This is a genomic window from uncultured Plantibacter sp. (genome assembly GCF_963518075.1).
GTDB lineage: Bacteria > Actinomycetota > Actinomycetes > Actinomycetales > Microbacteriaceae > Plantibacter > Plantibacter flavus_A.
Genome location: NZ_CAUQHZ010000019.1, coordinates 1 through 46,068, shown reverse-complemented (window position 1 = coordinate 46,068; position 46,068 = coordinate 1). Strand labels below are relative to the sequence as shown.

At 69.7% G+C, this 46,068-nt stretch carries 47 protein-coding genes; 24 read left to right on the top strand and 23 right to left on the bottom strand.

The window, feature by feature from the left end:
- Window positions 1–108: 108 nt before the first annotated feature.
- Window positions 109–1,386, bottom strand: coding sequence for a CDP-alcohol phosphatidyltransferase family protein (locus RWN05_RS16790; protein WP_314140401.1), 1,278 nt, complete (start codon window positions 1,384–1,386; stop codon window positions 109–111).
- Window positions 1,387–1,490: 104 nt separating this feature from the next.
- Window positions 1,491–3,740 carry a carboxypeptidase regulatory-like domain-containing protein gene (locus tag RWN05_RS16785; protein WP_314140399.1) on the bottom strand — a complete coding sequence of 750 codons (2,250 nt, stop codon included), beginning with the start codon at window positions 3,738–3,740 and terminating at the stop codon, window positions 1,491–1,493.
- 261 nt (window positions 3,741–4,001) lie between these two features.
- On the opposite strand from RWN05_RS16785, the gene RWN05_RS16780 reads away from it, so the two are divergent.
- The 3 genes from RWN05_RS16780 (at window position 4,002) to RWN05_RS16770 (ending at window position 6,197) form a co-directional block, all read left to right on the top strand.
- Entirely contained in the window at window positions 4,002–4,451 is a 450-nt protein-coding gene (locus tag RWN05_RS16780; protein ID WP_071258622.1) for a hypothetical protein, read from the top strand.
- 115 nt (window positions 4,452–4,566) lie between these two features.
- Complete coding sequence (locus RWN05_RS16775) at window positions 4,567–5,541, top strand: EamA family transporter (RefSeq protein ID WP_314140397.1); 975 nt, start codon at window positions 4,567–4,569, stop codon at window positions 5,539–5,541.
- On the top strand, window positions 5,538–6,197 hold the full coding sequence (locus RWN05_RS16770; RefSeq protein ID WP_314140395.1) for a GntR family transcriptional regulator: 660 nt from the start codon (window positions 5,538–5,540) through the stop codon (window positions 6,195–6,197). The genes RWN05_RS16775 and RWN05_RS16770 overlap by 4 nt, the downstream gene beginning before the upstream one ends.
- Window positions 6,198–6,312: 115 nt before the next feature.
- Here RWN05_RS16770 and RWN05_RS16765 read toward each other — a convergent pair whose 3' ends face one another.
- Complete coding sequence (locus RWN05_RS16765) at window positions 6,313–7,860, bottom strand: cell wall metabolism sensor histidine kinase WalK (RefSeq protein WP_205847541.1); 1,548 nt, start codon at window positions 7,858–7,860, stop codon at window positions 6,313–6,315.
- A gap of 80 nt (window positions 7,861–7,940) precedes the next feature.
- Complete coding sequence (locus tag RWN05_RS16760; RefSeq protein WP_064295688.1) at window positions 7,941–8,732, bottom strand: response regulator transcription factor; 792 nt, start codon at window positions 8,730–8,732, stop codon at window positions 7,941–7,943.
- A gap of 110 nt (window positions 8,733–8,842) precedes the next feature.
- Here RWN05_RS16760 and RWN05_RS16755 point away from each other — a divergent pair, with 110 nt between their 5' ends.
- The 8 genes from RWN05_RS16755 (at window position 8,843) to RWN05_RS16720 (ending at window position 15,967) form a co-directional block, all read left to right on the top strand.
- Window positions 8,843–9,607, top strand: a complete 765-nt coding sequence (locus tag RWN05_RS16755; RefSeq protein ID WP_314140393.1) for a GNAT family N-acetyltransferase — start codon at window positions 8,843–8,845, stop codon at window positions 9,605–9,607.
- A gap of 287 nt (window positions 9,608–9,894) precedes the next feature.
- Entirely contained in the window at window positions 9,895–11,625 is a 1,731-nt protein-coding gene (locus RWN05_RS16750) for a dihydroxyacetone kinase family protein (RefSeq protein ID WP_314140392.1), read from the top strand.
- An 86-nt stretch (window positions 11,626–11,711) separates the two neighbouring features.
- Complete coding sequence (locus RWN05_RS16745) at window positions 11,712–12,173, top strand: ribose-5-phosphate isomerase (protein WP_314140390.1); 462 nt, start codon at window positions 11,712–11,714, stop codon at window positions 12,171–12,173.
- Window positions 12,173–12,976, top strand: a complete 804-nt coding sequence (locus RWN05_RS16740) for a triose-phosphate isomerase family protein (protein WP_314140389.1) — start codon at window positions 12,173–12,175, stop codon at window positions 12,974–12,976. The genes RWN05_RS16745 and RWN05_RS16740 overlap by 1 nt, the downstream gene beginning before the upstream one ends.
- Before the next feature lie 102 nt (window positions 12,977–13,078).
- Window positions 13,079–13,792, top strand: coding sequence for a GntR family transcriptional regulator (locus RWN05_RS16735; protein ID WP_236555263.1), 714 nt, complete (start codon window positions 13,079–13,081; stop codon window positions 13,790–13,792).
- A 119-nt stretch (window positions 13,793–13,911) separates the two neighbouring features.
- Window positions 13,912–14,253, top strand: coding sequence for a hypothetical protein (locus RWN05_RS16730; protein ID WP_079003321.1), 342 nt, complete (start codon window positions 13,912–13,914; stop codon window positions 14,251–14,253).
- Complete coding sequence (locus RWN05_RS16725) at window positions 14,250–14,936, top strand: nucleotidyl transferase AbiEii/AbiGii toxin family protein (protein WP_167620519.1); 687 nt, start codon at window positions 14,250–14,252, stop codon at window positions 14,934–14,936. Before RWN05_RS16730 ends, RWN05_RS16725 begins: the two co-directional genes overlap by 4 nt.
- Window positions 14,937–15,007: 71 nt before the next feature.
- Window positions 15,008–15,967, top strand: a complete 960-nt coding sequence (locus RWN05_RS16720; RefSeq protein WP_314140387.1) for a hypothetical protein — start codon at window positions 15,008–15,010, stop codon at window positions 15,965–15,967.
- Window positions 15,968–16,050: 83 nt separating this feature from the next.
- Here the strand turns inward: RWN05_RS16720 and RWN05_RS16715 are convergent, their stop codons facing one another.
- From RWN05_RS16715 to RWN05_RS16690, 6 genes are all read right to left on the bottom strand, one after another.
- Complete coding sequence (locus tag RWN05_RS16715) at window positions 16,051–17,424, bottom strand: MFS transporter (RefSeq protein ID WP_064295683.1); 1,374 nt, start codon at window positions 17,422–17,424, stop codon at window positions 16,051–16,053.
- Window positions 17,425–17,641: 217 nt separating this feature from the next.
- On the bottom strand, window positions 17,642–18,415 hold the full coding sequence (locus tag RWN05_RS16710) for an SDR family NAD(P)-dependent oxidoreductase (RefSeq protein ID WP_079003324.1): 774 nt from the start codon (window positions 18,413–18,415) through the stop codon (window positions 17,642–17,644).
- A 75-nt stretch (window positions 18,416–18,490) separates the two neighbouring features.
- Window positions 18,491–19,444 (bottom strand): 3-hydroxyacyl-CoA dehydrogenase family protein, encoded by a 954-nt coding sequence (locus RWN05_RS16705; protein WP_314140385.1) that lies wholly within the window; start codon window positions 19,442–19,444, stop codon window positions 18,491–18,493.
- Window positions 19,445–19,471: 27 nt separating this feature from the next.
- Complete coding sequence (locus tag RWN05_RS16700; RefSeq protein ID WP_314140383.1) at window positions 19,472–20,425, bottom strand: sugar phosphate isomerase/epimerase family protein; 954 nt, start codon at window positions 20,423–20,425, stop codon at window positions 19,472–19,474.
- A gap of 207 nt (window positions 20,426–20,632) precedes the next feature.
- A complete protein-coding gene (locus tag RWN05_RS16695) occupies window positions 20,633–21,328 on the bottom strand; it encodes an LON peptidase substrate-binding domain-containing protein (RefSeq protein ID WP_314140381.1) in 696 nt (231 codons plus the stop codon).
- A 99-nt stretch (window positions 21,329–21,427) separates the two neighbouring features.
- The gene (locus tag RWN05_RS16690; RefSeq protein ID WP_064295679.1) at window positions 21,428–21,649 is read right to left on the bottom strand and encodes a hypothetical protein; all 222 of its coding nucleotides are present in this window, start codon (window positions 21,647–21,649) and stop codon (window positions 21,428–21,430) included.
- 220 nt (window positions 21,650–21,869) lie between these two features.
- Here RWN05_RS16690 and RWN05_RS16685 point away from each other — a divergent pair, with 220 nt between their 5' ends.
- Window positions 21,870–22,079 (top strand): hypothetical protein, encoded by a 210-nt coding sequence (locus RWN05_RS16685; protein ID WP_124767435.1) that lies wholly within the window; start codon window positions 21,870–21,872, stop codon window positions 22,077–22,079.
- Between the two features lie 75 nt (window positions 22,080–22,154).
- Here the strand turns inward: RWN05_RS16685 and msrA are convergent, their stop codons facing one another.
- The 3 genes from msrA to RWN05_RS16670 all read right to left on the bottom strand — a co-directional run bounded on the left by msrA (window position 22,155) and on the right by RWN05_RS16670 (window position 24,689).
- Window positions 22,155–22,703: a peptide-methionine (S)-S-oxide reductase MsrA gene (gene msrA, locus RWN05_RS16680; RefSeq protein WP_064295677.1), complete on the bottom strand. Its 549-nt coding sequence runs from the start codon at window positions 22,701–22,703 to the stop codon at window positions 22,155–22,157.
- Between the two features lie 150 nt (window positions 22,704–22,853).
- Window positions 22,854–23,501, bottom strand: a complete 648-nt coding sequence (locus tag RWN05_RS16675; protein ID WP_314140379.1) for an MOSC domain-containing protein — start codon at window positions 23,499–23,501, stop codon at window positions 22,854–22,856.
- Window positions 23,502–23,582: 81 nt separating this feature from the next.
- Complete coding sequence (locus tag RWN05_RS16670) at window positions 23,583–24,689, bottom strand: LacI family DNA-binding transcriptional regulator (RefSeq protein WP_121292567.1); 1,107 nt, start codon at window positions 24,687–24,689, stop codon at window positions 23,583–23,585.
- A gap of 96 nt (window positions 24,690–24,785) precedes the next feature.
- Between RWN05_RS16670 and RWN05_RS16665 the strand changes: the two genes are divergently transcribed.
- Window positions 24,786–26,777 (top strand): aldo/keto reductase, encoded by a 1,992-nt coding sequence (locus RWN05_RS16665; RefSeq protein ID WP_314140377.1) that lies wholly within the window; start codon window positions 24,786–24,788, stop codon window positions 26,775–26,777.
- A gap of 327 nt (window positions 26,778–27,104) precedes the next feature.
- Here RWN05_RS16665 and RWN05_RS16660 read toward each other — a convergent pair whose 3' ends face one another.
- From RWN05_RS16660 to RWN05_RS16645, 4 genes are read right to left on the bottom strand one after another with little or no spacing between them, the layout of a single operon-like run.
- Window positions 27,105–28,196, bottom strand: a complete 1,092-nt coding sequence (locus RWN05_RS16660; RefSeq protein WP_314140375.1) for an ABC transporter permease — start codon at window positions 28,194–28,196, stop codon at window positions 27,105–27,107.
- Window positions 28,193–29,218 carry an ABC transporter permease gene (locus RWN05_RS16655; RefSeq protein WP_314140374.1) on the bottom strand — a complete coding sequence of 342 codons (1,026 nt, stop codon included), beginning with the start codon at window positions 29,216–29,218 and terminating at the stop codon, window positions 28,193–28,195. Before RWN05_RS16655 ends, RWN05_RS16660 begins: the two co-directional genes overlap by 4 nt.
- Window positions 29,215–30,849, bottom strand: coding sequence for a sugar ABC transporter ATP-binding protein (locus RWN05_RS16650; RefSeq protein WP_314140372.1), 1,635 nt, complete (start codon window positions 30,847–30,849; stop codon window positions 29,215–29,217). Before RWN05_RS16650 ends, RWN05_RS16655 begins: the two co-directional genes overlap by 4 nt.
- A complete protein-coding gene (locus RWN05_RS16645) occupies window positions 30,846–31,880 on the bottom strand; it encodes a sugar ABC transporter substrate-binding protein (RefSeq protein WP_064295673.1) in 1,035 nt (344 codons plus the stop codon). The genes RWN05_RS16650 and RWN05_RS16645 overlap by 4 nt, the downstream gene beginning before the upstream one ends.
- Window positions 31,881–32,160: 280 nt before the next feature.
- Between RWN05_RS16645 and RWN05_RS16640 the strand changes: the two genes are divergently transcribed.
- From RWN05_RS16640 to RWN05_RS16630, 3 genes are all read left to right on the top strand, one after another.
- Entirely contained in the window at window positions 32,161–32,832 is a 672-nt protein-coding gene (locus RWN05_RS16640) for a FadR/GntR family transcriptional regulator (protein WP_064295672.1), read from the top strand.
- 94 nt (window positions 32,833–32,926) lie between these two features.
- Window positions 32,927–33,994 (top strand): hypothetical protein, encoded by a 1,068-nt coding sequence (locus RWN05_RS16635; protein ID WP_314140370.1) that lies wholly within the window; start codon window positions 32,927–32,929, stop codon window positions 33,992–33,994.
- Between the two features lie 185 nt (window positions 33,995–34,179).
- On the top strand, window positions 34,180–34,632 hold the full coding sequence (locus RWN05_RS16630; protein ID WP_064295670.1) for a hypothetical protein: 453 nt from the start codon (window positions 34,180–34,182) through the stop codon (window positions 34,630–34,632).
- Window positions 34,633–34,711: 79 nt separating this feature from the next.
- On the opposite strand, the gene RWN05_RS16625 is transcribed toward RWN05_RS16630, so the two are convergent.
- Both RWN05_RS16625 and RWN05_RS16620 read right to left on the bottom strand, forming a co-directional pair.
- Window positions 34,712–35,866 (bottom strand): HAMP domain-containing sensor histidine kinase, encoded by a 1,155-nt coding sequence (locus RWN05_RS16625; RefSeq protein ID WP_314140369.1) that lies wholly within the window; start codon window positions 35,864–35,866, stop codon window positions 34,712–34,714.
- Window positions 35,863–36,588, bottom strand: coding sequence for a response regulator transcription factor (locus RWN05_RS16620; protein ID WP_314140367.1), 726 nt, complete (start codon window positions 36,586–36,588; stop codon window positions 35,863–35,865). The genes RWN05_RS16625 and RWN05_RS16620 overlap by 4 nt, the downstream gene beginning before the upstream one ends.
- Window positions 36,589–36,785: 197 nt before the next feature.
- On the opposite strand from RWN05_RS16620, the gene RWN05_RS16615 reads away from it, so the two are divergent.
- Window positions 36,786–37,460, top strand: a complete 675-nt coding sequence (locus tag RWN05_RS16615; RefSeq protein ID WP_314140366.1) for a M15 family metallopeptidase — start codon at window positions 36,786–36,788, stop codon at window positions 37,458–37,460.
- Between the two features lie 42 nt (window positions 37,461–37,502).
- On the opposite strand, the gene RWN05_RS16610 is transcribed toward RWN05_RS16615, so the two are convergent.
- Complete coding sequence (locus RWN05_RS16610; protein ID WP_314140364.1) at window positions 37,503–38,168, bottom strand: ArsR family transcriptional regulator; 666 nt, start codon at window positions 38,166–38,168, stop codon at window positions 37,503–37,505.
- 114 nt (window positions 38,169–38,282) lie between these two features.
- Between RWN05_RS16610 and RWN05_RS16605 the strand changes: the two genes are divergently transcribed.
- Genes RWN05_RS16605 through RWN05_RS16590 form a run of 4 tightly spaced genes read left to right on the top strand, consistent with a single transcriptional unit; the run spans window position 38,283 to window position 40,913 of the window.
- A complete protein-coding gene (locus RWN05_RS16605; protein WP_064295666.1) occupies window positions 38,283–38,543 on the top strand; it encodes a DUF6458 family protein in 261 nt (86 codons plus the stop codon).
- A gap of 23 nt (window positions 38,544–38,566) precedes the next feature.
- The gene (locus RWN05_RS16600; protein WP_314140362.1) at window positions 38,567–39,847 is read left to right on the top strand and encodes a protein kinase domain-containing protein; all 1,281 of its coding nucleotides are present in this window, start codon (window positions 38,567–38,569) and stop codon (window positions 39,845–39,847) included.
- Complete coding sequence (locus RWN05_RS16595; RefSeq protein WP_314140360.1) at window positions 39,844–40,353, top strand: hypothetical protein; 510 nt, start codon at window positions 39,844–39,846, stop codon at window positions 40,351–40,353. The genes RWN05_RS16600 and RWN05_RS16595 overlap by 4 nt, the downstream gene beginning before the upstream one ends.
- Complete coding sequence (locus tag RWN05_RS16590) at window positions 40,350–40,913, top strand: SRPBCC family protein (RefSeq protein WP_079003340.1); 564 nt, start codon at window positions 40,350–40,352, stop codon at window positions 40,911–40,913. The genes RWN05_RS16595 and RWN05_RS16590 overlap by 4 nt, the downstream gene beginning before the upstream one ends.
- A 23-nt stretch (window positions 40,914–40,936) precedes the next feature.
- Here the strand turns inward: RWN05_RS16590 and RWN05_RS16585 are convergent, their stop codons facing one another.
- From RWN05_RS16585 to RWN05_RS16575, 3 genes are all read right to left on the bottom strand, one after another.
- Window positions 40,937–41,731 (bottom strand): SDR family NAD(P)-dependent oxidoreductase, encoded by a 795-nt coding sequence (locus tag RWN05_RS16585; RefSeq protein ID WP_314140359.1) that lies wholly within the window; start codon window positions 41,729–41,731, stop codon window positions 40,937–40,939.
- A gap of 152 nt (window positions 41,732–41,883) precedes the next feature.
- Window positions 41,884–43,548, bottom strand: a complete 1,665-nt coding sequence (locus tag RWN05_RS16580; RefSeq protein WP_314140403.1) for an MDR family MFS transporter — start codon at window positions 43,546–43,548, stop codon at window positions 41,884–41,886.
- A 32-nt stretch (window positions 43,549–43,580) separates the two neighbouring features.
- Window positions 43,581–44,288, bottom strand: a complete 708-nt coding sequence (locus tag RWN05_RS16575; protein ID WP_314140357.1) for a TetR family transcriptional regulator — start codon at window positions 44,286–44,288, stop codon at window positions 43,581–43,583.
- An 83-nt stretch (window positions 44,289–44,371) separates the two neighbouring features.
- On the opposite strand from RWN05_RS16575, the gene RWN05_RS16570 reads away from it, so the two are divergent.
- The 3 genes from RWN05_RS16570 to RWN05_RS16560 form a co-directional block, all read left to right on the top strand.
- Window positions 44,372–44,962: a TetR/AcrR family transcriptional regulator gene (locus RWN05_RS16570; protein ID WP_064296406.1), complete on the top strand. Its 591-nt coding sequence runs from the start codon at window positions 44,372–44,374 to the stop codon at window positions 44,960–44,962.
- A gap of 221 nt (window positions 44,963–45,183) precedes the next feature.
- The gene (locus RWN05_RS16565) at window positions 45,184–45,753 is read left to right on the top strand and encodes a hypothetical protein (RefSeq protein WP_314140356.1); all 570 of its coding nucleotides are present in this window, start codon (window positions 45,184–45,186) and stop codon (window positions 45,751–45,753) included.
- Window positions 45,741–46,068: hypothetical protein (locus tag RWN05_RS16560; protein WP_314140354.1), on the top strand; the 328-nt coding region annotated here is incomplete at its 3' end. The genes RWN05_RS16565 and RWN05_RS16560, both read left to right, overlap by 13 nt.

Here is a 46,068-nt window from a genome sequence, read left to right as displayed (position 1 = left end):
TGACGAGGTCCGGATAGTCGACTGGCATGCTCCGAGCCTAAACGACGCCGCCTGCGCTGTGGCCGTGTGCCATCCGGTGGGGGCCTCCGACGATGGTCGGCGCGGTGCTCAGCGGGCCGCGCGGACGCCCTGTCGCTGCCAGGTGACGACCATGCGTCGCGCATACTGGGTCGCCGCGACGAAGTGGCCGAGGAGTCCGAGCAGGATCGCCACGAAGCCGACCCCGCCGAAGACCCGGTACAGCGCCGACGCCGGATCCCCGCCGCCGAGCGCGAGGCCCGTGAGCAGCGCGAAGAAGCCGACGAAGAGGAACACCGTCCGGATCTTGCCGGCGATGCTCACCGGCACCTCCGGCGTCCCGCGGAACGCGACGACGGCGACGAACGCGAGCAGGAGGTCGGGGACGATCATGACCACGAACACCTGCCATGGGATGATCTGCGCGATGGCGAACGACGCGGCGACCACGACCACGGTCAGGCGGTCGGCGACCCCGTCGAGCCAGGTGCCGAGCGCGGAGACCGTGCCCATGCGGCGCGCGATCTGTCCGTCGGCGACGTCGCTCAGGAACACGACCGCACCGACGACGAGCGCGGCCCAGTAGGAGCCGGTGATCACGAGGGCGGCGAAGACCGGTAGGAGGACGATACGTCCCGCCGTGATCGCGTTCGGCAGGTTCTTCCAGTCGTCGTCGGAGAACAGCTGCGTCCGGAGGCGCGCGAGCGGCGTCTTCTCGTGCAGCGTCACCGGGATCATCGCCTCGTCACCGGGGATCGCGGCACCGCGGCGGAATCGGGCGATCGCGGCGATCGTGACCACCACGACGAGCGCGAACAGCAGCACCCAGCCGGTGGCACCGAGGTACTGGCGGACCGTGTCGAGCGTGGCACGGACGAGGGAGCCGACGCCGACGTAGACGGCGGACCAGAGGAGGGAGCCCAGCAGGGATGCCGCGAGGAACGACCGGTAGGGCACGCCGGCGACCCCCGCGGCGGTCGGTGTCAGGCATCGGAGCACGGGCACGAGCCGGGTGAGGAAGACGGCCTGGGCCCCGCGTCGCTCGAGCGCCTCGACCGCGCGGTCCCAGCCGTCGACACCGAGGCGCCGGACGACGGCCGAGTCACGGAGACGACCACCGGAACGACGACCGACGAGGTAGCCGAGCTGGTCCCCGAGCGACCCGCCGAGGGCGACCGCGAGGAACAGCACGAGGGCGCCGGGGGCGGAGTCGAGCATGGCCGAGAGGAGGAGCACCACCGGTTCACCGGGGACGACGAGGCCGAGCCAGAGGCCGGATTCGGCGGTCGTGAACAGGAGCCCGAGGAGCCAGATCAGCGGATCAGGCAGCGCCGTCGCGGCGTCGTTCACCCACCCGATGATGTCCACGGATCCCCGTTCAGCAGTGCGATCCGCACTCCTGGGTGGGGCGCGGCTCGCCCAAGTCTACGGACGAGCCGCGCCCTCCCATCCCCGAGAGGTCGTTCAAACGGTCATTCGCCGGACAGTTCGTCCCGATTCGCGCGTCGACGACGCAGGACGGCCGCGGTGACGACACCGGCGGCGCCGAGCACGAAGAGCGCTCCGGCAGCGACGATCCACGGCATCGCGTCCGCACCGGTCGAGGGCAGGCGACCCGAGTTGCCCGGAACGGCGGGGTCGCTCGGATTCGCCGACGGCACGGGCACGACGGCGTCGGGAACGAGGACGAAGGCCGGCACCGAGACCTCGGAACCGTCTGCGGCGACGACCGCGGTCGCCGTGGTGGCCCCCTCGGCGGTGTAGCCCGCCGGGACCGCCACGGACACCTCGTAGGAGCCGGGCGCGAGTCCGTCGAGGCCATAGGCGCCGTCGGCGTCAGTCGTGATGTCGACCGGGCCGGCCGGGGTCTCGACGGTCACGGTCACGTCCGCGATCGGAGCACCGGCGTCCGTCTCGACCGTTCCGGCGAGGCCGCCGAGCACGGCGTCGGCGACGAGCACGAAGGTGGGCACCGTCTGGACAGCGCCGTCGGTGCCGACGACGACGGTGGCGGTCGTGGCGCCACCCGCGGGCACGGAGTACCCGACCGGGACGGTCAGCGTGACCTCGTAGCTGCCCGGCGCCAGGTCGGCGAGCCCGTAGGACCCCTCGGCCGTCGTCGTCAGGGCGACCGGGCCGCCCGGCGTCGTCACCGTGACCGTCGCGGCGGGCACCGGGGCCCCGGTGTCCGTCCGGACGTCGCCGATGACGGTGCCGAGCCGAGCGAGCTCGAAGTCGACCGCGTCCAGATCGGCGCCGGCGAGCTCCTCCGCCCGGGTTGCGGTTCCGGAGACGACGTACCCCTCGGGGGCGACGACCGAGACCTCGTAGGACCCGGCGGGCAGGAGCGGGAAGCGGTAGGAACCGTCGGCGGCCGTGACGGCGCGCTCGACACCGTTCGGACCGTCGACGCTCACGGTGACGCCGGCCACACCGACCCCGCCGGAGCTGACCACGCCGCCGAGGCTGGGGTTCGCGACGAGCACGAAGTCCTGCTCGGTGATGGGCGTCTCGCTGCCGACCGGCACGGTGAACGACGCCGGTGCGGTCTGGACCGCGTACCCGGACGGTGGCGTGATGACCACCGAGTGGTCGCCGACCGGCACGGTGTCGAAGAGGTAGTTCCCATCGGTGTCGGTGGTGACGCTGCCGACACCGACGATGGTGACGGTGGCACCGACGATCGGGACGCCGTCCGTGTCGAGCGCGGTCCCCGACACGGCGACGGGCACGATGTCGCGGACGGTGAAGTCCGCGACGGCGTCCGTGTCCGTGAGGTCAACTGCGGCACGTGCAGGACCGACGGCGATCTTGCCGGTCGGCGGGACGAGCTGCACCGTGTAGCCGTCGGTCGCGAAGTAGCCGGCGAAGGTGTACGTGCCGCCACCCGCGGTCGTGGTCGACGCCACCACCCGGCCGTCGCGGTCGATGAGCCGGACGCCGACGCCGTCCAGCGGGCCCGCGGTCTGGTCGGTCACCGTGCCGGTCACATCACGCGCGATCGACGCGAACCACGCCTGGTAGACGGGCGCGCCCGACCGCTGCCGGAACGAGAAGGTGAGGCTGGAGATCGGGGCGGAGGGTTCGAACCACCCTGCCGCGCCGGCGGTGTCCGCAGCGGCGTCGTTGCCGCGGAGTATCTGCGTCGTCGGGTCCCAGGTGGGGACGTCCGTTGCGGATCCGGTGCAGGACGGCTTGCCGACCAGGCCGGGAGCGCAGTAGTTGAAGCCGCCGTTGAACCCGAGCTCGTCAGGGGTGAGCGCCGCGCCGTCGGGACCGATCGCCGTCACGGTGACCTGGTCGGCGTCGATGTCGCCGAGGACGAAGGTCCAGCCGGACGGCGGCGTCGGCGTCGCGAAGGAGTAGGTCGTGGTCGAGGGCGACGCCGCGTTGTTCGCCTTCGGGCGGAGGTTGAGGTAGGGCTGATCCCGGCTGCTGCCGTACTTGGCACCGACGGGGGTCGAGGCCGCCAGCCAGGTCGAGGCGCCGGAGATGACGCCGACGCCACCGCCACCGACCGAGTCGCTCGTCAACGCCGCGGAAAGGGCGGGCTGACCGGCCAGGGTCATGGTGCCCTGGTACGACCCCGATGCACCGGAGAACGTGGGCCACGTCGCCCAGCTCGACGTGGTCGCGGCGGATGCCGCCGGGACGGCTGCGGTGAGGGCGAGCGCGGAGGCTCCGAGCAGGGCGAGCACAGCGGCTCCGATGCGGCGGGTCATGGGCGCCAGGATAAACGGACACCCGTCGCCTGCGAAACCCCTCTGTCCCGTTTACGGGGGTCGGCTCAAGCCGTGGTAGTCGCCGTGTGTGGCACCAGCGGCCCACGGACGGGCCGCGCAGGATACCTCCGTAGGAGGACGGGGGATCGGGCGCGCGGGCGATTCGGAACGGAGGCGGTCCGAGCAGGCTGGAACCATCAACCGATCAGCTCCGCACACCGCGGAGACAGCTCCGCACACCGCGGAGGAAGGAACCAGTTCATGTCCGCCTCAGCCACAACCGAGTCCACCACGATCTCGCCCGCCGAGGACGTGACCCTGGCAGACGCCCCGACCGAAGCGTTCGGCCCCGAGCCCCTCACCCAGGCCACGCCCGTGCAGGAGGTCGCGCCGACCCAGCCGACGACGCCCGTGCCCCTCGCACCCGTACCCGCCCCGACGGCCGTCGACCGCGAGAGCTCGACCCAGACACTGTCGATCATCGCGTTCGCCCTGTCGATCGCCGCGGTCGTCGCGCCGTCGTTCGTGCTCCTGCCGATCGCCTCGCTCGTGCTCGGCATCATCGCGCTCGCCCGCAAGCCGAAGTCGAAGGGCTTCGCCCTCACCGCCGTCATCATCTCCGGCACCATGCTGGCGCTCGCCCTGATCGTCGCCGCCGGCGCAGCCCTCTTGCTCGGGGTGTCGGTGATCAGCGGCGGTTACGCCGGCTGACCCGGTCTCCCTCCCGACGCCCGTCCGCTCCTCGAGCGGGTGGGCGTCGTGGCGTATGTACCGGACATCCCATGCAGCCGTTGATTGTTACACAATCTTGCGGCAAGCTGTCCCCATGACCCGTTCGCCGATGGCGACCCCGACGACCGGCAGCAGCACCGCCGCGGGGCGCCTGCCCGTCGCCGCCGCGATCCTCGCCGCCGTGTGCTTCGGGACGACGGGGACGGCTCACGCGCTCCTGCCGATCGAGGTGGGTTCGGTCGCCTTCGGCGCCGCACGCATCGTCTTCGGCGGAGCGTTCCTCGTCCTCGTGTGGGCGACGTTCGCCCATCGCTCCGGGTCCACGAGACCACCTCGCCCCGGCGCCGTGGAACTCGGGAGGCCCGTCCTGATCATCGCCGTCATCGTCGGCACGGTCGGCGTCACCGCGTACCAGCCGTTCTTCTTCCTCGGAGTGGAACGCAACGGTGTCGCGATCGGGACCCTCACGGCGCTCGGCTCCGCACCCGCCATCACCGGCCTCCTCGAATGGGCGATCCATCGCCGGCGCCCGAGCGGTCGCTGGTTCCTGGCCACGATCGTCGCCGCGACCGGTGTCGCCGTCCTGTCCGGAGTGACGGGCGGCGGGATCGGGACCGTCTCGGTGGACGGGCTGCTCGCGTCCGTCGGCGCCGGAGCCTCGTACGCCCTGTACACGCTCTGCAGCAAGGCACTCATCGAACACGGGTGGACACCGCTCGGCACCATGGCGGCGCTCTTCGGCGGAGCGGCGCTCGTCTCGGTGCCGATCCTCCTCGCCACCGAGACCGCCTGGATCCTCACGGCACCCGGCGCACTCGCGGTCGTGTGGCTCGCGCTGGTGAACACGGTGGCGGGGTACCTGCTGTTCGGCTACGCGCTCGGCGGGTTGCCCGCGTCACGGGTCGCGACGCTCACGCTCTTCGAGCCGTTGACGGCGACGCTCCTCGGCATCCTGCTCCTCGGAGAGTCCTTCGGGCCCTCGACCGTCGTCGGTGCAGCGCTGCTCGTGACCGGACTCGCGATCCTCGTCGTGCCCACGCGCACCGATCGTCGCGAGGTCGCCCGATGACCGCGGTCGACGCTGTCGCAGATGCACTGCGGGAGGACATCCTCGACGGACGACTCGGCGCGGACGAGCCGTTGCGGGAGACCGCCCTCACCGTCCGGTTCGGCGTCAACCGGCACACCGTCCGGGCGGCACTGCAGGCGCTCGCGGCGGAGCGCCTCGTCACGTTCGAGGCCTACCGCGGCGCACGGGTGCGGTCGTTCAGCGACGCCGATGTGCTCGCCCTCATGGAGTACCGGACGGCGATCGAGGCCGAGGCGGTCCGGCTGCTGCGAACACGTGCTGAGCCGTCGTCGCGCCCACCGGCCTCGATCATCGCGGCGAACGACAACCTCCGACGCATCTGCATCGACCGGCCCGGCGATCACCGCGCCATCGAGGTCGCGCACGCCGAGCTGCACCACGCGATCGTCGCCGCGGCCCGGAGCACTCGACTGGACGAGGCGCACGCTGGCCTGCTCGCCGAGCTCGGCCTGTTCATGGTGCAGCTCCGGAGCGTCCTCCCGCCGGAGGAACTCATCGCCCAGCACGACCGACTCGTCGACGCCCTCAGCGGCGACCACGGCGAGGAGGAGCTCCGCGCGCACCTCGCGCACTCGGCGGAACAGCTCATCGCGCTCCGCCGATCGGCCCCCGAAAGCATCCGGTCCGGTCCCTGAGCCACCCCTCCCGGTCCGGTCCCTGAGCCTGTCGAAGGGCACCTCGACAAGCTCGGTGACCGTGACCGTGAGCGGCTCGGTGACCGGATGGAACTCGACGACCGCGGTCGTGCGATCAGCCTCGCGTCGAGGTGACCGTCTCCGGCAGCGAGCCGGTGGCGTCGGCCGCCGGGCGGACCGCGGGGTGCTCCTCGGACGGACCCGACCACGGCAGCGTCACCGTGAACGTCGTGCCGGCGGAGGACGAGGCGACCTCGATCGAGCCCTCGTGACCCTCGGCGATCGACAGGGCGATCGCCAGCCCGAGGCCCGTGCTGCCGGCCGCACGCGAGCGCGACGAGTCGGCCCGGGCGAACCGGTCGAAGAGTTCGGGGAGGAAGGCCTCGTCGATGCCGGGTCCGTCGTCGGCGATCGTCAGCGAGGCGCGCTGCGGCTCGTCGGGACTCTTCGGTGCGCTGATGCGGGTGACCACGGAGGTGCCGGCCGGGGTGTGCACGGCGGCGTTCGACAGCAGGTTCACGACGAGCTGATGCAGGCGCTCGCGGTCGCCGCGCACGACGATCGCGCGCTCCGGCACGTCGACCGACCAGTGGTGCGCCGGCGCCGAGACCGCCGCGTCGCTCACGGCGGCGGCGACGAGGTCGCTCAGGTCGACGTCGTCGAGGTGCAGGTCCTGGCCCTCGTCGAGACGCGCCAACAGGAGCAACTCGCTGACGAGCGAACTCATCCGGGTCGCCTCCGACTCGATGCGGGCGAGCGCGTGCTCCGTCATGGGCGGGAGACTCTCACTGTCCTGACGGGTGAGCTCGGCGTAGCCCTGGATCGCGGCGAGCGGCGTCCGGAGTTCGTGGCTCGCGTCGGTGACGAACCGACGCATGCGCTTGTCGGTCGCGGCTCGGACGGCGAGTGCGCGGTCGACGTGGTCGATGAGGCCGTTGAGCGCCTCGCCGACCTTGCCGATCTCCGTCCGAGGGTCGGTGTCGGCCTGATCGACCCGCACGTCGATCCCGGTGTCACCGCGCTCGAGTTGCAGCGTGGACACCTCCTCGGCGGCGGCGGCCACGCGGGACAATGGTCGGAGCCCGAGGCGTACCACGATGATCGCCCCGACGATGGTGACCGCGAGCGCGAGCACGGCGAGGATCGCGATGACGATCGCCTCCTGCTGCACGGCCGCTCGCGGGGTGGCGAGCGAGACGCCGGCCACGAGGGTCTCGCCGTCGCCGTGGTCGAGGAACTCGAGCCGGTACCCGCCGAGCGACCCCAACTCGATGTTCTGTCGCTCGGAGCCGTCGGCCGCGACGGCCTCCTCGATGAGCGCCTTCGTCCGCACGTCGAGCGCCGTCGCGTTGGACTGGGTGAAGCGCGCGGAGTCGACGACCGCACCGTCAGCGACGAGCGCGATGAGCGTGCCGGGCCCGTGGCCGACGTAGTCGACGAACGGTTTGACGTAACCGGGCTCGCCGCGCGTGGCATCGGGGTCCACCACGGCTCCCCCACCGGCCTGCTGATCGTGGAACTTCACCACGGAGTGTTCGAAGGCCTCCATCGATCCCGTGAGCTGGGTGTCGACGACGGCGGTGACCGACGCTTCGACCGTGACGATCGTGAGGATGCCCGACACCGCGAGGACCGCGGCGATGACCGCGGCGATGCCCGTCACCAGCCGTCGCTGGAGCGTCCACGGGTGCCGCCGGTCCGCCCGAGGCGTCGGCACGCCCGCAGTCGGAACCGAAGCGGTGCTCATTCGACCGGCCGCAGCACGTATCCGACACCGCGGACGGTGTGGATCATCGGCGCCCGATCGGCGTCGATCTTCTTACGGAGGTAGGAGACGTAGAGGTCGACGATGCTCGCCTTGCCGGCGAAGTCGTAGTTCCACACGCGGTCGAGGATCTGGGCGCGACTCAGCACGCGCTTCGGGTTGCGCATGAAGTATCGGAGCAGTTCGAACTCCGTCGTCGTGAGCGCCACCGGCTCGCCGTCGCGGCTGACCTCGTAGCTGCGCTCGTCGAGGAAGAGCCCGCCGATCGTGATGCGGGAGTCGTCGTCGGACACGACGTGCGCGGTACGGCGAAGGAGACCACGGAGGCGGGCCACGAGCTCCTCGAGCGAGAACGGCTTCGTCATGTAGTCGTCGCCGCCCGCGGTGAGGCCCATGATGCGGTCGTCCACCGAGTCGCGTGCGGTGAGGAACAGGGTCGGGGTGCCCGATTCCGGCTCCCCCTGCGAGAAGCTGCGGAGCTGGCGGAGGACGCTCAGCCCGTCCATGTCGGGCAGCATGATGTCGAGGACGACGACGTCCGGACGTTCCGTGCGGTAGCGCTGGACGGCCTCGCGACCGTTGGTGGCGACGTCCACGACCCACCCCTCATAGCCGAGGGCCAGGCTCACGAGGTCGGTCAGGACCGCTTCGTCGTCGACGAGGAGGACGCGGATGGGTGAACCGTCGGCCCGGTACATCCGCGGTAGCTTGGCGAGGACCGCCCGGCGGCGCCCCGAGTCGACGATCTGCGTTGGCAGGTCGGAGGGCATGGGTCGATTATCCGTCGTCGAGCTGCGAGGCGCGGGAGCGACGGGCGATTCATAGAGGCCTCATATCTTTTCAGGCCGAGCCCATGGGTGCGGTGCCTACCGTGGAGGGCATGACCCGAGCAGAGCCCCTGGGCACGTCGTTCGCCCCCCGCCGTCGCCGGACGGCCGGAGCGACGGCCGAGCCCGCGGACCGGATCCGGAGCGGCCTCGCCGCCGCGGTCCGGGCTCTGCGTCCCCTGTTCCCGGCAGGCGTCTCACGTCCTCGCTTCCTCCGCGGGCCGCGGATCGAGGCTCCGGTCGACGCGCACCCGATCAGCACCGACCGTCTCGTCCTGCGTCGCCACCGGTTGGAGGACGCCGAGGCCTGGTATCGCATCCAGTCCACGCCCGAGGTCGTCGAGCACCTGCCGTGGCCCGTCCGCGACCGGGAGGCGTCCCGCGAGCACCTGCGCCACCGCGTCCGGCACAGCCGCCTCTGGCAGTCGGGCGACTTCCTCGCCCTGGCCGTCGAGCACGACGGACGGCTCGTCGGCGACGTCTCCCTGCACCTCCGCGACGTCCAGCCCGCCGAGCGCTCGGTCGAGATCGGATGGGTCCTCGACCCCGCCGTCGGCGGACGTGGTCTCGCGAGCGAGGCCTCGGCGGCCATGATCGACCTGGCGTTCCGCGAGGTCGGGGCGAAGACCGTGACGGCCGTCATCGAGCCGGAGAACACCAGGTCCATCGCCCTGGCCGAGCGGCTCGGCTTCCTGCGGGCGACCGCTCCGCGCCGCTCATCGAGCATCACCTTCGCGATCACGCCCTCGCTCCTCGCGGCACGCCGTGCGGAACGCGTCGAATCCGCGCACACGGAGTCGACCGCCACGTGTCCCTGATCGCCGGCGTCCCGATCGCCGAACCTGCCGGGGCCGAGTCTCCCCCACTCGAGCCTCGGCAGGTTCAGCCGTCGGGACGCCGTCGACGTGTGCCCCTCGAGTCACACGTTCACAATTCAGGTACTCTCCGGCGCGTCGTCTCCGGCCGCCGCCCGACGGCGCCGACTCGCCTGTGGCGTCCTGAGTTGTGCACAGCCCAGGGTTCCGGTCGGTTCCAATATCCTATAGGATTATCGCGATGTGCCGGCTTGCGCCGGATCGACGGACTCGATGACGAGGAGATGCAGATGACCAGGCTCTGGAACCGACCGGCCGACTTCGCGGATGAGATGGTGGACGGCTTCGTCCGCGCCAACGGACGCTGGGTACGCAAGGTCTCCGGCGGGGTGTCGCGGTCCACGAAGTCCGCGGAACCGGAGGTCGCCCTCGTGATCGGTGGCGGATCCGGCCACTACCCCGCCTTCGCCGGCCTCGTCGGCCCGGGACTCGCCCACGGCGCGGCCATGGGCAACCTCTTCGCCTCGCCGTCCGCGCACCAGGTGGAGAGCGTCGTCCGCGCGAGCGAGCAGGGACGGGGCGTCCTCCTCAGCTACGGCAACTACGCCGGCGACGTCCTGCACTTCACCGCCGCCCAGGACGCCGTGCGTGCCGACGGCATCGACTGCCGCACCGTCACCGTGACCGACGACATCTTCAGCGCACCGCCCACCGAACTCGAGAAGCGCCGCGGGATCGCGGGCGACCTCACCGTCTTCAAGGTCGCGGGCGGCGCTGCCGCTGGTGGGTACTCCATCGACGACGTCGAGCGCGTGGCGGTCCTGGCCAACGCCCGGACCCGTTCGATGGGTGTCGCGTTCTCCGGGTGCACGCTGCCCGGTGCCGACGAACCGCTGTTCTCCGTGCCGGAGGGACGCATGGCCGTCGGGCTCGGCATCCACGGCGAGCCCGGCATCGACGAGACCGACATCCCCTCCGCGGACGGACTGGCGGAGTTGTTCGTGCACCACCTCCTGGCCGAGGCCGAGATCCCGGAGGGCGTCACGCCGAAGGGAGCGCGCGTCGTCCCGATCCTCAACGGCCTCGGCTCCGTGAAGTCCGAAGAGCTGTTCGTCGTCTACGACCGCATCGCCTCCCTGCTGGAGGACGCCGGGATCACCCTCGTCGACCCGCAGGTCGGGGAGTTCTGCACGAGCTTCGACATGGCCGGCGTCTCGCTCACCCTGCTCTGGGTGGACGAGGAGCTGGAGCGACTGTGGAGTGCCGCTGCGGACACGCCCGCGTTCCGCACGGGTGCCGTCGACACCGGCGCGCTCGAGACCGTGGCCGCCGACGACACCGAGGACGTCGCCTTCGTGGTCCCGGACGCCTCGCTCGAGTCGCAGGAGTCGGCGGCCGTCGTGGCCGACGCGATCTCCGCGATCCACGAACTCCTCGCGGAGCACGCGGACGAGCTGGGACGACTCGACGCCATCGTCGGAGACGGCGACCACGGCATCGGCATGGACCGTGGGGCGACCGCCGCCGCCGAGGAGGCTGGACGCCTGCGCGAGAGCGGAGCCGGCGTGGCGACCGTCCTCGACCGCGCGGGCGACGCCTGGTCCGACCGCGCCGGTGGCACCTCGGGCGCCCTGTGGGGCGTCATGCTCCGCACCCTCGGCGAGCGCCTCGGCGACGCCGAGCGCCCGACCGCCACCGCTGTGAGCGAGGGCGTGACCGCCGCCAAGGACGCCGTCATGCGCTACGGCAAGGCCTCCGTCGGCGACAAGACGCTCGTCGACGCCCTGGTCCCGTTCGCCGACACGCTGGCCGAGCGCGTCGCCGCCGGCGACGACCTCTCCACCGCCTGGACCACGGCGGCGGCAGCGGCCACCACCGCGGCCCACGACACGGCCGCTCTCATGCCCGGCATGGGCCGCGCCCGCTCGCACGGCTCGAAGGCCGTCGGCGTCGAGGACCCCGGAGCCGTCTCGCTCGCCCTCATCGTCGAGCGTGTCGGCACCCTCCTCACCGAGCGCTGACGCCCGATGCACCGACAGACAACCCGCTCCCTGCACCGGTCCCTGAGCCTGTCGACGGGCCCCGCTCCAACAACGAAAGGCACACCATGACCCGCACCTGGCGAATCGTCATCGGCTCCGATGACGCCGGTTACGACTACAAGGAGATCCTCAAGCGCGACCTCGAGGCGAGCGATCTGGTCGCCTCCGTGGTCGACGTCGGGGTCGACGCCGACGGCCACACCAACTACCCGACCGTCGCGGTGACCGTGGCCGAGATCGTCGCCCGCGGCGAGGCCGACCGCGCGCTGCTCATCTGCGGCACGGGCCTCGGTGTCGCGATCGCGGCGAACAAGGTCCAGGGCATCCGAGCCGTCACCGCGCACGACGGATTCTCCGTCGAACGCGGGGTGCTGTCGAACGACGCCCAGGTGCTCTGCATGGGCCAGCGCGTCGTCGGCATCGAACTCGCCCGCCGCAACGTGCGCGAGTGGCTCACCTACGAGTTCGACGCCTCGAGCGCGTCGAACGACAAGGTGCAGGAGATCAGCGCGTACGAAGCGTCCTGATGTCAGGACGCCCCAGACTCGTCGGCGTGAGCCTGAAGATGTACTTCGGGCACGCGCAGACGCTCGACTGGTGCTCGGTCGTCGCGGGGGTGTCGGCCGAGCACCACGCACTCCGATCCGGCGCGGCTGAGCTGTTCGTCATCCCCGGGTACCTCTCGGTGACCGGCGCGGTCGAGCGGCTCCACGGCGTCGCGTCCGTGGGGGCTCAGGACCTCGCGACCGAGGACACCGGGGCGTTCACCGGCGAGGTGAGCGGTGCGGAGCTCCGCGAGGTCGGCTGCGAGGTCGTCGAGGTCGGACACGCGGAGCGACGCCGACTGTTCGGCGAGACGCCCGACGTCGTCCGCGCGAAGACGACCGCCGCGCTCCGCAACGGCCTCGCACCGGTGCTGTGCATCGGAGAAACCGAACGCGGAGACGCCGAGACGGCGGCTGAGGAATGCGTCGCACAGCTCGACGACGCCCTGGCGGGGGCGGTCGCCGCCGGGATCGTGGGCCGCGTCATCGTCGCCTACGAACCGCACTGGGCCATCGGTGCCTCCGAGGCCGCGAGTCCAGCCCACATCCGCGCGGTGTGCCTCCGGCTGCGTGGTCACCTCGACGTCCTCGACACGAGGGGTCTGGTCGACACCTCCTCGGCCGTCATCTACGGCGGGAGCGCCGGACCCGGCCTGCTCACCACGATCGGCGACGCGGTCGACGGGGTCTTCCTCGGCCGCTTCGCCCACGATCCGGCAGCCCTCGCGCTGGTGCTCGACGAGGTGGCCGGCCTCGACCGCGCGGGCTCCGACCTGCCGCGATGACAGCCGGAGGCCCCGTAAACTGGTCATCGACGATCATCGCGGCCGCTCGACCGGAGGTCCCCCTCCGTGACGACGCCTCGAGCACACCCTTCGGAGCCTGCCGTGGTTGATGCCGTGTTCCCGCTCGGCGCCTCCTCTTCGCTCGAACGCCGTGGTCTGCGCGACCGCGTCTACGAGCTGGTGCTCGACATGCTCCTGAGTTCCGGCATCGAACCGGGTGCCCGCCTCTCGATCGACGCCATCGCCCGTGACCTCGACGTCTCCCCGACGCCGGTCCGCGAGGCACTCGTCCAGCTGGAACGCACCGGGCTCGTCACCCGGGTCACCCACAAGGGCTACCGGGTGGCACCACCGCTCGCCGACGACCAGCTCGAGTCGCTGTTCGACGCCCGCATCGTGCTCGAGAGCGGCGCCACCGCGCTGGCCGCCGCCCACGCCGACGAGCTCGTCCCGGCCCTCGAGGTGGCCCTCGCGCAGCACGTCGAGATGACCGCCAGGGTGCGCGCCGCGGCGTCGGCCGGCGAGATCCCCGTCGCACTCCTCCGCGAGTACTTCGCGGTGGACTGGAACTTCCACCACCTCATCTTCGAGGGCACCCGCAACCCCTTCCTCCTCGACATGTCCGAGGGCATCTCCACCCGCGTGCACCGCATGCGCCAGACGGTCGAGACGGGTGTCACCGACGCCGACCAGGCCGTCGTCGAGCACCGAGCCATCCTCGACGCGTTCTCCGACGGCCCCGAGGCCGCCGCGGCGGCCATGCGCTCGCACATCGAGCTCGTGCGCACCCGCGCCCGCAGCGACGCCGAGCACTGAGCCGCCTCACGTCCGGTGAGCGACAGCGCCAGTCACCTCCGTTTGTCTGGGTCGCTGAGCCTGTCGAAGTGCCCAGCAGCACCTCTCGGCATCCCGGACCGACGCTGTAGAATCGCGCCATGTCCACCTCGGCAGCATCCGCGCGTGAGGCTCGAGTCTTCTACGAAGACATCAAGCCGTACGACGTTCCGGCGAGCCTCGACGAGCTTCACGGGCCCGAGCATGGTCTCCTCGATCTACCAATCACGGTCTACTGGGGCCCCGCGAGCATCGTCGACCTCGATACGCCTGGCGGCATAGCAAAGGCCTATCAAGCGGTCCTGCGGGAGGGTCGCGTCTCCGACCAAATCACGCTGCTCAATCAGCGGCGTCTCGTCCAGGTCTGGCCCGAGCTCCTGCTCCCCACCCGCGTCCGCGAACTCTGGGAGACCCGTTTCCCTCCACTCTCCACGGCCGCGTGAACGACAACGAAGCGCTCCAGCGTGAGTTGACCAGGATCGCCCTCGACGCCGTCGGGAGCGACGGGTTCGCCCTTGCCGGTTCAGGAGCCATCCGCGAGCACGGTCTCGTCGACCGGCTGACTCACGACGTCGACCTCTTCACGAACAATGTCGATCCTGCGGCGTTCGAACTCGCGGTCGATCGACTCGCCGTCGAACTGCGTCGGACAGGCCATGGGGTCGATGAAGTGCGCCGCCACCGGCAGTTCGCCCAGCTCCATGTCTCCACCGAGGACGGTCGGGCCGTCGAGATCGACCTCGCCGTGGATTGGCGCGAGCTCGAACCGGTGAAACTGTCCGTCGGCCCGGTCTTGAGCGTGACTGACGCTGTGGCGAGTAAGGTCGGTGCCTTGTACACCCGTCTCGAGGCACGAGACTTCATCGACGTCGACGCGATCCGTCTCTCTGGGCGATTCACCGATGACCAATTGCTCGCCGCGGTCGCTGAGCGTGATGCCGGCTTCGAACGCACCATGTTCGCCGACCAGCTGCAGCAGATCCGTCGCGTCACGGATGACAGATTCACGGAGTACGGGCACGCGCTCGAGCAGATTGTTGCGTTGAAGCAACGTTTCATGGACTGGGCATCGGAGCTGCGTGGGGAATCCGCCACGAGTTCATCGGGGCTTTCGCCGCTCGTTTGACGACGAAAAGCGCCCTGGCCTCATTTCATTCTGAAATCTTCTATTTCAGTGACTGTGTGTGAAGCTGGGGCGTGTCGTTCATCGTGAAGCGAAAAACCGTGTCCAAACGAATCTCTGTTCCGTCGTCGCTCATCGGGTCCGCCATCTGGACTCTCGTCGCCGTCCAAGCCGGGCTCAGCATCGGATTGGCCTTCAGCGTGCAGTGCGCTGGATGGATCCTCGGCCTCTTCGGCGAACCGTACCCAGACCTCAACGAGGTTGTCACGGCCGTCTACGCGTGTGCTCTTGCGTTCAACTTCGTCCTGGTGGGTTTCATCGGTTGGATGCTCCTGGGCTCGACTGGCGCAACAGAGCGGAGCATTCTGGCGCATCTCAAGCTCGTCTTCGGTTCGCGAACCGCATGGTGGTTCGCTTCGTGGTGGGCCTCAGGGAGCATGACGCTCATGGTTGTCGCTGGCTACGAACGGTACGGCGGCTTCAGTGTGGGTGCATTGGTCGCAACCCCGGTGCTGTCACTCATCACCTTCTGGCCAGCACTCACAGGCCTCGTACGAATCTGGCGCCTCAATCGACGGGAACCGTATTTCGCCGGGCTCTCCGCGAAGGAGTGCCTCAGACTGCAGCCTGCGACCTTCTCCCACCGACCGAACGCGCTCGCCAGACTTGATGCCGTTGCAGACCATGACGAGGCGAACCGGTACGCTCGCCTGGCCAGATCCATGGGACGGAACCGCAGCTATGCATCGGCGTTCATCCTGCTCATCGCGACTGCTGGGTTCGGCTTGGGTCTGACACGAGCACTGGAACCGGCCCTCGCGGCGGTGCCGCTCCTGTCGACCACCCTCACGCTGCTGATGATCGGGCACTGGATGCGCGACAGAGCCGACGCATTCGGGAGATCTGCCGATGAATTCGACCGACTGGCCGAGGATCTCCGCGCCTCAACGGAAGCTCCTCAGAACCGAGGGCGGGTGTGGGCGCGATCACTGACAGGCACACTGGCCGACTGGGCATCCGGCTTCGCCCGGTAGAGGCGCGCAGGAGCAATACTCCTCAGTACAAGAACGGGGCCGACCGCCTGAGCGATCAACCCCGTCCGGGAGTTGCGTCGTGACTAGTGCGCCGTGCGGGTCGCCGTCGTCTCGAGCAGCTCGTCCGCCTTCGCCCCACGGAAGAACCGGGTGCAGTAGAGCATCGCGGCCGCGAGGAAGGCGAACACGCCGAGCGAGACCACACCCCACACGCCGCTGTCGGTCGGCACGCTCTCGTTGATCCCGGTGCGCATGATCGGGGCGACGAAGCCGCCGAGGTTACCGAGCGAGTTGATGAGGCCGATGCCCGCCGCCGCAGCCGTTCCGGTGAGGAACGCCGTCGGGTAGGCCCACGTGATCGGCCCGACCGAGAGGAAGCTCGCCACCGCGATGGTGATGAACAGGATGCCGAGGATCGGCTGGTTGTTCGCGCCCGCCCAGGCCGAGGCCAGGATGAACACGCCGGTGGAGATGTAGAACCACGTGCCCCAGGTGCGGCGCCGGACGACCGTGTTCGCGTTCCGCCCCACGTAGTAGCAGGCGAACAGACCCACGAGCCACGGGATGGCCGCCACGAGACCGACCTGCCAGCCGACGTCCTGGCCGATGAGGTTCGACACCTGCTGCGGGAGGTAGAACGTCGTGCCGTACACCGCGATCTGCAGGCAGAAGTAGATGATGGTGAAGTACCACACCTTCCAACTCGTCATCGCCTTCGCGATACCGGTCGGGCCGTCCGACTGCCGGACGGTGTCCTCGCGTTCCATCGCGGCCGTCAACGAGTCCTTCTCCTGTTGGTCCAGCCACTTCGCCTGTTGCGGCGAGTTGGTGAGGAAGTAGAGCGCGGCGAAACCGGCGAGGACCGCGAGCATGCCCTCGGCGAAGAACATCACCTGCCAGCCGTGCCACGGGGTCAGGGCGTCACCGAAGCTGATGAGGCCACCGCTCAGCGGGGCGCCGAGCATCTGCGAGAAGGGCTGTGCCAGGTAGAAGATCGAGAACATCTGGACGCGGACCTTGTTCGGGAACCACTCCGACAGGAACATGATGACGCCGGGGAAGAGCCCGGCCTCGGTCACGCCGAGCAGGAAGCGCAGGACGATGAACATCGTGTCGTTCGTCGTGAAGGCGAACAGGGCGGCGACGATGCCCCAGGTCACTGCGATGCGGGCGAGCCAGAACCGGGCGCCGAACTTCTTCAGCAGCAGGTTGCTCGGGATCTCGAAGATCGCGTAGCCGATGAAGAAGATGCCGGCGCCGAGGGCGAAGGCACCGTTCGAGATGCCGCGGTCGACGCTGAGCGCCTCCTCGGCGAAGCCGACGTTCGTGCGATCCAGGAACGCGACGAAGTACAGGATGACGAGCATCGGCATGAGGTGCTTCGACGCCTTGCGGATCGCCGACTTCAGCGCCGGATCGTTGGTCGATCCGATCGCCGGCGGATTGGGTGTGGACAAGACACTCTCCTTTGAGATGACTGGTGCGGGTGGGTGCTACTGGCGTTACTGCTGCTGCTGCTGGCGGTGGTCAGGAGACCATCGAGGGGATGATCATCCAGAGGCCGATGCCGACGAAGACGACGCCGAGACCGAGGAAGATCAACCGGGATTTGGTCCACTGACCGGTGAGGTGCTGCATGGTGCTGCTCCGTTCGCTCGTGGTGGGTGTGGTGGATCAGTGCATGTAGAGGCCGCCGTCGACGTTCAGCGTCTGACCGGTGACGAAGCCGGCGTCCTCACTGATGAGGTAGGCGATGGCGGCCGCGATGTCGCGCGGGGTGCCGATGCGCGGCAGGACGCCGTCGGCGGCCATGGCCGTCTTGCGCTCCTCGGTGAGGGTGCCGCCCATGATGTCGGTGTCGATGGGTCCGGGCGAGATGGCGTTGACCGTGATGCCGTCGTGGCCGAGCTCGCGGGCGACGCTGCGGGTGAAGCCGATCACGCCGGCCTTCGCCGCTGAGTAGGCCGTCTTGCTGAAGGTGCCGCCGCCGCGCTGGGCGGAGACGGACGACAGGCTGACGACACGACCGACGCCGTTCGACACCATCGACTCGACCGCACGGCGGGTCGTGTAGTGGACGCCGTTGAGGTTGATGTCGATGACGCGCTGCCACTCGTCGGCGCTCACCTCGAGGTAGGGCACCGGTGAGGCGACGCCCGCGAGGTTCACGAGGGCGACGAGCTGCGGGAGGGACGCTTCGAGTGCGTCGAACGCGGCACGAACCTGCGCCTCGTCGGCGACGTTCGCGCCAGCGCCGGCCGCCTGCACCCCGTGCTGCTCCGCGATCTCGGCGGCGACCGCCTGGGCCGCAGCCTCGTCGAGATCGATGATCCCGATGTTCCAGCCGAGTTCGGCGAGGTGATGGGCTGAGGCGCGACCGATGCCGCGCGGGGAGGCTGCGCCGGTGAGGACGACGGTCTTGGATTCGGGGAAGGTGGTGGCGGTCATGGCCGGCCTTTCTGCGTGGGAGTGGTGACGTCGGTGTCCGATCGAGTCGGACGTTGCGTTCGGTCGGCGCCGCGCTCAGTTGATGGGTGCGGGGCCGAGCTCGTCCATGAGCCGCTTGATCGCGACGTACGCCTTGTTGCGGTAGGCGATCAGCTCGGGGGTGCGGTCGGCCGGGACGTCGAGGTAGCCGGCACCCGACTTGGTGCCGAACTTGCCGGCCTCGACGAGTTCCTTGAGGGAGTCCGGTGTGGCGAACCGCTCGGGCCACCGGGTCTGGAGCGAGGCGTAGCAGAACGAGTACACGTCGAGTCCGGCCATGTCGGCGATCGCGAAGGGACCGAAGACGGGGAGCCGGAAGCCGAAGGTGGTGCGGACGATCGTGTCGATGTCCTCGGGCGTCGCGACGCCCTCCTCGACGAGCTGCGTCGCCTCGTGGAACAGCGCGTACTGCAGGCGGTTCAGCACGAAGCCGGTGGCGTCCTTGACGCGGGCGGTCTCCTTGCCGGTCGCCGCGACGATCTCCTCGACGGTGGCGATCGCCGCATCGGCTGTGGTCTCGTGCGGGATGAGTTCGACGCCGGGGATGAACGGGGCAGGGTTCGAGAAGTGGACGCCGAGGAACCGCTCCGGGTTCGTGACGGCCTCGGCGAGTGAACCGATGAGGATGGTCGAGGTGTTCGAGCCGATGATGGCGTCGGGTGAGGCTGCGGCGCTGATGCGACGGAGGGTCTCGTGCTTGATCTCGATCTTCTCGGGGACGGCCTCCTCGATGAAGTCGGCTCCGGTGACCGCCTCCTCGATGGACGCGGCGGGCGAGACGTTGGCGCGGATCCGCTCCACGGCGTCGGCCGGGAAGAGTCCGTCGGCGACGAACTGCTCGGCCTCGGCGATGAGGCGGTCGTAGTTCTTGCGCGCGATCTCCTCGGAGATGTCGGCGATGCGGACGGTGGCGCCGGACAGCGCGAGCACCTGGGCGATGCCGCCGCCCATGTACCCCGATCCGACGACGGCGATGGTGTGTGTGGTCATGATGAGGCTCTCCTGTGGTCGTCTGGATCAGGCCTGCGGCAGCAGGGTCCTGATGTACTTCTGGTTGGTGGAGCACATGCCGAGGCTGTCGCCGCCGTAGTGCTCGGCCAGGATGATGCCGTTGAAGCCGAGCTCGACGGCGTCGCGGAAGACCTGGCGGTAGTTGATGAGCCCGGCCTCCATGGTGGAGGGCACGGACGTCGCCCAGCTGCCGTCGGCCGCCTCGTCGCGGGTGTAGTTCTTCACGTGCATGTAGTTGGCGTAGGGCAGGGTCTTGGCGAACAGCTCGCGCCAGTCCTCCACCGGGCGGTGCAGGCGGATGAGGTTCGCGACGTCGGGGTTCAGGCCGACGTTGTCGAGCCCGACCTCCTCCACGAACCGGACCGCGCTGTCGGCGGTGCCGAGGTAGGTGTCCTCGTAGAGCTCGAGTGCGAGCGGCAGGCCGACTTCGGCCGCGTGCTTGCCGAGCTCACGGATGCGACTGACGGCGACGTTCCAGACCTCGGGGTCGTCGGGGTCCTTCGGGCCCTGCGCGGTCCAGAACCACAGCGCCTTGCGCTGCGCGTCGTTGAACGGTTGGTGCAGGCCGGTGGAGAAGACCTGCATCCCCCACTCCGCCGCGGCGTCGATCGTGCGGTGCGCGTACTCGAGGTTGCGCTCCTCGTGGCCCGGCATGATCACGCTCTGCCGCTGCAGGTGGACGGACGGGACGCCGACGCCGTGCGACTTCGCGATGGCGAGGAACTCGTCGCGACGGGACGGTTCGAGGTCGGCGGGCCGGACATGGCTGTCGGGCAGTTCGGCGAGGGTGAAACCGACGCCGGCGACCTGCGCGAAGAGGTCGTCCCACGCTTCGGGTTCCGCGTCGTGCAGGGAGACGCCGTTGCGGTCGACGGGTGGGATGCCGTGCAGGCAGGTGGCGATGGGCCAGGTTTCGGCGGTCCATCGGGGGGTCGACGCGGTCGCGGTCGTATCCGTCATGATGCTCCATTGCGCTCAGGGACTGCTCGGGGCTGGTGCTCCCGGTCAAAAAGATCCTATAGGAAATAGTAAAGCGTTTCCACGAATGCGCAAGGGCACTTCGACAGGCTCAGTGACCGGCGGAGGGAGAGTCACTCCTCCAGAGGCCGAGCGCGCCCCGTCACGAGCACTCCGGTCACCGAGCCTGTCGAGGTGCGGCGTCGGGGCTCAGTCGCCGAGGATGCCCCAGTCCTCGTCGTCCGCGTCGGTGATGCCACCCGCGATGAAGGCCTCGCCGGCCTCGGTGGCGCGATCGCGCACGCCGACCAGCAGCTCTTCGAACGAACCGGCCGACAGGAACCGCATCTGGTCGATCTCGCTCACCGGCGCGATGCCCGCCAGCTGCCAGGACGACTCCAGCGGGTCGTCGGCGAGCTCCACGACCGAGGCCCACTGCTGCTCACTGAACTCGCTGGCCACCGCGAGCGAACGCCGCACCGCCGCCTCGGTCTCATCCCGCAACGGCTCCCAGCGATCGTCCCACTCCAGGTCGTCGAGCGTTCGGATCTCCGCGCGTGGATATGGGTCGTCCGGCAGCCAGTCGGTCACCTCGAAGCGCTGACCGCCCTCGGCGATCACCGCGACGAAGCCCTCGCCGCCGTCGACCTCGACGATCTCCGCCACGGTCCCGGTGCGGAAGCGGTGCTCACCGCCTCCCGTCTCACGGCCGCGCTCGATGAGCACGACGCCGAACGCCGGGTCCTCGGCTTCGAGCAGGTGCGCCAACATGGTGAGGTAGCGCTCCTCGAAGAGCCGCAGGGCGAGCGGCATGTGTGGGAACAGCACGGAGCCGAGTGGGAACATCGGCAGCTCGAGGACCGGGAGGCCGGATGCCCACGGCTCGGCACTGAAGGAGTCGGTCATGTCAGTCCCCCTCCGCCTCGCGGGCCCGAACGACGATCACCCGGCCGATCGTCCACCCGAATCGTGCTGCGATCATAGCCGCCGGACACCGGAGGCCACTCAGGCGGCGAGGACGGCACGCAGCGCCTGATCGAACCGGATCGCGCGATCGACCTCGACCGCCGTCTCGTAGTCGGTTCCGCGCAGGGCGACGTGCAGTGGCCAGTCCACGTCGATGAACCCGACGCGCCGGTCGCCCACGAAGACGCCGAAGCGGTCTGCCGTGAGCTGCTCCACCCACGCACGGCGGAGTTCAGACGTCTCGCTACCGGTGGAGCCCATGGAACGACCTCTCTCGGCGGGTGCGACGACCGGGTCCGGACAACCGTCGAAGTATCTCGGCTGTCTAGCTATCTCCGCCGTGCTTCATCATGACAGCACGGCCGTGGGATGGACAACTCCCCTATCCGTCAGACGAAACGAGCACGAGGCGGTGGCATCGTTGCGAGATCGTGCCGTGATGGTCCGCGGATCCTCAGGAACCGTCCGTAGGATGCTGATCGTGGGGTGGAAGTGGCCGTGGGGACGCAAGCGCATCGTCGATGCGCCGGTCGATGCCGGGTCCGACCCCTACCTCCAGTACCTCGAGTGGGTCCGCCTCGGCAAACCGTCGCTCGCGTCACCCGACGATCCACCGCTGCAGTTCGACCCGCGATTCGCGCCACGACTGGCCTCTGACGCCGTCAACTCCTCGCGCGCCGACGGCGTCTGAGCCTGCCGGTCTGAGCCCGCCGGTCCATGCACGGCACAGCGCCCGACACCGAGGTGACGGGCGCTGCGAAGGTACTTACGCGGTGGCCTGCTCCGCGACCTCGGCGCGGCGCGGGAGCTTCCAGCCCGGGCGCACGAAGTGGCAGGTGTAGCCCCACGGGATGCGCTCCAGGTAGTCCTGGTGCTCCGGCTCGGCCTCCCAGAATTCGGAGACCGGCTCGACCTCGGTGACGACCTTGCCGGGCCAAAGCCCTGAGGCGTCGACGTCGGCGATCGTGTCGCGCGCGACGCGTTCCTGCTCGGGCGAGGTGAAGAAGATCGCCGAGCGGTAGCTCAGGCCGACGTCGTTGCCCTGGCGGTTCTTCGTCGACGGGTCGTGGATCTGGAAGAAGAACTCCAACAGCTCGCGGAAGGACAGCTTGCTCGGGTCGAAGACGACCTCGAGGGCCTCCGCGTGGGTGCCATGGTTGCGGTAGGTCGCGTTGGCGACATCGCCACCGCTGTAGCCCACGCGCGTCGACTTCACGCCCGGCATCTTCCGGACGAGGTCTTCCATGCCCCAGAAGCATCCGCCGGCCAGCACCGCGCGCTCGGTCGTCGTGCTCTGCTCGTCTGCTGCACTCATCGTGACTCCTCCTTCGTGCCGAGCACCGTGCGGGGTCCCCGCGTGCTCCGGTCTTCGGCTCCATGGTATGCAACAGCGTCCGCTTCCGGACTGTTCCGGGCGGGGCTTGCACTCAGCGGTCGCACAGGTGCGAGGACGCGACAGCGAAGCTCAGACGGGCCGCTTGCGGCGGAGTTGCTTGATCGACTCATGGATCTCCGGGGCCAGCACCACGGCGCCGGACCGCTCCGACTGCTCGAGGGTGACGGCCTGCGCCTCGTCCGCCGCGGCGAACCAGGAGGCGATGGTCACGCCGTGGCCGGGCTGTCGGACGATCTCGATCGGGTCGCCCGCCTGCACCGTCCCGCTCTTGACCACCTTGAGGTAGGCGCCGGGCCGTGCGGCGTCGGCGAAGCGCTTCACCCACCGTGGCTCGCCCAGGCGCCGCTGGAAGGTGCCGCACGGGGTGCGCGGACAGGTCACCTCGACGACGAGGGTGTCGCCGATCCGCCAGCGTTCACCGATCTCGGCACCGTTCACGTCGAGCCCCTGCGTACGGAGGTTCTCCCCGAACAGGCCCGGCGTGATCTCCCGACCGAGCTCGCCCTCCCAGAACCGCGCGTCCTCCTCGGCGTAGGCGTAGAGCGCCTTCGTCAGGCCGCCGTGGTGTTTGCGATCGGCCTGCACGTCGCCGTACAGCCCCATCGGCCGCACGTGCAGCGGCTCGTCGACCGGGCGCTTGTCGATCGCGGTGACACCGATCGACCCGTCGTCCGCCCGGAGGGCTTCGACGCGACAGAGGGCGAGGAGTTCAGACATGTGACCAGTCTGCCGTGTCGTCCGCGACCGTCCGGACGACGGGGCCGGTGCGGCTCAGGCGGAGTGGCACAGTGGATCAGCTCAGGCGGACTCGCGGACGACGAGCGAGACACCCACCGAGCGTCGGACGGACGGCCCCGAGAGCGGGAGCGTGCCGGACATCATGCCGTCGAGCAACTCCAGGCTGTGCCGGGCGATGTCACCCTTGTCGACGGCGACGCTCGTCAGCTCAGGGGTGACGAAGCGACCGAGGTCGAGTCCGTCGATGCCGATGACGGCGACGTCCTCCGGCACGCCGACCCCGGCACGGGCGAGGCCCTTGAGCACGCCGACCGCCATGACGTCGTTGAAGACGAGTACGGCGTCGACGTCGGGCATCGCGGCGCGGCAACGCAGGGCGGCCGAGACCCCGCCCTGGTGGGTGTCCTCCGCCCAGGTCTCCGACGCCTCCGACCACGGCAGGCCGTGCTCGTCGAGGAACGCCCGGTACGCGAGACGCCGTCCGGACGGTTCCGCCGAGGCGTCGATCATCGCGATCGATCGGCGCCCGGTCGCGACGAAGTGGGCGAGCGCCTGTCGGATGCCGTCCTCGAAGTCGATGTCGACGCCCGCCACCTGCAGCGCGGGCTGCGCGTCGGACGGGTCCGCTCCGGCCTCGGACTCCTCTGGCCGATGGTCACCGAGGGAGACGAACGGGATGGTGGCGAAGGCGCCCTGGAGTGCTCCGTGGTCGGCGCCGTTGCGCCCGACGACCGCATCGACCTGCCGCGCGAGTTCGGCGAGCTGCGCACGTTCCGCGTCGGGGAGGTCCGGTCCACGATCCGCGGCGGCGGGCCGGTCGCCCGAGGCGTTCGCCGCTCCCCCGACCTCGGCGACCAACACGGTCCATCCCCGCTCGGCCGCCTGCTGCACGAGGGCGGCCGCGAGCTCCGGGTAGTAGGGGTTCCGCAGGTCGTCGACGACCAGTCCGAGCGTCGTCGTCCGGCCGCTCACCAGGTGCTGCGCGGCGCGGTTCGGCCGGTAGTTGAGCGAGGCTGCGACCTCGACGACCCGTTGCCTGGTGGCGTCGCTGACGTCGCGCATCCCGTTGAGCGCTCGGGTCACGGTCTGGCGGGAGACACCGGCGACCCGGGCGACGTCGATGATCGTCGCTCGCGCTGGGGCGTGATCGTCGCGGGGCCTGGTCATGGTCACATCGTACTGATACGCTCACACCGTGAACGTTCACGGAGACGTTCACCACAGACCATCGCACCGCCGATCAACGTTGAGGAGCACCACCATATGGAACACGTCGCCTGGGGCATCATCGGACCCGGAACGATCGCCGAACGGTTCGCGACCGAGCTGCACGCGAGTCGCACCGGTCGACTCGCCGCCGTCGCCAGTCGTGACGCGTCGCGTGCCGAGGAGTTCGGCGAGCGCTTCGGGGACGGCACGGCTCCCGTCCGCGGGTACGGCTCCGTCGCCGAGTTGCTGGCCGACCCCGGCGTCGACGCGGTCTACATCGCGACCCCGCACACGGAACACGTCCGGCTGGTGATCGAAGCGGCGGAAGCGGGCAAGCACATCGTCAGCGAGAAGCCGCTCTCGGTCAACCGCGCCGGTGCGATGCTCGCGATCGAGGCCACCCGTCGTGCCGGCGTGTACCTCGCCGAGGCGTTCATGTACCGCTTCCACCCGCAGACCGCCAAGCTCGTCGAACTCGTGTCGTCCGGGGCCGTCGGCGAGGTCGAGCACATCGAGGCGTCGTTCGCGTTCGCCGCGGACCTCCCGGCCGAGCACCGACTCATGAACCCGGAGCTGGCGGGCGGCGGGATCCTCGACGTCGGTGGCTACCCGGTCTCCATCGCGAGGCTCGTCGCCGGTGCCGCCGTGGGTGCACCGTTCGCCGACCCGACGGAGGTCACCGGGAACGGCACCATCGGCTCGACCGGCGTCGACGAGTGGGCCAGCGCGTCGCTCGTGTTCCCGTCAGGCATCACGGCGCACGTCACGAGCGGCGTGCGCATGCAGGACGACAACCGCGTCGTCGTCACGGGTTCGACGGGCCAGATCATCGTGTCCGACCCGTGGTTGCCGTCGGTCGAGGACGGGTCGACGATCGAGGTCCGCACCATCTCGGGCACGGAGTCGATCCACATCCCCGGGGCGCCGCAGTACGCGATCCAGGCCGACGCGGTCGCTGCGTTCGCCGAGGCCGGTCAGGCACCGCAGATGCGCTGGGCGGACTCGCTCGGCAACGCGGCGACCCTCGACCGCTGGCGCGAGGCGGTCGGCCTCGAGTACCCGTTCGAGTCGATCGACACCGACATCCCGACCGGTTCCGGCCGGCCGCTCGCCGTGCGCGCCGAACTCCCGATGCCGACCGGCCGCATCGCGGGCATCGACCACGACATCTCCCGGCTCGTGATGGGTGTCGACAACCAGCAGACCCTGTCGCACGCGTCGGCGATGTTCGACGACTTCTTCGAGCGCGGCGGCAACGCCTTCGACACGGCCTGGCTGTACGGCGACGGCCTGCAGGAGCAGCTGCTCGGACGCTGGCTCGTCAACCGTGGCCTCCGGGACGACGTCGTGGTGATCGGCAAGGGTGCGCACACGCCGTTCTGCGACCCGGAGTCGATCTCGCGTCAGCTGTTCGAGAGCCTCGACCGGCTGGGCACCGACCACCTCGACCTGTACCTGATGCACCGCGACAACGTCGAGGTGCCGGTGGGCGAGTTCGTCGACGTGCTGAACGAGCACGCCGAGGCCGGTCGAATCCGTGCGTTCGGTGGCTCCAACTGGTCGATCGAGCGGTTCGAGGCGGCGAACGCCTATGCGGCGGCGAACGGGAAGCGGGGCTTCGCGGCGCTGAGCAACCACTTCGGTCTCGCCCGCGCACTCGACGTACCGTGGGCCGGGTGCGTGGAGGTGACGGACCCGACGAGCCGCGCGTGGCTCGAGGAGACGAAGACGCCGCTGCTGCCGTGGTCGTCGCAGGCGCGCGGCTTCTTCACCGGGCGTGCCGAACCCGAGGATCTGTCGGACCCGGATCTCGTGCGCTGCTACTACAGCGACGACAACTTCGAGCGCTTGGCCCGTGCCCGTCAGCTCGGCACCGAGCTGGGTGTCGCGCCGACCGCGATCGCCCTGGCCTACGTGCTGGCGCAGGACTTCCCGACCTTCGCCCTCATCGGGCCGCGGTCCATCGAGGAGACGCGTTCGTCGACCGACGCCCTGTCCCTGAAGCTGACCCCAGAGCAGGTCGCCTGGCTCGACCTCCGAGTCTGATCCGTCCCTTCGGGTGATGCCAGCGCGGTGCGCTGACGTCACCGCGGGGCATGGGCGTGAGCGCGGGTCTCCAGAGACCCGCGCTCACGCGTGTGGGGCGCGCCCACGCCGAGTCGCTCCTCCTCGCGTCAGCGCACCGCGCTGGTCCGAGCGCGGGGTGAGGCCCGCTCAGGGGGACCCGATGCCAGCGCGGTGCGCTGGGCCTCGCCGCGGGTCATGTGCGTGAGCGCGGGTCTCCAGAGACCCGCGCTCACGCCTATGGGGTGCGCTCGCGTCAGCGCACCGCGCTGGCGCAACCACACCACTACAGCGAGGGTCGGGTGGGCGTCACGTGAGGGGTTTGCGGGACCGGTCGCGCGCCAGGAGGACGCCGAGGAGCAGGATCAGGATCAGGACGACACCACGGGCGAGGCCCTGCCAGTAGAAGGACAGCCCGATGAGGTTCATCCCGTTCGTCAGCAGCGCGAAGATGAGCACACCGACGAGCGTCCCGAAGAGGTTCGGCCGCCCGGTCCGACTCAGCGTCGTCCCGATGAACACCGCCCCGATGGAGTCGAGCACGTAGAGCTGGCCGCTGTTGGCGACGAAGCCCTGGCTCCGCGAGGCCAGGATCAGCCCGGCGATGGCCGCGATCCCGGCGGCGAAGATGAACGCCGTCGCCATCGACGTCCCAGCCAACCGCCCGGAGATCCGGGTCGCCGTCGGCTGCTCCCCCGCCGCGGTCAGCACCCGACCCCAGCGACTCCGTTCGAGCGCAGCCCAGACGATGATCAGCACGAGCACGGCGACGACGATCGGTGCGGCGACGCCGAGCACGGTGCCGGCACCCAACCACGCGAACTCGTCCGGCACGCTGCTCCGCGACAGATAGATGGGCGACCCGCCGTCGGTCGCGACCTGCTGCACGCCACCACCGATGAACCAGACGCTCAGCGTCGCGAGGAACGGTCGGATGCGGAGCACCACGATGAGGAACGCGTTCACGGCCCCGACGAGCAGACCGACGACCAGACCACCGACGATCGCCACCCATGCCACGTAGTCGTCGGCCAGGAGCGCCGACGCGGTGAGCGCCGCGAGGTCGATGGCGACACCGATCGAGAGGTCGATTCCACCGGCGCGGACGACGACCGTCATCGCGACGGCCGCGAGGAGGAGCAGCGCGTTCTGGTTGAGCACCCCGAGCAGGTTGTCGGCGGTCAGGAACGACGGCGACAGCACCGCGAACACGATGAGCAACACCGCCAGCACGGCGGGGGCGAGCGCCTGCGGGACCGCGGCACCGAGGCCACGGACCGTCAGCCTCGAGAGCGGGCCGCCGGGACGCTGGTCATCACCGCCTCCCGGTCCAGCCGATCCGGCGTTCGGGACGGAGACGCCGGTGGTGGCGCAGGATTGCGTGCGCGTGTCGACACTCATCGCTTGACGCTCCGTTCGCGGATCGCGGCGACCGCGAGGACCAGCAGGATCAGCACACCCTTGGTGATGCCGATCCACTGGCTCGGGACGCCGAGCTGACTGAAGCCGTTGGTGAGGATCGCGACGAACACGGCACTGAACAGGGTCCCCGTGATCGTGACGACCAGCCGACGGGAGAACGCGATGGACAGGAATGTCGCGAGGAGGATGTCGATGAGCGACTGCTCGCCGATCCCCGGCAGGGCAGCGGACAACCGACTGGTCATGAGGACGCCAGCGATCCCCGCGAGGACCGCCGCGAGGACGTAGCTGACGACGATGTGGCGGTTGACGTCGATCCCGGCCACCCGCGCGGCCGTCGGGTTCTGCCCGACCGCGGCGTTCTTCACGCCCCAGCTGGTCCGCCCGGTGGCGAAGGCGGCGACCGCGAAGACGACGAGCAGCACGACGACCGCGGCAGGGACACCGACGACATGTCCGCCCCGCAACCAGACCAGCCCGGCGTCGGAGACGGGCACCTTGACGTTGTTCGTGATGACGATCGTGAGACTCGTGACGATGCTCATCATCGCGAGGGTGACGAGGAGCGGGCGGATCCCGGCGACGACGACGAGACCGTTCACGAGCCCGATGACCGCCGTGGCTCCGAGCCCGATGAGCAGCGCGAGCGGCAGACCGAGCTCGGCCTGCAGGAGCACCGCGACGAGCGCGCCGGAGAAGCCGAGGACGGCGCCGATGGAGAGGTCGATGCCGCCGCGGACGACGTCCTCACCACCCGTGACGACGACGATGGACAGGCCGAAGGCCGCGATCGCGTAGACCGCGGACTGGGTGAGGATCGTCGCGAGGTTGGCCGGGTCGAGGAAGCCGGGCGAGGCGACCGCGAAGACGACGACCTCGATGACGACGATCGCGTAGCCGATGAGTCCCAACCGGGAGACCGGACGACGCTTCGTCGTGGACTCGGCCGCGGCCGACGGCGCCTGGCCGGGGACGACGGGTGGAGCGGAGAGGGCGGTCATGCGGAGGCTCCTCGGGTGGGTGACGGCTCGGTCTCGGAGCCGGTCGAGGCGTCGGCGGACGACGAGGCGGCGCCCGTCGACCAGGCGAGGATCGTGTCGGCGGTCGCCTGCGATCGGGGCAGCTCGGTCCGGATCGTCCCGCGGTACAGCACGAGGACGCGGTCGGCGAGCCCGATCAGTTCCTCGAGGTCGACGCTCACGAGCAGGACGCCGGCGCCCTGCGCGACGAGCGCGTCGATCTCCGCGTAGATCTGCTGACGCGACCCGATGTCGACGCCGGAGGTCGGCTGGTCGAGCACGAACACGGTCGACCCGGCCGCGAGCCACCGACCGAGCACGACCTTCTGCTGGTTGCCGCCGGAGAGGCTCCCGGCCACCGCGGTGTCGTTCGCGGGCCGGACGTCGAGTCTCGTGACGAGGTCTGCGGCGATCTCCCGCTCGCGTCGACCCCGCAGGATCCCGCCGAGCCCGGTGATGCGGTCGAGCGCGGCGAGCGTGAGGTTCTCGCGGACGGACTGACGGTTCAGGATGCCGTCGCGGTGGCGGTTCGCCGGGACGTACGCCCCGCCCGCCCGGACGAAGGCGCGCGGCGAGCGGATCGTCGCCCGGCCGAGCCGCACGGTTCCGCCGTGCGCACGCAAGCCGGTGACCGCGTCGGCCAGCTCCTCGAGGCCCGAGCCGACGAGGCCCGTGACGCCCACGATCTCGCCCGGACGGACGGCGATCGAGACGCCGTGCAGGCGTTCGGGGACCGTCAGTCCGTCGATCGCGAGCGCCGGTTCGGCGCCGGCGTCGGCGACGATCCGTTCGCGGTCGCCGAACTCCTCGACGCTCCGCCCCACCATGAGCTGGACGATGGCGTCGAGGGTCGCCTCGGGATCGGCGAGGTCGAGGGCACCGACGCGCTCACCGTTGCGGAGCACGACGACGCGGGACGCGATGTCGCGCACCTCCTGCAGGTAGTGCGAGATGTAGATGACGGCGACGCCCTGGCTCTGCAGGGTCCGGACGGTGCGGAACAGTCGCTCGACGTCGCCGGCGGCGAGCGGCGCGGTGGGTTCGTCGAGCACGAGGACCCGTGGGCGCGTGATCGTCGCGATCGCGAGCTGCAGGAGTTGCTGCTCGGCGACGCTCAGCTCGTCGACGAGGGTCTTGCCCGGTACGTCGAGCCCGACGAGGTCGAGCAGCTCCCGCTCGGCGCGGCGGTCGAGCTGCCGGCCGGTGAGGAACGCGGTGCGCGAGCCGAGGAAGAGCTGCTCCGCGACCGTGAGTCGACCGGCCAGGTGGCGGTCCTGGTGGATGACGCGGACACCGAGGCGTTCGGCGTCACCCGGGTTGCGGATGACGACCGGTTCGCCGTCGATCTCGATGGTGCCCTCGCTCGCCGTGTAGAGGCCGGTGAGGATCTTGATGAGTGTCGACTTGCCCGCGCCGTTCTCGCCGACGAGTGCGACGACCTCGCCGGGGTGCACCTCGAGGTCGACGTCGTCCAGCACCCGGACGCCGCCGAAGTCCTTCGCGATGCCACGCATGCTCACGGCGGGAGCTGAGGCTTCGGTCGTGGCGGCACCGGTCAGACCGCCCAGCGAGCGCTGGGCGGTCTGACCGTCGATCGAGGTGTCGTGCGTCATTCCAGGCCGAGTCGCTTGCGCTCGTCGGCGACGTTCGCCTTGTCGATGAACACGGCGTCGAGGTAGGTGCTCAGCGGTACCTCGTCCTGCTTGCCACCGAGGTACAGGGCGACGTTGTTCGCGCTCGTCGTCCCGAACAGGGTCGGCTGCTGCGCGACCGTGAACTGGTACACCGAGTCGGGGTCCTGGATCAGGTCGAGCGCTCCGGGCTCGGCGTCGACGCCGTAGACCTTGATCTCATCGCGGCCCGCCGCGTCGATGGCCTGCGAGGCTCCGATCGCGGGGAGGTCCCAGCACGACCACACGGCCGAGATCTCGCCCTTGGGGTAGCGGGTGAGCGCGTCGTTCGTCTTCTGCTTGGCGTCCTCGATGGTGCCCTCGTAGATGTCCTGCAGCTCGGGCTCGATGATCTCGATGTTCGGGTAGTTCTTCAGCACGAGCTTGAACTCGTCGTAACGGATCTGGCAGGGGGTGACGTCGTAGAAGCCGTTGAAGACGAGCACCTTGCCCTTCCCGCCGATGTCCTCGGCGAGCGTGCGGGCGAGGGTGGAGCCGATCTGCCAGTTGTCCGAACCGATGTTGTTCACCGAGTTCTCGCTGGCGTGGTCGATCGTGAAGACCGGGATACCGGCGTCCTTCGCCTGCTGCAACGCCGGGGCGAGGGTGGTCGCGTCGCCGAGGATGACGACGATCGCGTCGACCTTCTGCGAGACGAGGTTCTCGACGTTGGCCAGGTGCTTGTCGTCCTGTGCGTCGGCCTGGGTGGCGACGACCTTGGCGCCGAGCTCCTCCAGGCGGTCCTGCACGCCCTGGTAGGTGAGGCGGCCGAAGTCTCGGACGACGTCCTTGGCGGCGACGCCGACGGTCTTGCCCTCGAGCGAGGGGACGTCGACGTCGGAGGCGGCGGAGCTGGCAGCGGCGCCGCTCGTCGACTCGCTGGACGAGGACTGCTTGAGGGAACAGCCGGTGGCGAGGCCGGCCACGACGGCCAGGGTGACAAGAGACAGCGCGAGGCGCGATCGACGACGCATGGGGACTCCAGATGACGGTGGGGTGCGGGACGGTGCAGGGGGTGGTGGGGCGTGCCGGCGTCCGCTGTCGGTGCGGTCGGGGCGCACCGGGACGTCGGGTTGCAGCAACAGTAGGGAGTGATCGGACGGGCCGCGAGAGGGCGCTCAACCTGACGTAACACAAGGTGCCCGGTGTCGGCGGTGCGTGGAGGCAGGTCGGGGCGCGGCCCGCGGAAACGTCGGATGTATCATGGCGCGAGGCGGTGTTCCACGTGACCGTCTCGCTCGAGCAGGGGGTCGCATGGCAGTCACGGACGAGGCGATCGCGCGGATCCAGGCGATGATCGTCGCCGGCGACCTCACCCCCGGTCAGCGCCTCCCTCCGGAGAAGGAGCTCAGCGAGACCCTGGGACTCTCCCGCAGCTCCCTCCGCGAGGCGGTGAAGGCGTTGGAGCTCATCCGCGTGCTCGACGTCCGTCGCGGCGACGGCACCTACGTCACGACGCTGGAGCCGAGTCTGTTGCACGAGGCGATGTCGTTCGTCATCGACATGCACGCCGACGCCTCCCTCATCGAGATGTTCGAGGTGCGCCGCATCCTCGAACCCTCCGCGTCGGTGATGGCGATCCAGCACCTCGACGACGAGCGGATCGCCGAGCTGCGCAGCATGGTCGACGAGGTCGACGAGTCCACGACGGTCGAGGACCTCGTCGCGCACGACCTGCAGTTCCACGCCCGCGTGATCGAGCTGAGTGGCAACGCCTACCTCGCGAGTCTGCTCGCCGCCCTCGGCAGCAAGACGGTCCGGGCCCGCATCTGGCGCGGCCTCACCGAGGAGAAGGCCGTCGCCCGCACCCTGCAGGAGCACCACGCGATCGTCGACGCCCTCGAGAAGCGCGACACCGAACTCACCCGTGCTCTTGTGACGGTCCATGTCTCCGGCGTCGAAAGCTGGCTCCGCCGCTCGATGTAGTCCCCTCCCCCTGCCCGTGAACTGTCACGTGCTGCTCGTCCGGGCCGCTCGGACTGGCCGTTGGTGACAGTTCGCGGGCAGGTAGCGTGAGGGGATGGACGGCACGATCGACACCCGCGCGCTCATCGACCCCATCGACCGTGACGCCATGGCGAAAGCGCCCTCGTTCCATCGCGCGCCGTCCGCCCGGCTGTTCATCGGCCTGCTCGCGGCGATCGTCGTGGTCACCGTCGCCGGGTTCGTCTTGTTGGGAACGCTGCCCTCGCCCTCTCGAGGCGGCTCCGGCCCGACGCCGCTGCTCGGGATCGGGCTCCTCGCGGCCGCCGCCGTCGCGGTGTTCGCAGTCCTCTCCTGGCGTACGAGGCGCATCAAGCGCTTCCGCCTCTCCCGATTCGCCGCGGCCAACGGGATGACCTACACCGCAGACCTCAGCTACCCTCCGTTCCCCGGCATGATCTTCGGGATCGGATCGTCGCGGCAGTCGACCGACGTGCTGCGGGGTGGTCGTCCCCGCGCCGTGGAGTTCGGCAACTACCGGTACACGGTCCGTCACGGGAAGAGTTCGACGACCCACCACTGGGGATACGTCGCGGTGAAGCTCGACGTCCCCCTGCCGAACATCGTGCTCGATGCGATCGGCAACAACGGGTTCGGCTCGAACCTCCCGGCAGCGTTTCAACGGGCCCAGCGACTCTCCCTGGAAGGCGACTTCGACCGGCACTTCACGCTCTACTGCCCCGAAGGCTACGAACGCGACGCGCTCTACCTGTTCACGCCGGACATCATGGCGAGGTTCATCGACCACGCCGCCGAGCTCGACGTGGAGATCATCGACGACTGGCTGTTCCTCTACACGAAACGGGAGGTGTCGACCCTCGATCCCGACACCTGGGCCTGGCTGTTCGGCATCGTCGACGCGCTGATGACGAAGTTGGACCAGTGGGCTCGGTGGCGGGACGACCGCTTGCAGCCGCAGACGTCCGGAGCTCCGGAGCACCCGCTTGCACCCGGCGCTCAGGCCGGCCCACCCGCGATCGGGCTGCTCACCCCGCCGCCGGGTGTCGCTTCATCCGGCCGCAGGTTGCGACGATCCGGGAGGTGGATCCCCGTCGCCTTCGTCGTCGGAACGCTGATCGTCTGGATCGTCACACGCATGAACTGACCCTCCCTTGCCCGCGAACTGTCACGTGCTGCCAGTCCGGGCCGCCCCGACGAGCTGTTGGTGACAGTTCGCGGGCAGGGGTGGGGTGTTGGGAACGTCTGGTGATCGGGAGACGAGGACGGAACAGGCCGGTTGATGGGATGGCCAGGTGACCGACACCGGTCGCCCGTCAGAAAGGACCACCCATGCGCCGACCCACAGCCATCGGCTTCGCCGTCCCCGTCCTCGCCCTCATGCTCGGGCTCACCGCCTGCTCCGGATCCGCGGAGGCCCCGTCGAGTGGTGCATCGCCCTCGACCGCCGATTCGTACGCCGAGGCGTTCGACGACTACACGATCTCCCTCGCCGGCTGCCTGCGTGACCAGGGGTTCGACGTCCCGGACCCGGAACCCGGTACCGCGATCACCCTCGACGGTGGCGAGGCGATGAACACGGCCTACGACGCCTGCGCCGATGAACTCGGCCCGCCGCCGGTGAACCCCGACCAGCCCAGCAAGGCTGAGATCTCCGACGAGCTCCGGCTCCGCGCCCAGTGCCTGCGTGACCAGGGGTTCGACGTCCCGGACCCCGATGCGAACGGAGCGTGGGACCTGCCGGAGGACCTGTTCGATGAGGCCAGGGCCTGCGCCGTGCAGTGACCGGCACACCAGCCTGAGCGGCCGACCGATCCCGTGATCGGTCGGCCGTTCCATCGTTCCAGGTTCCCTCGTTCCGCGGTCAGGCTCCGGCCTGGTCGGCGTCGTGAGCCGGCAACAGCACCGTCGCCTCGAGCCCGCCCGCCGGCAGCGGTGCGAGCCGCAGCGACCCACCGTGCAGCTCGACGATGCGGGCACCCAGGGTCAGCCCGAGACCGTTCCCCCGATCGCGACCGGCAGCCCGCGCCATCCGCGCGTCCCGCCGGTCGAAGGGCTCCACGAACCGCGCCACCTCGGCCTCGTCGAGCAGCGGCCCCGAGTTGCTGACCACGACGACGGCGCGTCCCGGCGCCTGCGGGTCGGGTCCGACCCACACCGAAACCCACCCGTCCGGGCCGCTGTTGTATCGCACGGCGTTCGACAGCAGGTTCGTGAACAGCTGTTGGAGGAGCACGCGGTTACCGCGCACGGATGCGCTCCGGACGGTCGACGAGATCGTGACCCCGGCGTCCGCGGCCTCCGGCGAGATGAGCTGCGACGCGTCGCGGGCCGCCGCCGCCAAGTCGACGGGCGAGGTGACGAGTGGTCGGCGGTCGAGCTGGTTCAGCTGCAGGAGCGCCTCGACGATCGCGATCCCCCGCTCGTTCGTCTCGTGCAGCCGCCGCAACGCTCGGTCGACGTCACGGCCCTCCGGGTCGGCCTGGGCGACCTCGATGAGCATCTTCATCGTCGCGAGCGGTGTCCGCAGTTCGTGCGAGGCGTTGGCCGCGAACCGTTTCTGCGTCAGGAACGACTGCTCGAGGCGTGCGAGCATGTCGTCGAAGCGGTCGGCGAGCTCGCGGAACTCGTCGCGGCGACCCGTCATCGCGATGCGGTGGTCGAGCGAGCCCTCCGCCGCCGCGCGAACGGCCGCGTTGAGGTCCCGCAGCGGCCGCAGCACCCGTCCGGCCACGATCCAGCCGACGCCGGTGCCGATCACGGCCATCGCGAGGAGCGCGAGCATCGAGTAGTTGATGAGCGAATCGCGGATCTCACCGCGCGTGATGCCGGACAACTGCCTCGGATCGCTCGCCAGTGCGAGCGGGTAGTCGGGAAACCGCCAGATGATCACGTTGATGACGATGAGCGCGATGAGTCCCGTCACGACGGTGAAGGCCGCATAGGTCGCGGTGAGTTTGACGCGAGCGGTCATCCACGTCGGCCGGGCGTCGTCACCGACGGCCGGAGCGGCGGTCATGCGCCCACCTCGTCGTCCTCGTCGTCGATGTCCGCACCGCTCGCTTCGGCGGGAGCCTCACCCGGCGGCAGGACCCGGTAGCCGACGGCCGGCACGGTGTGGATGATCCACGGCTCGCCGAGCACCTTCCGGAGCGTGGACATCGTCACCCGCACCGCGTTCGTGAACGGGTCGGCGTGCTCGTCCCAGGCGCGCTCGAGGAGCTCTTCGGCACTCACGACGCCGCCCTTGGCCGCAAGCAGGATCTCCAGCACCGCGAACTGCTTCTTCGCCAGGCGCACGTACCGGCCGTTGCGGTACACCTCGCGGCGGAACGGGTCGAGCCGCACACCGGCGTATTCGAGGACGGGCGGGAGCGACGCCTTGGGTCGACGCGCCAGCGACCGGAGCCGGAGGACGAGCTCACGCAGCTCGAACGGCTTGGTCAGGTAGTCGTCGGCGCCGATCTCGAAGCCGCTCTCCTTGTCGTCGAGGTCGGCGGCCGCGGTGAGCATGAGCACCCGGCAGGGCAGCTCCTGGGCGATGATCCAGCGGCACACGTCGTCGCCGTGCGTGCCAGGGAGGTCGCGGTCGAGGACGACGACGTCGTAGGCGTTGACGGCGAGTCGTTCGAGCGCGGTGTCGCCGTCGAACACGAGGTCCGCGGCGAGCCCCTCATGCTGCAGGCCCTCGAGGATGCTCTCGGCGAGGTACTGCTCGTCCTCGGCGATCAGGACACGCATGGGACCTCCGGTGTTCGTGACGGACGACGCGTCGATGGCGTCACTCCGGCGCCCGCGATGGGCGTCGTGTCGATCGTAGGCGGCACCGTGTTTCGGAACCGTCTGGTGATCATCCGACGCCCGCGCAACCGCGGTCGAGCTGGACTGGGGGCCTGGTCGTCGCGTGCCGAACACCGACGACCGACCGAGGAGGAACCATGCAGCACGACATCCAGCAGCAGCCGCACCGGCGCCCGGGCCGACGGAGCACCGTCGCCCGCAGAGGCTCCGACCGAGCCGTCGTCATCCTCGCCGCCACGGCCGTCGCCCTCACCGCCGCGATCGCCCTGGTCGCGTGCACGGGCGTCGCGCCGACCATCACCCGCGGGATCACCGCACTGGCCGAGCACCCGTCCGGAGACGCGCATGCTGGAACCGCGACCACGACGGATGGCGCGTTCGGGGCCGACGACGGCGTGCTGGACGAGAACCGCTACTCGGCCTACGACACCGATCTCCCGGCCATCGCGAACCTCGATGCGGACCTCCTCGAGGCCGTCCAGCAGGCGACCGACGCGGCGGCGCAGGACGACATCGCGCTGTACGTGAGCTCCGGCTGGCGAAGCATGGCGTACCAGCAGCACCTGCTCGACGAGGCGATCCTCCAGTACGGCAGCGAGTCGGCCGCCCGGCAGTACGTCGCCACGCCGGACGGCTCCTCGCACACGCGCGGGGCGGCCGTCGACATCGGCGCGACGGACGCGGACTACTGGCTCATCGAGCACGGCGCCGACTACGGCCTCTGCCAGACCTACGCGAACGAGATCTGGCACTTCGAGTTGGCGACCGTCCCCGGCGGCGAGTGCCCGGAACTCCTGCCCGACGCCGGATGAGGTCGGTGCCGCGACCAGCTGCCACCGCAGGGCGTCCCGCTCCTACCCGGCGGCCGGCGCCAGCCGACTGACGAACTCGTCGACGCGCAGACGGATGTCCCGGAACGCTTCGTCGAACGCCTCGTCCGTCGCGGGCGCGGCAGGGTCGGGGATCGACCAGTGCAGGTCGTCCCTCCCCTCGAGTTCCTCGTGCGCCCGGTTGCACACGGTGATGACGAAGTCGCCGTGCCGGAGGACCTCCGAGGTCGCGCGTGGGACCCTCGGACGGATCCGGACGCCGTGGCGAGCCGCGGCCCGAACGGCGCCCGGGTTGACCTCGCTCACTGGCCGACTACCCGCCGATGCGACGGGGACGGAGCTGCGGTCCTGCCAGAGCGCCTCCGCTATCTGCGACCGCGCGGAGTTCGCCGTGCAGACGAAGACGACCCGCGCCGGGGCGGGGATCGGCGCCGGCGCGAGCCGGTCGAACGCCCCGGGCACGAGCCGCACGTAGTTGCGGCGACCGTCGGACTCTGACCGCGACCGCGAGAGGATCCCGGCCCGCTGCAGGACGTTCAGATGATGGGCGACGAGGTTCGAGCCCATCCCGAGGGCGAGCTGGATCTCGGTCGGCGAGAGGTCGCCGAGCGCCAGGAGATCGACGATGCGCAGCCGCGCAGGCTCCGAGAGCGCGGCGAACTTCGACGCCCTTACCGCCAGCGACTCCACCGACACAACCCCCGTTGACTCAACCGTGATTGACTCAATAATAGGCTGAGTCGTCCGTGAACATCCCTTGAGCGATCCGCTCGAACTCACGGTCGTCGAGAAGAGGAGCTACTCATGGGTCTCGGAACCGGAATCGCCCTGATCGTCATCGGCGCCATCCTCGCCTTCGCCGTGAACGTCGACGTCCCCGCTGTGGACCTCACGCTCATCGGGTACATCCTCATGGCCGCCGGCGCAGTGGTGTTCCTCATCTCGCTCGTGCTCGTGCTCCGCCGTCGACAGGTCTCCTCGACCACGCGCTCAGCCGTCGACCCCGGTAGCGGCGAGCGCGTCACCCGCCGAAGCACGACCGACAACGACGGCCCCGTCCTCTGACGACCGGACCGACCGCGCCAGCCATGACCGACCCGGCTACCGCGCCGCCTCGCACCGGCGAGCTCCTGGATGGTCGGTACCGACTCGAGCGACCGATCGGTGCCGGCGGGATGGCGACCGTCCATCTGGCGACCGACGAGGTGCTCGGGCGCAAGGTGGCGGTCAAGCTGTTCCGCCCGGGCACGACCGATGCGACCGACGGCGCCAGGACCACTTCGGAGACGCGCCTGCTGGCGTCGCTGAACCACCCCGCCCTCGTCACCCTGTTCGATGCCAGGGTCGTCGCCGGCGACGGTTCGTACCTCGTCATGGAGCACGTCGACGGTCCGACGCTGTCCCAACGCATCGCCCGGTCGCCGCTTCCGCCGTCCGAGGTCGCCGCGATGGCCGTCGACCTCGCAGAGGCGCTCCACACCGTGCACGCGGCGCGGGTCGTCCACCGCGACATCAAGCCGTCGAACGTGTTGCTGCGACCGACGATCCTGCCCCACCAGGAGTATCGCGCGAAGCTTGCGGACTTCGGCATCGCGTACCTCATCGACAGCACCCGGATGACCGCGCCTGGCTGGTTGATGGGCACAGTCGCCTATCTCAGCCCAGAGCTGGTCCGTGGTGCGGACCCGGCGACGCCAGCCGACGTGTACGCGTTGGGACTCGTGCTCCTCGAAGCACTGACCGGTCGCCGCGCCTACCCGCAGACCACCACGCACGATTCCCTCATGGCGCGGCTGAACGCGCCGCCGACGATCCCCGGCGAGCTCGGGTACCAGTGGAAGTCGCTCCTCACCGCGATGACCGCGTCCGAACCGGCCCAGCGCCCCACCGCCCTCGAGGTGGCGATGGCCGTCCGTGGCATGGATCCCGCGCTGGACCCGGCGGATGCGACCGTCGCGACCTCGGCACCGCTGGTGACCGCAGACCCGGAACCCACGGCTGCGACCGAACGGCTCGACTCGGCGACACCGCCCGCCACCGCACCGGAGGGATCGACGGGGCTCCTGACGGCGACGACACCGCTCGCGCCGACGGCGGACACGCCCGCCGAGACCGGCCCGACCGCGGTGCTCGACGGCGCTCGCCGCTCGGAGCGACGTCTCGACGGCGGTGCACGGCGCCAGGCCGCGATGCGCCAGCCGCGGCGCCTTCGACGCTGGCTGATCCTCGCGGCCGTGCTGCTGGTGATCACCGTCGCGGTCGTCTGGATCCTCATGTCCCAGGCGCAGCCGCCCGCCCCGACGCTGCCCACCCTGCCCGAGCCGTTGTCGACGCATCTGGATGAACTCATGCGGGAGGTGACGCCATGACGCTCCGACGGAGGTCTGGACTCGGGTTGATCGCCACACCCCTCATCGTCGTCGCACTGCTGAGCGGTTGCGCCGGGGCGCCAGCCGACCTCGAGCCCGCGACCGGTCAGCAGTTGCAGAGCAGCGTGCTCGGGGTGGCGAACGCGGCCGCCGCCGGCGACACGACGGGTGCACTGAGCGCACTCGACGCACTCGAAGCGAAGCTGGCTGAGGCGGAGGCGTCCGGGGCTGTCTCGGCGGCCCGCGCGACGACCATCCGAGCCGCCATCTCGGCGGTGCGAGCCGATCTCACACCGGCCACCCCCACCCCGACCCCGACCCCGACCGCCGAGCCCAGCTCGGTCGATCCCGCCACCCCCGTCGAACCGGTGACGCCGACGGATGACGGGAACGGGGACGACTCCGGGAAGAATGGGGACAAGGGGAAGAACGGCGACAACGGCAACGGCAACGGCAACGGCAACGGCAACGGCAACGGCAACGGCAACGGCAAGAAGGATAAATGAAGCGACGAGGAAGCACCGCGGCCGGGCCCGACGACGGATCGAACGAGCCCCAGACCGACGAGACGACGAAGCGGACCCGGGCGGCGGAGGACGGCGTCTCGACCGTGCAGCACAGCATCGTCGTCGACCTGCCGATCGCGGCCGTCTACAAGCAGTGGGTCGACTTCGAGTCGTACCCGGAGTTCTTGCCGGCTGTGCGCGAGGTGAAGCTGACCGGCGAGGTCTACAGTCGCTGGACCGTCGCGATCGGCAAGCTCTCGCGTCAGTTCCTCGCCGAGATTCTGGAGCAACTCCCGGAGGAGCGCCTGGTCTGGCGCACCATCGAGGGCGACGTCTGGTTCAGCGGCGACGCCGCGTTCGAGGCGATCGACAAGCAGCAGACCCGCGTGGACGTCACGGTGCACTGGAAGCCGGTCAACGCGATGGAACGCACCGCGGCCGCGCTCGGCCTCGCCGGGCGGGTCGTGCGTGGGACCCTCCAGGCGTTCAAGACCTACATCGAGTCCACCGGAGGGCCCTCGGGCCACTCCCGCGTCAAGGTCGTCTCCCCGAGCGGGTAGATGACGGCCGCGAGCGCGACCGATCAGCTCATGAACGGCCGCAGGTCCGGATAGCCGGTGGTCTGCCAGGCCCCGTCCACGACGAGGTTGTCGCCCGAGATGTACGAGGCGTCGTCGCTCGCGAGGAACAGTGCGGCAGCGGCGATCTCCTCGGGGGCTGCGGCACGACGGAGCGGGATGCGCTCGTCGTACGCGGCCTGCACACCGGGGATGTCGGTCAGCGACTTCGTCAACGGCGTCGCGACGAGGCCCGGTGACACCGCGTTCACGCGGATCCCGTGCTCGCCGAGCTCGAGTGCCGCCTGCTTCGTGAGCATCACCGCGCCGGCCTTCGCCGCCGTGTATCCGACGCCGAAGTGCATCGGAACGAGCGAGTTGAGGGAGGCGATGTTGACGATCGCGCCGGCCTTGCCCTCGGCGAGGAACTGGCGGGCGGCGAGACGCGTGCCGTTGAAGGCGCTGTAGAGGTTCAGCCGGACCGTGAAGTCCCAGTCCTCGAAGGAGATGTCGGTGATCGTCCCGGCACGTGATCCACCGGCGACGTTGAAGAGCGCGTCGAGCGTGCCGAAACGTTCGACGGTCTCGGCGACCAGCGCGGAGAAGTCCGCCTCGTCTGTGACGTCGGTGCGCCGACCCCACACGCGCTCACCGAAGGTCTCGGTGGCGCTCGCGATCAGCTCGGCGTTGATGTCCGCGACGACCACCGAGGCGCCCTCCGCGACCAGCCGCTCGGTGATCGTCGCCCCGATGCCGGACACGCCCCCGGTGACGATCGCGACCTTGCCGGCGAACCGGCCCTGGATTGATGCATTCGACATGATGCCACTCCGTTCTGCTCACCGGCTCTGGCGAGCGTCTCCAGCATACGCATCTATCAGTCACGTGTCAGATAGTTCCAGGTGGCCCTCAGCATGACGACGCCGACCCCGGGACGAAGTGTCCCAGGGCCGGCGTCAGGTGGCGCTGAGGCCTACCGCGGCGACTGCTCGCGATCGGCGTCCGGCCCGACGCCGTCGCCACCCGAAGTCCGGTCGAGCGAGGGCGCCCCGGTGGTCGAGGCAGGCACCTTGCCGCGCGCTGCAGCCTCGAGCGACTCGGCCTCGTCTCCGCCGACGGCCTCACCGCGGGCGACCAGCCCGGCGACGTCGGACAGCGGGATCTGCTTGAGGAACAACGACAGCAGGAAGGCCGCGCCGATGAACGGCAGGAGGTACCAGAACACCGGAGCGAGGGCGTCGGCGTAAGCGGTGACCACACCGTCGCGGATGCCTGGCGGGAGCTGGCTGAGCGTCTGCGGGTCGATCGTCGCCGCCGCGTTGGAGGCGTCCCCGGCACTGGCTCCCGAACTCGCGAAGACGTCCTTGAGGTTCGCGGTGAGCCGCGTGGTGAAGATCGTGCCGAACACGGCGACACCGAGCGACGCACCGACCTCGCGGAAGTAGTTGTTCGTGCTGGTCGCGGTTCCGACCATCGACGCGTCCACTGAGTTCTGGGCGACGAGCACGACGACCTGCATGATCAGGCCGAGACCGGCGCCGAAGAAGAACAGGAAGACGCAGATCAGCCAGATCGGGGTGTCCGCCGTGAGCGTCGTGAACGCGACCATGGAGGCGGCGGTGATGAGCGTGCCGATGACCGGGAACATCCGGTAGCGACCGGTCCTGGTGATCAGGTTCCCCGAGACGATCGAGGTACCGATGAGGCCGACCATCATCGGGATCATGAGGAGGCCCGATGCGGCTGCCGAGGTGCCGGACGACATCTGGAGGAAGGTCGGCACGAAGCCGATCGCCGAGAACATGCCGAGGCCGAGCGTGAGGCCGATCGCGGTCGCGTTGATGAACGTCGGGTTCTTGAAGAGCGACAGCGGGATGATCGGATCCTTGGCGCGTGCCTCGGTGATGACGAAGAGCAGCGCGGCGAGCAGCATGCCGATGCCGAACATCCACGTCTCGATGGCGCCCCAACCGTGGGCGGCGTCGCCACCGAAGTCGGTGAAGAAGATGAGGCAGGTGGTGAACGCCGAAAGGAAGATGACGCCGAGGAGGTCGATCGGCGCGGTCGCCTTCTTGTTCGGCAGCTTCAGCGTGAAGAACGCGATCGCGAAGGCCGCGATGCCGACCGGGATGTTGATGTAGAACGCCCACTGCCAGGTGAGGTGGTCGACGAAGAAGCCACCGAGAAGCGGTCCACCGACGGCGGAGAGACCGAACACCGCGCCGAGCGGGCCGAGGTACTTGCCGCGCTCGGAGGCGGGAACGATGTCGGCGATGATCGCCTGCGACAGGATCATGAGGCCACCGCCACCGAGGCCCTGGACGGCACGCCAGACGATGAGCTGCGTGAAGTCGCCCGCGAACGCACAGCCGACGGAGGCGATCGTGAACAGGGCGATCGCGACGAGGAAGAGCCGACGACGGCCGAGGACGTCGCCGAACTTGCCGTACACGGGCATGACGATGGTGGTCGCCAGGAGGTAGGCGGTGGTGAGCCAGACCTGGTGGTCGACGCCGCCCAGCTGTCCGACGATCGTCGGCATGGCGGTGGAGACGATCGTCTGGTCGAGGCTGGAGAGCAGCATGCCCGCGATGAGGGCGGCGAAGATGATCCAGATGCGGCGCTTGGTGAGCAGCATCGGGCCCTCGGTGGGTGCGGCGGTGGCGGCGGTCACGGGAGGTCCTTTCGGGGAGTGGGGTTCGTGTGGGGGTTCTGGGGCGCGGCGGCGGGAGGTCCGGCGTCGGGGTCGTCGGGCTCGAGGATGGTGCGATAGGTCGCCAGGCAGTCGCGGATGGAGCCGACGATGTCGAACTCGCCGCTCTGGCCGAGCTCGGCGACGCCGCTGCCGAAGACGCGCGTCATCGTGGTCTTGATCGCCATCCCGAAGAGGTCGGCGCAGGCGCGGGCACGCGGGTCGTCTGCCGGGACGCCTTCCCGCGTGGCGATGAGCTCGACGAGCAGTTGCTCGCGCTCACGGTTGAGGCCCATGAAGCGGACCAGCAGCTTGGGTTCGCGCTCGAGGGCGGCGTGGAAGTCGACGTGCTCGGCCAGACCGAACCCGGATCTCTCCGCATGACCGGCCGCGATGAGCATGAAGTCGTCGAGCACGGCGCGCCACCCCCGCGAGCCGAGGGCGAGGAACTCGGTGGCGAACCGCTCGGTCTCCTCGGTCTCGTCGACGCCGAGGACGGCGTCCTCCTTGCTCGGGAAGTAGTTGAAGAAGGTGCGACGCGAGACGCCGACCTCCTCGCAGAGTTCCTCGATGGTGAAGCCGTTGAGCCCGTGGGTGGCCGTGAGCCGACGCGAAACGGTCGTCAGGCGCGCAGCGGTGGCAGCCATCCGGTCGGACAGCCGGTTCGTCGAAGTTGCACTCTGCATCACGAAGTGCAGTATTGCACTCTCCGAGCCGGGGTGCAACTTGCGGCATGAGGCGCCCAGTCGGGCCTCACTAGAGTGAACGCATGGACCCTCGTCAGGCACGAACCCGCAGTGCCCTCCGCGACGCGATCCACACCCTCGCGGCGGCGAAGCGCATCGATCAGGTGACCGTGGCGGAGGTGTCCCGGGTGGCGGGTATCACGCGCGACACCTTCTACCGTCACGCCGCGACGCCCGTCCACCTGCTCGCTGACGTGCTCGGCGAGGAACTGGATGAGACGCTCCGGGCGCACGCCGATCTGCCGGCGCACAGCGACTCGACGCTGAGCGTCTTCGACGAGTCCGAGCGCGACCTCCTGCGTCACGTCGCCGAGCACGCGACGATCTACCGCAACGCCATGCACCCCCGGCTCATCGGACCCCTGCGCGATGCCCTCACCGAGCGGATCGAGCAGGCGCTCGCGCACCACCTCGACCGACACCCGCACATCGCTCCACCCCGCGAGGACGGCATCACGCCCGAGCGACACGTCCGGATGCTCGTGGCCTACGCCGGTGCCGGCACCGTCGCGGCGATCGAGGAGTGGCTGCGATCCGGTGACCTCGACGACATCGACGCGGCGGCCCGCACGGTCATCGCCGCCTCCCCCGCCTGGTGGCTCGGCCGCGCCTGACCCCGTCGCCTGGGCCTGACGCCGGCGCGGTGCGCTGACGCGAGCGCGGGCCACTGACGTGGGCGCGCCCCTCCGGAGACCCGCGCTCACGTCCCCCGGGGTGTGCTCGCGTCAGCGCACCGCGCTGACGCGAAGGCCTCATTCGCGACATATGTCGGTGTAGGCATATCTGCTCTGTGGATAACCCGAAGGGCCTCCTCGACCGGCCGTAGCGTCGAGGAATGCCAACGACCCCCCTGCCTCGAACCGCCTCTGCACTCGCTGTCACGATAGGGCTCCTCGCGCTCACCGCGTGCACTGAAGCCGCGCCGGCACCCCCTCCGAAGAGCACTCCGCCGGTCTTCGAGAACGAGGAACAGGCCCTGGCTGCAGTGACGGAGACGTATCAGGAGTTCATGCGGATCTCGAACACGATCCTCGTCGAAGGGGGCGTCGAGGTTGATCGAATCGACGTCATCGTCGGAGACGAGTTGGCTGAGTTCGAGCACGGCAGCCTCATCGAACTCGCTACTGCGGGAAAGACTCTCGTGGGCGCACCCCTTCTCCTCGCCACCTCCGTCTCGGATTGGTATGCCCAGCCCGATGCCGCTGGGGTGATTGCGGTTGGAACGGCGTGCATGGATCTCACTCCAGTTGATGTTCTCGATAGCAACGGCAATTCAGTCGTTGCACCCGACCGCCCCCGAACGCGGACCTGGTCGGTGAAGATCGGCCCAGGTGAGGCCGGCCAAGCCACTTTTGTTCTCATCGAACACGATGCAGTGCACGAGGGTGAAGCATGCGCAAGCTGAAAATCAACGTGGTGGCCGTGTTCGCGCTGGCCGCCCTGATGCTCGCCGTTGCTCCTGTGCAGCAGGCGGTTGCTAGCGGTTGCAGTGATGACAATCAATGGAGCAACGGCTGCGTCGACATCGGTAACGGTTCGGTCGACATCGGGGGCACGATCGAGCAACCCGGATCGGGTGGAGGCCGTGGTTCCGGCGGCGGGACGGGCGGAGGGGGCGGCGGTGGCGGCGGTTCGGCCGTGTTGCCACCCGGGGTGACGGACGGTCCCAACGGTGAGCGGACGGTCTGCAGCCTCATGCGGCCGGACGAGTGTTACACCT

Excerpts from the sequence above, each read along its gene's own strand:
- RWN05_RS16600 (WP_314140362.1), top strand. The coding sequence starts at position 38,567 with ATGACCGACCCGGCTACCGCGCCGCCTCGCACCGGCGAGCTCCTGGAT.
- RWN05_RS16780 (WP_071258622.1), top strand. The coding sequence starts at position 4,002 with ATGTCCGCCTCAGCCACAACCGAGTCCACCACGATCTCGCCCGCCGAG.
- RWN05_RS16580 (WP_314140403.1), bottom strand. The coding sequence starts at position 43,548 with ATGCTGCTCACCAAGCGCCGCATCTGGATCATCTTCGCCGCCCTCATC.
- RWN05_RS16690 (WP_064295679.1), bottom strand. The coding sequence starts at position 21,649 with ATGGGCTCCACCGGTAGCGAGACGTCTGAACTCCGCCGTGCGTGGGTG.
- RWN05_RS16730 (WP_079003321.1), top strand. The coding sequence starts at position 13,912 with ATGTCCACCTCGGCAGCATCCGCGCGTGAGGCTCGAGTCTTCTACGAA.
- RWN05_RS16660 (WP_314140375.1), bottom strand. The coding sequence starts at position 28,196 with ATGAGTGTCGACACGCGCACGCAATCCTGCGCCACCACCGGCGTCTCC.
- msrA (WP_064295677.1), bottom strand. The coding sequence starts at position 22,703 with ATGAGTGCAGCAGACGAGCAGAGCACGACGACCGAGCGCGCGGTGCTG.
- RWN05_RS16770 (WP_314140395.1), top strand. The coding sequence starts at position 5,538 with ATGACCGCGGTCGACGCTGTCGCAGATGCACTGCGGGAGGACATCCTC.
- RWN05_RS16645 (WP_064295673.1), bottom strand. The coding sequence starts at position 31,880 with ATGCGTCGTCGATCGCGCCTCGCGCTGTCTCTTGTCACCCTGGCCGTC.
- RWN05_RS16595 (WP_314140360.1), top strand. The coding sequence starts at position 39,844 with ATGACGCTCCGACGGAGGTCTGGACTCGGGTTGATCGCCACACCCCTC.
- RWN05_RS16675 (WP_314140379.1), bottom strand. The coding sequence starts at position 23,501 with ATGTCTGAACTCCTCGCCCTCTGTCGCGTCGAAGCCCTCCGGGCGGAC.
- RWN05_RS16615 (WP_314140366.1), top strand. The coding sequence starts at position 36,786 with ATGCAGCACGACATCCAGCAGCAGCCGCACCGGCGCCCGGGCCGACGG.
- RWN05_RS16750 (WP_314140392.1), top strand. The coding sequence starts at position 9,895 with ATGACCAGGCTCTGGAACCGACCGGCCGACTTCGCGGATGAGATGGTG.
- RWN05_RS16570 (WP_064296406.1), top strand. The coding sequence starts at position 44,372 with ATGGACCCTCGTCAGGCACGAACCCGCAGTGCCCTCCGCGACGCGATC.
- RWN05_RS16695 (WP_314140381.1), bottom strand. The coding sequence starts at position 21,328 with ATGACCGACTCCTTCAGTGCCGAGCCGTGGGCATCCGGCCTCCCGGTC.
- RWN05_RS16565 (WP_314140356.1), top strand. The coding sequence starts at position 45,184 with ATGCCAACGACCCCCCTGCCTCGAACCGCCTCTGCACTCGCTGTCACG.
- RWN05_RS16585 (WP_314140359.1), bottom strand. The coding sequence starts at position 41,731 with ATGTCGAATGCATCAATCCAGGGCCGGTTCGCCGGCAAGGTCGCGATC.
- RWN05_RS16620 (WP_314140367.1), bottom strand. The coding sequence starts at position 36,588 with ATGCGTGTCCTGATCGCCGAGGACGAGCAGTACCTCGCCGAGAGCATC.
- RWN05_RS16630 (WP_064295670.1), top strand. The coding sequence starts at position 34,180 with ATGCGCCGACCCACAGCCATCGGCTTCGCCGTCCCCGTCCTCGCCCTC.
- RWN05_RS16635 (WP_314140370.1), top strand. The coding sequence starts at position 32,927 with ATGGACGGCACGATCGACACCCGCGCGCTCATCGACCCCATCGACCGT.
- RWN05_RS16670 (WP_121292567.1), bottom strand. The coding sequence starts at position 24,689 with ATGACCAGGCCCCGCGACGATCACGCCCCAGCGCGAGCGACGATCATC.
- RWN05_RS16575 (WP_314140357.1), bottom strand. The coding sequence starts at position 44,288 with ATGCAGAGTGCAACTTCGACGAACCGGCTGTCCGACCGGATGGCTGCC.
- RWN05_RS16700 (WP_314140383.1), bottom strand. The coding sequence starts at position 20,425 with ATGACGGATACGACCGCGACCGCGTCGACCCCCCGATGGACCGCCGAA.
- RWN05_RS16705 (WP_314140385.1), bottom strand. The coding sequence starts at position 19,444 with ATGACCACACACACCATCGCCGTCGTCGGATCGGGGTACATGGGCGGC.
- RWN05_RS16710 (WP_079003324.1), bottom strand. The coding sequence starts at position 18,415 with ATGACCGCCACCACCTTCCCCGAATCCAAGACCGTCGTCCTCACCGGC.
- RWN05_RS16745 (WP_314140390.1), top strand. The coding sequence starts at position 11,712 with ATGACCCGCACCTGGCGAATCGTCATCGGCTCCGATGACGCCGGTTAC.
- RWN05_RS16775 (WP_314140397.1), top strand. The coding sequence starts at position 4,567 with ATGACCCGTTCGCCGATGGCGACCCCGACGACCGGCAGCAGCACCGCC.
- RWN05_RS16625 (WP_314140369.1), bottom strand. The coding sequence starts at position 35,866 with ATGACCGCCGCTCCGGCCGTCGGTGACGACGCCCGGCCGACGTGGATG.
- RWN05_RS16655 (WP_314140374.1), bottom strand. The coding sequence starts at position 29,218 with ATGACCGCCCTCTCCGCTCCACCCGTCGTCCCCGGCCAGGCGCCGTCG.
- RWN05_RS16665 (WP_314140377.1), top strand. The coding sequence starts at position 24,786 with ATGGAACACGTCGCCTGGGGCATCATCGGACCCGGAACGATCGCCGAA.
- RWN05_RS16760 (WP_064295688.1), bottom strand. The coding sequence starts at position 8,732 with ATGCCCTCCGACCTGCCAACGCAGATCGTCGACTCGGGGCGCCGCCGG.
- RWN05_RS16640 (WP_064295672.1), top strand. The coding sequence starts at position 32,161 with ATGGCAGTCACGGACGAGGCGATCGCGCGGATCCAGGCGATGATCGTC.
- RWN05_RS16650 (WP_314140372.1), bottom strand. The coding sequence starts at position 30,849 with ATGACGCACGACACCTCGATCGACGGTCAGACCGCCCAGCGCTCGCTG.
- RWN05_RS16785 (WP_314140399.1), bottom strand. The coding sequence starts at position 3,740 with ATGACCCGCCGCATCGGAGCCGCTGTGCTCGCCCTGCTCGGAGCCTCC.
- RWN05_RS16755 (WP_314140393.1), top strand. The coding sequence starts at position 8,843 with ATGACCCGAGCAGAGCCCCTGGGCACGTCGTTCGCCCCCCGCCGTCGC.
- RWN05_RS16605 (WP_064295666.1), top strand. The coding sequence starts at position 38,283 with ATGGGTCTCGGAACCGGAATCGCCCTGATCGTCATCGGCGCCATCCTC.
- RWN05_RS16590 (WP_079003340.1), top strand. The coding sequence starts at position 40,350 with ATGAAGCGACGAGGAAGCACCGCGGCCGGGCCCGACGACGGATCGAAC.
- RWN05_RS16740 (WP_314140389.1), top strand. The coding sequence starts at position 12,173 with ATGTCAGGACGCCCCAGACTCGTCGGCGTGAGCCTGAAGATGTACTTC.